General features: G+C 66.7%; 44 protein-coding genes and 3 tRNA genes. 20 read left to right on the top strand and 27 right to left on the bottom strand.

Features of this window, described 5'->3' with window-relative positions:
• Nucleotides 1-119: 119 nt before the first annotated feature.
• Nucleotides 120-860, top strand: a complete 741-nt coding sequence (locus DOM67_RS19305) for an SDR family NAD(P)-dependent oxidoreductase (protein ID WP_110678890.1) — start codon at nt 120-122, stop codon at nt 858-860.
• Nucleotides 861-868: 8 nt separating this feature from the next.
• On the opposite strand, the gene hisC is transcribed toward DOM67_RS19305, so the two are convergent.
• Nucleotides 869-1,921, bottom strand: a complete 1,053-nt coding sequence (gene hisC, locus DOM67_RS19300; RefSeq protein ID WP_110678887.1) for a histidinol-phosphate transaminase — start codon at nt 1,919-1,921, stop codon at nt 869-871.
• Between the two features lie 231 nt (nt 1,922-2,152).
• Between hisC and DOM67_RS19295 the strand changes: the two genes are divergently transcribed.
• The 5 genes from DOM67_RS19295 (at nt 2,153) to mnmH (ending at nt 7,744) form a co-directional block, all read left to right on the top strand.
• The gene (locus tag DOM67_RS19295; RefSeq protein ID WP_110678885.1) at nt 2,153-3,250 is read left to right on the top strand and encodes an alkene reductase; all 1,098 of its coding nucleotides are present in this window, start codon (nt 2,153-2,155) and stop codon (nt 3,248-3,250) included.
• 195 nt (nt 3,251-3,445) lie between these two features.
• Nucleotides 3,446-3,904, top strand: coding sequence for a copper resistance protein NlpE N-terminal domain-containing protein (locus DOM67_RS19290; RefSeq protein WP_110678883.1), 459 nt, complete (start codon nt 3,446-3,448; stop codon nt 3,902-3,904).
• A 231-nt stretch (nt 3,905-4,135) separates the two neighbouring features.
• Nucleotides 4,136-5,515 carry a DNA repair protein RadA gene (radA, locus tag DOM67_RS19285; RefSeq protein WP_110678881.1) on the top strand — a complete coding sequence of 460 codons (1,380 nt, stop codon included), beginning with the start codon at nt 4,136-4,138 and terminating at the stop codon, nt 5,513-5,515.
• A gap of 109 nt (nt 5,516-5,624) precedes the next feature.
• Nucleotides 5,625-6,665, top strand: a complete 1,041-nt coding sequence (selD, locus tag DOM67_RS19280; protein ID WP_110678879.1) for a selenide, water dikinase SelD — start codon at nt 5,625-5,627, stop codon at nt 6,663-6,665.
• Nucleotides 6,662-7,744: a tRNA 2-selenouridine(34) synthase MnmH gene (gene mnmH, locus DOM67_RS19275; protein WP_232825322.1), complete on the top strand. Its 1,083-nt coding sequence runs from the start codon at nt 6,662-6,664 to the stop codon at nt 7,742-7,744. The genes selD and mnmH overlap by 4 nt, the downstream gene beginning before the upstream one ends.
• Nucleotides 7,745-7,830: 86 nt before the next feature.
• Here the strand turns inward: mnmH and DOM67_RS19270 are convergent, their stop codons facing one another.
• Entirely contained in the window at nt 7,831-8,475 is a 645-nt protein-coding gene (locus DOM67_RS19270; protein WP_110678875.1) for a type 1 glutamine amidotransferase, read from the bottom strand.
• A gap of 59 nt (nt 8,476-8,534) precedes the next feature.
• Here DOM67_RS19270 and DOM67_RS19265 point away from each other — a divergent pair, with 59 nt between their 5' ends.
• From DOM67_RS19265 to DOM67_RS19255, 3 genes are all read left to right on the top strand, one after another.
• Nucleotides 8,535-8,837, top strand: coding sequence for an MGMT family protein (locus tag DOM67_RS19265; protein ID WP_110678873.1), 303 nt, complete (start codon nt 8,535-8,537; stop codon nt 8,835-8,837).
• A gap of 213 nt (nt 8,838-9,050) precedes the next feature.
• The gene (locus tag DOM67_RS19260) at nt 9,051-9,641 is read left to right on the top strand and encodes a YjaG family protein (protein WP_110678871.1); all 591 of its coding nucleotides are present in this window, start codon (nt 9,051-9,053) and stop codon (nt 9,639-9,641) included.
• A 142-nt stretch (nt 9,642-9,783) separates the two neighbouring features.
• Complete coding sequence (locus DOM67_RS19255; RefSeq protein ID WP_157958922.1) at nt 9,784-10,560, top strand: DUF3298 and DUF4163 domain-containing protein; 777 nt, start codon at nt 9,784-9,786, stop codon at nt 10,558-10,560.
• A 137-nt stretch (nt 10,561-10,697) separates the two neighbouring features.
• Here the strand turns inward: DOM67_RS19255 and hisF are convergent, their stop codons facing one another.
• From hisF to hisB, 4 genes are all read right to left on the bottom strand, one after another.
• Nucleotides 10,698-11,471 carry an imidazole glycerol phosphate synthase subunit HisF gene (gene hisF / locus DOM67_RS19250; protein WP_106418753.1) on the bottom strand — a complete coding sequence of 258 codons (774 nt, stop codon included), beginning with the start codon at nt 11,469-11,471 and terminating at the stop codon, nt 10,698-10,700.
• On the bottom strand, nt 11,468-12,226 hold the full coding sequence (gene hisA, locus DOM67_RS19245) for a 1-(5-phosphoribosyl)-5-[(5-phosphoribosylamino)methylideneamino]imidazole-4-carboxamide isomerase (RefSeq protein ID WP_110678867.1): 759 nt from the start codon (nt 12,224-12,226) through the stop codon (nt 11,468-11,470). The genes hisF and hisA overlap by 4 nt, the downstream gene beginning before the upstream one ends.
• Before the next feature lie 100 nt (nt 12,227-12,326).
• Entirely contained in the window at nt 12,327-12,968 is a 642-nt protein-coding gene (hisH, locus tag DOM67_RS19240) for an imidazole glycerol phosphate synthase subunit HisH (protein WP_110678865.1), read from the bottom strand.
• Between the two features lie 52 nt (nt 12,969-13,020).
• A complete protein-coding gene (gene hisB / locus DOM67_RS19235; protein ID WP_110678863.1) occupies nt 13,021-13,614 on the bottom strand; it encodes an imidazoleglycerol-phosphate dehydratase HisB in 594 nt (197 codons plus the stop codon).
• A 470-nt stretch (nt 13,615-14,084) separates the two neighbouring features.
• On the opposite strand from hisB, the gene DOM67_RS19230 reads away from it, so the two are divergent.
• From DOM67_RS19230 to DOM67_RS19205, 6 genes are all read left to right on the top strand, one after another.
• The gene (locus tag DOM67_RS19230; RefSeq protein WP_110678861.1) at nt 14,085-16,502 is read left to right on the top strand and encodes an AsmA family protein; all 2,418 of its coding nucleotides are present in this window, start codon (nt 14,085-14,087) and stop codon (nt 16,500-16,502) included.
• Between the two features lie 87 nt (nt 16,503-16,589).
• Nucleotides 16,590-17,675, top strand: coding sequence for an A/G-specific adenine glycosylase (mutY, locus tag DOM67_RS19225; RefSeq protein ID WP_110678859.1), 1,086 nt, complete (start codon nt 16,590-16,592; stop codon nt 17,673-17,675).
• A 14-nt stretch (nt 17,676-17,689) separates the two neighbouring features.
• Entirely contained in the window at nt 17,690-17,962 is a 273-nt protein-coding gene (locus tag DOM67_RS19220; protein WP_110678856.1) for an oxidative damage protection protein, read from the top strand.
• Between the two features lie 91 nt (nt 17,963-18,053).
• Nucleotides 18,054-18,129 (top strand) — tRNA-Phe (locus DOM67_RS19215).
• Between the two features lie 6 nt (nt 18,130-18,135).
• Nucleotides 18,136-18,210, top strand: a tRNA-Gln gene (locus DOM67_RS19210).
• A gap of 21 nt (nt 18,211-18,231) precedes the next feature.
• Nucleotides 18,232-18,307 (top strand) — tRNA-Thr (locus DOM67_RS19205).
• 244 nt (nt 18,308-18,551) lie between these two features.
• Here the strand turns inward: DOM67_RS19205 and DOM67_RS19200 are convergent.
• The 20 genes from DOM67_RS19200 to DOM67_RS19915 all read right to left on the bottom strand — a co-directional run bounded on the left by DOM67_RS19200 (nt 18,552) and on the right by DOM67_RS19915 (nt 39,007).
• Entirely contained in the window at nt 18,552-19,322 is a 771-nt protein-coding gene (locus tag DOM67_RS19200; RefSeq protein WP_110678854.1) for a TSUP family transporter, read from the bottom strand.
• On the bottom strand, nt 19,319-20,158 hold the full coding sequence (locus DOM67_RS19195; protein WP_198651879.1) for a TauD/TfdA family dioxygenase: 840 nt from the start codon (nt 20,156-20,158) through the stop codon (nt 19,319-19,321). Before DOM67_RS19195 ends, DOM67_RS19200 begins: the two co-directional genes overlap by 4 nt.
• 506 nt (nt 20,159-20,664) lie before the next feature.
• A complete protein-coding gene (locus DOM67_RS19190; protein ID WP_110678850.1) occupies nt 20,665-21,102 on the bottom strand; it encodes a hypothetical protein in 438 nt (145 codons plus the stop codon).
• Nucleotides 21,102-21,434, bottom strand: a complete 333-nt coding sequence (locus DOM67_RS19185) for a hypothetical protein (RefSeq protein ID WP_110678848.1) — start codon at nt 21,432-21,434, stop codon at nt 21,102-21,104. Before DOM67_RS19185 ends, DOM67_RS19190 begins: the two co-directional genes overlap by 1 nt.
• 3 nt (nt 21,435-21,437) lie before the next feature.
• Nucleotides 21,438-22,541: a hypothetical protein gene (locus DOM67_RS19180; RefSeq protein WP_110678846.1), complete on the bottom strand. Its 1,104-nt coding sequence runs from the start codon at nt 22,539-22,541 to the stop codon at nt 21,438-21,440.
• Nucleotides 22,541-23,410 (bottom strand): hypothetical protein, encoded by an 870-nt coding sequence (locus DOM67_RS19175; protein ID WP_110678844.1) that lies wholly within the window; start codon nt 23,408-23,410, stop codon nt 22,541-22,543. Before DOM67_RS19175 ends, DOM67_RS19180 begins: the two co-directional genes overlap by 1 nt.
• Entirely contained in the window at nt 23,410-24,858 is a 1,449-nt protein-coding gene (locus DOM67_RS19170; RefSeq protein WP_110678842.1) for a hypothetical protein, read from the bottom strand. The genes DOM67_RS19175 and DOM67_RS19170 overlap by 1 nt, the downstream gene beginning before the upstream one ends.
• On the bottom strand, nt 24,855-29,975 hold the full coding sequence (locus DOM67_RS19165; RefSeq protein ID WP_110678840.1) for a hypothetical protein: 5,121 nt from the start codon (nt 29,973-29,975) through the stop codon (nt 24,855-24,857). Before DOM67_RS19165 ends, DOM67_RS19170 begins: the two co-directional genes overlap by 4 nt.
• 102 nt (nt 29,976-30,077) lie before the next feature.
• Nucleotides 30,078-30,377 (bottom strand): DUF1799 domain-containing protein, encoded by a 300-nt coding sequence (locus DOM67_RS19160; RefSeq protein ID WP_157958921.1) that lies wholly within the window; start codon nt 30,375-30,377, stop codon nt 30,078-30,080.
• Between the two features lie 53 nt (nt 30,378-30,430).
• A complete protein-coding gene (locus DOM67_RS19155; RefSeq protein ID WP_110678836.1) occupies nt 30,431-30,754 on the bottom strand; it encodes a hypothetical protein in 324 nt (107 codons plus the stop codon).
• Between the two features lie 163 nt (nt 30,755-30,917).
• On the bottom strand, nt 30,918-31,862 hold the full coding sequence (locus tag DOM67_RS19150) for a phage tail tube protein (protein ID WP_110678834.1): 945 nt from the start codon (nt 31,860-31,862) through the stop codon (nt 30,918-30,920).
• Nucleotides 31,863-32,259: 397 nt separating this feature from the next.
• Nucleotides 32,260-32,667, bottom strand: coding sequence for a Mor transcription activator family protein (locus DOM67_RS19145; RefSeq protein ID WP_110678832.1), 408 nt, complete (start codon nt 32,665-32,667; stop codon nt 32,260-32,262).
• 164 nt (nt 32,668-32,831) lie between these two features.
• A complete protein-coding gene (locus DOM67_RS20195) occupies nt 32,832-34,163 on the bottom strand; it encodes a hypothetical protein (protein WP_232825321.1) in 1,332 nt (443 codons plus the stop codon).
• A 108-nt stretch (nt 34,164-34,271) separates the two neighbouring features.
• On the bottom strand, nt 34,272-34,622 hold the full coding sequence (locus DOM67_RS20035) for a DUF4224 domain-containing protein (protein WP_198651878.1): 351 nt from the start codon (nt 34,620-34,622) through the stop codon (nt 34,272-34,274).
• Nucleotides 34,612-34,827, bottom strand: coding sequence for a TraR/DksA C4-type zinc finger protein (locus DOM67_RS19130; RefSeq protein ID WP_110678829.1), 216 nt, complete (start codon nt 34,825-34,827; stop codon nt 34,612-34,614). Before DOM67_RS19130 ends, DOM67_RS20035 begins: the two co-directional genes overlap by 11 nt.
• Entirely contained in the window at nt 34,820-35,065 is a 246-nt protein-coding gene (locus DOM67_RS19920; protein WP_157958920.1) for a hypothetical protein, read from the bottom strand. Before DOM67_RS19920 ends, DOM67_RS19130 begins: the two co-directional genes overlap by 8 nt.
• A gap of 73 nt (nt 35,066-35,138) precedes the next feature.
• Complete coding sequence (locus tag DOM67_RS19120) at nt 35,139-37,607, bottom strand: replication endonuclease (RefSeq protein ID WP_110678828.1); 2,469 nt, start codon at nt 37,605-37,607, stop codon at nt 35,139-35,141.
• Nucleotides 37,604-38,032 (bottom strand): hypothetical protein, encoded by a 429-nt coding sequence (locus tag DOM67_RS19115; protein ID WP_110678827.1) that lies wholly within the window; start codon nt 38,030-38,032, stop codon nt 37,604-37,606. Before DOM67_RS19115 ends, DOM67_RS19120 begins: the two co-directional genes overlap by 4 nt.
• Before the next feature lie 8 nt (nt 38,033-38,040).
• Nucleotides 38,041-38,589, bottom strand: a complete 549-nt coding sequence (locus tag DOM67_RS19110; protein ID WP_110678825.1) for an ogr/Delta-like zinc finger family protein — start codon at nt 38,587-38,589, stop codon at nt 38,041-38,043.
• A gap of 88 nt (nt 38,590-38,677) precedes the next feature.
• On the bottom strand, nt 38,678-39,007 hold the full coding sequence (locus DOM67_RS19915) for a hypothetical protein (protein WP_157958919.1): 330 nt from the start codon (nt 39,005-39,007) through the stop codon (nt 38,678-38,680).
• A gap of 135 nt (nt 39,008-39,142) precedes the next feature.
• Here DOM67_RS19915 and DOM67_RS19100 point away from each other — a divergent pair, with 135 nt between their 5' ends.
• From DOM67_RS19100 to DOM67_RS19910, 5 genes are all read left to right on the top strand, one after another.
• Entirely contained in the window at nt 39,143-39,934 is a 792-nt protein-coding gene (locus DOM67_RS19100) for a LexA family transcriptional regulator (RefSeq protein WP_198651877.1), read from the top strand.
• 102 nt (nt 39,935-40,036) lie between these two features.
• Nucleotides 40,037-40,702 carry a hypothetical protein gene (locus DOM67_RS19095; protein ID WP_110678821.1) on the top strand — a complete coding sequence of 222 codons (666 nt, stop codon included), beginning with the start codon at nt 40,037-40,039 and terminating at the stop codon, nt 40,700-40,702.
• A 146-nt stretch (nt 40,703-40,848) separates the two neighbouring features.
• A complete protein-coding gene (locus DOM67_RS19090; RefSeq protein WP_110678820.1) occupies nt 40,849-41,211 on the top strand; it encodes a hypothetical protein in 363 nt (120 codons plus the stop codon).
• Nucleotides 41,212-41,224: 13 nt separating this feature from the next.
• Entirely contained in the window at nt 41,225-41,566 is a 342-nt protein-coding gene (locus tag DOM67_RS19085; protein WP_110678818.1) for a hypothetical protein, read from the top strand.
• A 450-nt stretch (nt 41,567-42,016) separates the two neighbouring features.
• Nucleotides 42,017-43,528 carry a hypothetical protein gene (locus tag DOM67_RS19910; protein WP_157958918.1) on the top strand — a complete coding sequence of 504 codons (1,512 nt, stop codon included), beginning with the start codon at nt 42,017-42,019 and terminating at the stop codon, nt 43,526-43,528.
• Nucleotides 43,529-43,632: 104 nt separating this feature from the next.
• Here the strand turns inward: DOM67_RS19910 and DOM67_RS19075 are convergent, their stop codons facing one another.
• Nucleotides 43,633-44,271: a hypothetical protein gene (locus DOM67_RS19075; RefSeq protein WP_110678815.1), complete on the bottom strand. Its 639-nt coding sequence runs from the start codon at nt 44,269-44,271 to the stop codon at nt 43,633-43,635.
• Between the last annotated feature and the right edge of the window lie 790 nt (nt 44,272-45,061).

Raw genomic sequence — 45,061 nt, 5'->3', positions numbered from 1 at the left:
GGGGCTTTTTGTGCGCGGGTGGTCAGCTGCCTTGCAGGCACCGACCTTGAGCCTGAGCTAGGCTGTCGACTCTGGAACGCTTAAGTTCTGAGCCAGCGATCATGACGGGAGAGGGCGATATGCTGGAGCGATTACCCGACGATTTTACTGCCGTGGTGACCGGCGCCGGAGGCGGAATTGGCCAGGCCGTCGTGCGCTGTCTGCTGGAGACGTCGCGGGTGGGGCGTATCGTGGCTGTGTCGCGTCAGTGGCTGGCCTTCGACGATGACCGGGTAGAGGCATTGAAAGCCGATCTCACCCAGGAAGAGGGTCTCGCGCGTCTGGGCGAGCAGCTCGCCGGGGCGCCGCTGCATCTGCTGTTCAACACCCTGGGCATGCTGCACGACGCGACGCGTGACATCGCTCCGGAGAAGCGTCTCGAGGAGCTCGATGCCGACAGCCTGGCGACGCTGTTTCACGTCAATGCGATTACCCCGGCGCTGCTACTCAAGGCTGTGCTGGGGTCACTGAAAGGTCAGCATCCAGCGCTGGTGGCGAGTTTATCTGCGCGGGTCGGTTCGATCGAGGACAACGGCTTCGGCGGCTGGTACGGCTATCGGGCGAGCAAGGCGGCACACAACATGCTGCTGCGGACGGCAGCCATCGAGCTGGCGCGCTATAACAGGCAGGCAGTCGTGCTCTGCCTGCATCCCGGCACGACGGATACCGAGCTCTCCAAGCCGTTCCAGCGGCGTGTCCCCGACGGCAAGCTATTCAGCCCCGCCTATGTCGCCGAGCGCCTGCTGACGGTGATCAGCGAGCGCCGCCCCGAGGAGAGCGGCAGCTTCTGGGATTGGGCGGGCAAGCCAGTGCCGTGGTGAGCGCGTGCCTAGATCATCGCTTCGAGGGCGGTGATCAGCTCCCGCATCTCTTCATCGGTACCGATGGAGATGCGCAGGAAGTCGCTGAGGCCATCGCGATTGAAGTGACGCACCAGGATGCCGCGCTCGCGCAGTCCGGCGAACAGCGTCTCGCCGGCGAATTGCGGGTGCCGGGTGAACAGGAAGTTGGTCTGTGAAGGCAGCACCTCGAAGCCGAGTTCGGCCAGTGAGCGGCGTGTCTCCTCGCGGGTGTCCATGACCTGCTGGCAGCAACGCTTAAAGTGCTCACGGTCGTTCAGCGCCGCGATCGCCACCGCGCTGGCGAGCATGTCGACCGGGTAGGAGTTGAACGAGTTCTTCACCCGCTCCAGCCCCTCGATCAGTTCCCGCGAGCCGATCGCATAGCCCAGTCGCAACCCTGCCAGGCTGCGTGACTTGGAGAGCGTACCGGTGACCAGCAGGTTGGGGTGGTCCGCGACCAGCGGTACCGCGCTCTCGCCGCCGAAGTCGACGTAGGCTTCATCGACCAGCACCACGCTGTCCTGAATGCGCGACAGTAGACGCGCGATCTCGGCGCGTGGATGGCCGTGCCCCGTGGGCGCGTTGGGATTGGCGAAGACCACGCCGCCGTTGTCGCCGTCGAAGGCGTCGAGGGCGATCTCCCAGCGGTCATCCAGTGCCACGGTGCGATAGGCGATGTCGTAGAGCTTGCAGTAGACCGGATAGAAGCTGTAGCTGATCGCCGGCATCAGAAGCGGCCGGGGTTGGCAGAAGAAGGCCTGGAACGCGAAGGCCAGTACCTCGTCCGAGCCGTTGCCGACGAACACCTGCTCCGGCGCTACACCGTGGGTCTCGGCCAGCGTCTCGCGCAGCGCGCGGGAGTCAGGGTCGGGATAGCGGCGCAGCTGCTCGGTGTCGATATCGCGTAGCACCTGGGCGACCGCGGGTGACGGCGGATAGGGGTTCTCGTTGGTATTGAGCTTGACCAGTCTCTCACGCGGCTGCTCGCCGGGTACGTAGGGCGTCAGGGCGCGGACGGCAGGACTCCAGAGTTGGCTCATGATCTCTCGCGATGGGGCTGGGCGGTGTCGGGAAACGGTTGGCGATAAAGGATTGGGGACGGTTCCGGGGCCGGGGCGCCCGGCGTGTGCGCGCTCGGCGCGGTGGTGCCTGTCATAGTGACCGCTGTCGCAGGGCGGCGCAAGTCTGCGGCGGCGACGACGTGAGGGGTTGATTAGTCATCTAATGACCTCATCTTCTCAGTGAACTCGCATCGAGTGATAAGGATCATCATGCCCTACGAAAAACTGCTCTCTCCGCTTCAGACCGGAGATGTCGAACTCACCAACCGGGTGCTGATGGCGCCGCTGACCCGCGCTCGCACCCCGGATAGCGTTCCCGGCCGCCTGCAGGCGGAGTACTACGCCCAGCGCGCCGGTGCCGGGCTGATCATCAGCGAGGCGACCAATATCTCGCCCACGGCGCGCGGCTATGTCTATACCCCGGGCATCTGGACCGATGCACAGGAGGCGGGCTGGCGCCAGGTGGTCGATGCCGTGCACGGTGCGGGCGGCAAGATGGCGCTGCAGCTGTGGCACGTCGGTCGCGTCTCCCACGAGATGGTGCAGCCGGACGGCCAGCAGCCGGTGGCACCGAGTGCGTTGCGCGCCGAGGGGGCCAACTGCTTCGTCGAGTTCGCGGATGGCAGCTCCGGCCAGCATCCGACCAGTACCCCTCGCGCCCTGGAGACCGACGAGATCCCCGGGCTCATCGAGGATTATCTGCAAGCCGCCAAGCGCGCCAAGCGTGCTGGTTTCGACATGGTCGAAGTGCATGCGGCCAATGCGTATCTGCTGCAGCAGTTCCTTGCCACCGGCAGCAACCAGCGTAGCGACCGTTACGGTGGCAATGTGGTCAACCGTGCGCGGCTGCTGCTCGAGGTGGTCGATGCGGTGAGCGCAGAGCTCGGCGCCGGGCGTGTCGGCGTGCGTCTGTCGCCCTTCATCGAGATATTCGGACTCTCCGACGACGAGCCGGAGGCGATGATGCGCTATCTCTCCGAAGAGCTGGGCCGGCGGGGCATTGCCTATCTGCATATCAACGAGCCGGACTGGACCGGCGAGGGCCCCCAACTGAGTGATGATTTCCGCCGCGATCTGCGCGAGCGTTTCAGCGGCACCTTGATCTACTGCGGCCACTACACTGCCGAGCGTGCCGAGGCATTGATCGAGGCGGACCTGGGCGATGCCGCAGCCTATGGGCGGCCCTATATCGCCAATCCGGATCTGGTCGAGCGCTTCCGGCGCGATGCCACGCTCAACGAGCCCGACCCCAATACCTTCTATGGGGGTGGTGCCGAAGGCTATACCGACTACCCCACGCTCGACTGATGCGGGGCCGTGTGGCGTCGATGGGATGCCACGCGACGCGCTTGCCGCTATCCTTAGGCGACACGCGCATAGCGGCTGTGCGGTCGCGGTCATGCTTTAGTACTCGCCGCCTAGCCGCTATGGTGTAGCAACCATGCTGTAGTGATGCGGCCGCCCCTGCGGTCCGCTTGGCCCAGAAGTGTAAGGAGAACCCCAATGCAGATCAGGACGTTGCTGGCCAGCGCCGCCACGGTAGCCTTGTTGGCAGGTTGCGCCAGCGGTGGCTCGCAGACCCAGTCCGGCACGGCCGACACCGGCGCCTCCGCCACCACGACGACCTATGAAGGCACGCTGCCCTGCCGCAGTTGCGACGGTATCGACCTGACCGTCAACCTCAGCGGCACTGAGTCGTCGCCGGCGCCGGAGCGCACCTTCACGCTCGAGGCCGACTACATCAACCACCCGCAGAACCCGGGGCCGGAGCAGTACCAAGGCCAGTGGGACGTGATGACCGGCACCGCCACCGATCCCAAGGCCACGGTCTACGAGCTGACGCCGAACGGTGAGGGCCAGATCTACTACTTCCAGAAGATCGATCCCAACACCCTCGAGCTGATCGACCCTCAGCGCCGTCAGTTCGAAAACGGCCAGATGCTGCGTCTGATCAAGCAGTAAGCGCCTCGCGCTGATAGCCAAGGCGGCCTGCGGGCCGCCTTTTTTGCGTCCGCTCACCCCACCGTGCCCAGGCATCTACACCGTGTGGCCACCTTGTCGGGCTACACCACTTTTGGCTATCTCATTCAGTGACCCTGTTGGTGACGGGCCCTTGCCTCGGCTCTGCGATCCGGTGTGGCTGTGGCACCATGGGCGTGACGATGTTCATCGCGATGACGGAGATTCCCGCGCGTGGCCAAAGCGAAAAGCGCCTTTGTCTGCACCGAGTGCGGTGCGGAGTACAGCAAGTGGCAAGGGCAGTGCAGCAACTGCCGCGAATGGAACACCTTGAGCGAAATCCGGCTGACCAGCGCGCGCCCCGGCGCCGCGGGGGCGTCAGGCGGCGCCGGGCGTGGCGGCTATGCCGGCGCGCTGACCAAGGAGGTGGTCGATCTCTCTGGAGTCGATCTCACCGAGGTGCCGCGGTTCAGTTCCACTTTCGAAGAGTTCGACCGCGTGCTCGGCGGCGGCCTGGTGCCCGGCTCGGCGGTGCTGCTCGGGGGCCATCCCGGCGCCGGCAAGTCGACGCTGCTGCTGCAGACCGCCTGCCGCCTGGCTCAGAGCAAGCGGGTGCTCTACGTGACCGGCGAGGAGTCGCTGTCGCAGGTGGCGATGCGTGCCCACCGTCTGCAGCTGCCCACCCAAGGGCTCAAGATGCTCGCCGAGACCAGCGTCGAAACGCTGCTTGCGGTGGTCGAACGCGAACGCCCCGAGGTGCTGATCATCGATTCCATCCAGACCATGCACCTGGAGGATATCGGCTCGGCGCCGGGCGGCGTGGCGCAGGTGCGTGAATCCGCAGCGGCGCTGACGCGCTTCGCCAAGCAGAGCAATACCGTACTGCTGCTGGTGGGCCATGTGACCAAGGATGGCACCCTGGCCGGCCCCAAGGTGCTCGAGCACATGATCGACGCCTCGCTGCTGCTGGAGGGGGGCAGCGACTCGCGCTTCCGTACCCTGCGCGGGCAGAAGAACCGCTTCGGCGCGGTCAACGAGCTGGGCGTGTTCGCGATGGTCGAGCTGGGCCTCAAGGAGGTCAAGAATCCCAGCGCGATCTTCCTCTCGCGCAGTGAAGAGCAGGCCTCCGGCAGCCTGGTGATGGTGGTGTGGGAGGGCACCCGGCCGATCCTGGTCGAGGTGCAGGCGCTGCTCGATGAGTCGGCGCTTGGCAATCCGCGCCGGGTGGCGGTGGGGCTCGACCCTAACCGTCTGGCGATGCTGCTCGCCGTGCTGCACAAGCACGGCGGTCTGTTCACCGGCGATCAGGATGTCTTTCTCAATGTCGTCGGCGGGGTCAAGGTCCTGGAGACCAGTGCCGATCTGGCGGTGTTGCTGGCGGTGGTCTCCAGCCTGCAGAACCGGCCGCTGCCGCGCGAGCTGGTGGTGTTCGGTGAGGTCGGGCTCTCCGGTGAGATCCGTCCGGTACCGAGCGGTCAGGAGCGGATCGTCGAGGCCGCCAAGCACGGCTTCACCCGCGCCATCGTGCCCCGTGGCAATGCCCCGCGGCAGGCGCCTGCCGGCATGCAGGTGGTGGCGGTGGACAAGCTCTCGGAGGCGCTGGAAGCGCTCTGATGCTGCTGTCGGCGGTGCTGCCCGCGAGCCTGCGGAGGGCATCGTTCACGACCGCCGTCGGTTACACTGCACCTTGAACAACCATCGGGACCGCGTGAGGAGTGCGACCATGAGTGCCATCCGTCTGACCCAGTACAGCCACGGCGCCGGCTGCGGCTGCAAGATCGCGCCCGACGTGCTCGACCGGATTCTCGCCAAGGCGGGGCCGGGGGCCAGCAGCGACAAGCTGATCGTGGGCAACCAGGGGCGCGAGGACGCGGCGGTCTACGACCTCGGCGATGGCCGCGGACTGATCTCCACCACCGACTTCTTCATGCCGATCGTCGATGATCCGTTCGACTTCGGGCGTATCGCCGCGACCAACGCCATCAGCGATGTCTTCGCCATGGGCGGGTCGCCGATCATGGCCCTGGGCATTCTCGGCTGGCCGCTGGACAAGCTGCCCGGCGAGGTGGCGGGCGATGTCGTGGCCGGCGCCCAGGCCGTCTGCCGGGAGCTGGGGATGGCGCTGGCCGGTGGCCACTCGATCGACGCCCCCGAGCCGATCTTCGGGCTGGCGGTCAACGGTCTGGTCGATCTCGCCCACCTCAAGCTCAACAGCGGCGCCAAGCCCGGTGACCTGCTCTATCTGACCAAGCCGCTCGGGGTGGGCATGCTGACCACGGCGGAGAAGCAGGGGCTGCTGCAGTCGGGGCATCAGGGCCTGGCGCGGGAGACGATGCTCGCCGCCAACGCCATCGGCACGTCTCTGGCCCGTGTCGAAGGGGTTCACGCCATGACCGACGTCACCGGCTTCGGCCTGGCCGGGCATCTGAGTGAAGTGTGCGCGGCGAGCGGAGTCGAGGCGCGCATCGACTTCGCCAAGCTGCCGCGTCTGGCCGCGGCGGAGGCGTATCGTCGTCAGGGCGCGGTGCCCGGCGGCACACGGCGCAACCGCGAGGCGATCGGCGCGGCCCTGGGTGAGATGGACGAGGCACACTGGCAGTGGCTGTGTGACCCGCAGACTTCGGGCGGCTTGCTGCTGGCGGTCGACCCGGCCTGGGCCGACGACGTCGAGCGCATCGGGCGCGAGCATCGGCTGGCGCTGGAAGCCTTCGGTGAATGCGTTACGCCCACGGGTGGCGCCCGGCTGATCGAGGTGCGGGGTTGAGCGGCAGCGAATTCGTCGAGGCCGATCTGACCCTGCTCGAGCGGCCGCTGATCGATGTCCGCGCGCCGATCGAGTTCGCCGCCGGCGCGCTGCCCGGCGCTATCAACCTGCCGCTGATGGACGACGACGAGCGCCGCGAAGTCGGCATTCGTTACAAGCTCTCCGGGCAGGAGGCCGCGGTGGCGCTGGGCAACGAACTGGTGACCGGTGATCTGCGCGAGCGGCGGCTGGCCGCCTGGGAGGCGGCCCTCGACGCGGCGCCCGAGAGCCTCATCTACTGCTTTCGGGGTGGCATGCGCTCCAAGATCAGCCAGCAGTGGCTGCGCCAGCGGGGGCGACCCGTACCGCGCATTCGTGGAGGCTGGAAGGCGATGCGTAACGCTCTGCTCGGCCTGCTGGAGCAGCAGAGCAGCGGCCCGCTGCTGCTGGTGGCCGGGCTCACCGGATGCGCCAAGACCGCGCTGGTGGGGGCGCTCGACAGCGGTATCGACCTCGAAGGGTTGGCGCGCCACAAGGGGTCCGCCTTCGGCCAGCATCCGCGGGTCGGCCCCTCACAGATCGATTTCGAACATGGCCTGGCGCTCGATCTGTGGCGCCGCCCGCAGGCGCGGGTGGTCGAGGACGAGTCACAGCGTATCGGGCGGCTGGCGATTCCGGCGACCTTCTGGCAGACGATGAAAGCCGCCCCCTGTGTGCGCGTGGAGATGCCGCTCGACTGGCGCCTGGAGCAGATTCGCAAGGACTATATCGAAGACCTGAGCGCGCTATACCATCGCGACTACGGGCCGCTGCTGGGCGAGGCGCTGTTCCGCAAGCAGCTCTCCGGTGCGCTCAAGCGCCTCGGCAAGCGTCTCGGCAGCGAGCGACTGGGGCGTCTGCTCGAGGCCCAGCAGCGTGCCTTCGGCGCCGCCGGCGAGCCCCAGGCCCACGACGCCTGGCTGGCTCCGCTGCTGCAGGAGTACTACGACCCCATGTATCGCCAGCAGATCGAGAGCCAGCAGCGCCGGACCCTGATCGTCGGTAGCTGGGATGAATGTCTGGAAGCGGCCCGCGCCTGGAGCGCAGGGCATCGGGGCTGACGCGCGGCGCCGGGCTATACCGCAGTGCCTTTCAGCCCGTGCATACTTTCAGGCAGTGCATATTTGTAGACATTACCCGGGAGCAGCTAGTCGAGCCACTGGGTCATGAGACGGTCCAATAGCGCCGCCTGTCGGTCGAAACGTCTGGGATCGGCAAGTAGGTCGTCGCACGCCTCCAGCGTGGCGTCCTGCGCGCAGAGCGCCTGGGCATCGTTGGCCGTCAGCTCCAGGTGGCACTGCATGGCGACCACGCGTCCGCGATCCCAGACGAAGCCCTGTACCGGACCGGCGGACGTGCGGCCCAGCGGCAGGGCATCATCGGGCAGGCCGAAGATGTCGCCATGCCATAGCAGCGCGTCGAAGTGCTCGGGGAGGTCGAGCGGGCTGGCCGGGTCCAGGGTCAGGGTGCGCCAGCCGCGCTCGGGTTCGACCGCCGGCGAGACGATCGAGCCCAGCGCCTCGGCGATCAGGGCGGCGCCGAAGCCGATACCCAGCACCGGCTTGCCGCTCTTCAGCGCGCGATCCAGCAGCTTGCGCTCGCGCTTGAGCAACTGAGGATCGAGCGTGCCGAGCGCATCCAGCAGGATCAGACCGTCGAAGTGGTCCCAGGGGGGCGGCAGTTCGCCCTCGTCGAGCCGGCAGCGGTTGTGGCTATGGCCCATGCCCTGCAGCCAGTCGGCCAGCCGGCCGGGGGGGAAAAGGGGGCTGTGCTGGAGAAAGTAGATATGCATGATAAGGTCATGATGCGGGCGCGGCGCGCCCTTCACAAGCGGAAAAAGATCGATCGATCATGGCGATACGCGCTTCGCTGCTAGAGCAGATCTACACCGTGGTGGCGCAGGTTCCGGCCGGCCGCGTGACCACCTATGGACGTATCGCCGGGATGACCGAAGGTGCCACCGCGCGCCTGGTGGGTACGGCCATGCGTCAACTCCCCGCCGGCCACGCGCTGCCCTGGCACCGGGTGATCAACGCCACCCGGCGGGTCGCCGATCATGGCGGCGCCAGTGAGCAGCAGCGTCTGCTGCGCGAAGAGGGCGTGGTGTTCGATGGTGCCGGTCGCGTACCGGCCCGGTTGCTGTGGCCGGATTAGCTATCCTCGATGCTGGGTCGACCATGCCGGTGAGCGGCCGTCTGGTGCGCCGCCTCATGGCCCCGGCTGCTATCGCCCAAGGCCTGGCCGTTCAGGTCTCTCTGCCTGCGGTCACTCGGCCACGCTCACTCGTCTGGATTCACGCTTGTCAGTTCACTCGTTCAGGTTCTATTACCGCGTGCGATGCGTCGCCGCTGTCACTCTGGAGTTCCGATGTCCAACCCCGCTGCCAGTTTCAATCAGCGCCTGCGCGCGCTCAATCCGCGCCAGCGTCTCGCCTTCATGGCCGCGCTGTGCGAGCGCCTCACGCCCAACTACACGCTCTACGCCGGTGTGAGTCATCTGGGCGACCCCAATGTGCTCTACAACGTGCTCGATCTGGTGTGGGAGCGGTTACAGATCAAGAGCGCCAAGATCGACTTCGACAAGCAGGCCGAGAAGCTGGCGGCGGTGGAGCCACCGGAGGAGGACGATAGCTTCGGCGCACGGCGCGCCACCGAGAGCATCATGGCATTGACCACGCTTTTGGATGCGCTGCGTAGCGAGGCGCCGGAGGCAGTTCTCGAGGTGAGCCAGGTGTCGCGCAACGGTGTGCGCGCCTATATCGAGATGATCGATGGCAGCGAAGATTCGGAGCGTCTGAACGTGCTGTTTCGCGAACATGAGCTGATGCAGGACGAGCGTGACTATCAGGATGCGGTGCTGGAAGCGGTCGAGGAGGACCCGAATGTCGAGGCGCTCCGCGAGCTGCGCACGCTGGGACGCAATCAGGGTATCAGCAACCTGGGGCTGAGCCTGGATTGAGGCGAGGCGGCCATTGGCGCGAAACGCGCTTGAAAAGGCGCTACATTAGTATCTGTGAGGCGATTGGGGCGCGGAGCGCGCCCGCCGGAAAGCGATAACATCGGCCGTGCCGCGCATGGCCAGACGTTCAAGGAGGAACTGCATGTCTCATCGTGTGGCGCTCGGCGCCCTCATGCTGGCTACCCTGGTGCTGAGCGGCTGCCAGAGCCTCTCCGGCTGGCGCCAGGACCCGCTGCGTACCGAAGCGGTGGTGAAGACGGCCCATGAACCGGGGTGCGAGGGCGACGCCTGTGCCGTGGTCGAGGCCGACTATCTGCGCTTCCCTGAGTCGCCCGAGCTGTCGGCGCTGCTGCAGAAGCGGCTCTTTGCGCTGGCCAGCGGCCTCAGTGACGATCCCAATGGCAGCGCGATCGGCCGTGCGACGTCGTTCGACGATTTCGCCGGGCAGGTCTTCGCTGCTGCCAAGGAGGCGCGCCGCGAGGTGCCGGAGCTGCCGGGATATGCCGCCGATCTCGACGCCAAGGTGATCGCGGAGCACGATGATCTGCTGGTCATCGAGCTCGACGGCTATCTGTTCAGCGGCGGTGCCCACGGCCTGCCGCTGACCCAGTATCTGGTCATCGACCGCAATACCCGCGAGCCGGTCTCACTGGCCGAGATGCTCAAGCCCGGCCAACGCGCCGCCTACGACGCGGCACTGGCGCGTGCCCATCAACGCTGGCTGCAGACGGATCAGGCCCAGGGGCTATCCGCCCAGCAGTGGCCATTCGTCATCTCCGAGAACGTGGCACCGCTGAAGGACGCCCTGGCGGTCAAGTATCAGGTCTACGATCTGGCGCCCTACGCCGTGGGCCAGCCGGTGCTGACCATCCCCTATGCCGATCTCGAGGGCATCTTCCGTCCGCGCTATCTGCCCTGAGCGGTGCGCCCGCACTGCATCGAAGCACATCTCACGACACAGAAACACACCGCACCAACGCAAGCGCCGCGACCCGATCGGGTCGCGGCGCTGTTCGTCACGCCGCCCTTGCGGCTGCGGCGCAGGTCTTGCCGCGCTCAGAGCCGCATTTCGATCCCGTGCTCGGCCATGTAGCGTTTGGCGTCGGGGATGGTGTACTCACCAAAGTGGAAGATGCTGGCGGCCAGCACCGCATCGGCACCGCCTTCTTTCACGCCGGCGACCAGATGGTCGAGGTTGCCGACACCGCCGGAGGCGATCACCGGCACCTCCACCGCATCGCTGATCGCGCGGGTCACGCCGAGATCGAAGCCGACCTTGGTGCCATCGCGATCCATGCTGGTCAGGAGTAGTTCACCGGCGCCGTAGTCGACCATCTTGCGTGCCCACTCGACGGCATCCAGCCCGGTGGGTCGACGGCCGCCGTGGGTGAAGATCTCCCAGCGCGGCGGTTCGCCCTCGGCGCTGACCCGCTTGGCGTCGATCGCCACCACGATGCACTGGCTGCCGAAGCGCTCGGCGGCCTCGCGGACGAAGTCCGGGTGGGTCACCGCAGCGGTATTGATCGAGATCTTGTCGGCGCCGGCGTTGAGCATGGTGCGAATATCTTCGCAGCGGCGGATGCCGCCACCCACGGTGAGCGGGATGAACACCTCGCCGGCGATGCGTTCGACCATCTCCACCGTGGTGCCGCGGTCCTCGTGGCTGGCGGTAATGTCGAGGAAAGTGATCTCGTCCGCGCCCTGCTGGTTGTAGCGCTTGGCGATCTCCACCGGATCACCGGCGTCGCGGATGCCGACGAAGTTGACGCCCTTGACCACGCGGCCGGCATCGACATCGAGACACGGGATGATGCGCTTGGCGAGGGTCATGCGCGGCCTCCCCGGGCAGTGCCGCGGATCTCGTCGCTCAGCGCCTGGGCCTGGGCCACGTCGAGTGAGCCTTCATAGATGGCGCGGCCGGTGATGGCGCCGATGATGCCCTCGTCGGCGACCTCGGCCAGGGCGCGAATGTCGTCCAGGTTGGTGACGCCGCCGGAGGCGATCACCGGCAGGCCGCCATCGCGGGCCAGCGCGGCGGTTGCCTCGACGTTGACGCCTTGCATCATGCCGTCGCGGGCGATATCGGTGTAGACGATCGAGGTCACGCCGTCGTCGGCGAAGCGCTTGGCCAGATCGACCGCCTTGAGCGTGGAGACTTCGGCCCAGCCGTCGGTGGCGACGAAACCGTCGTTGGCATCGAGCCCGACGATCACGTGGCCGGGGAACTGCCGGCACATCTCGCCGACGAAGGCCGGCTCCTTCACCGCCTTGGTGCCGATGATGACATAGCTGACCCCGGCGGCGAGGTAGTGTTCGATGGTCTCGGCATTGCGGATGCCGCCGCCGATCTGGATCGGCAGATCGGGATAGGCGCGGGCGATGGCGGTGACCGCTTCACCGTTGACCGGTTTGCCTTCGAAGGCGCCGTTGAGATCGACCAGGTGCAGGCGGCGGGCGCCGGCTTCCACCCAGCGTGCGGCCATGGCCACCGGATCGTCACCGTAGGCGGTGGCGTCGTCCATGCGGCCCTGCTTGAGACGCACGCATTGGCCGTCCTTGAGATCGATGGCGGGAATCACCAGCATGTCGTCGAATCCTCTGCGTGTCGGCCAGCGCGAGCGCGGCTGGCACATGATCGGTGGGGCGGGGACGGCGCGCGCTGGCGGCGTCCCGGACGCTGCGCGCTCAGGGCGCCCAGTTGACGAAGTTTTCCAGCAGCTGCAGGCCGTCGCGGGCGCTCTTCTCGGGGTGGAACTGCACCGCGAAGACGCAGCCACGGCCGGTGGCCACGTGGGCCTCGACGCCGGCGTAGTGGGTCGCGCCGAAGACGTCGTCCGGGCTGGCGGCATCGACATAGTAGCTGTGCACGAAGTAGAAGCGCGCGCCATCGTCGATGCCCTGCCACAGCGGGTGGGTGTGGTGCTGAGCGACCCGGTTCCAGCCCATGTGCGGCACCTTCAAGCGCTCGCCGTCCGGCCCCACCAGCTGCTGGCCGAAGTGACGCACGCGTCCGGGCAGGAAACCGAGGCAGTCGATGCCGCCATTCTCGTCGCTGTGTTCGAACAGCATCTGCTGGCCGACGCAGATCCCCAGGAGCGGCTTCTGCTGGGCGTCGAGCAGCTCGCTGACCAGCCCGCGCAGCTCGCTGCGTTCGAGTTCGCCCATGCAGTCGCGGATCGCACCCTGGCCCGGCAGCACCAGCCGCGAGGCGCCGCGAATCGCGCGCGGGTCGCTGGTCACCACCACGTTCTCGTGGGTGACGTGCTCGAGCGCCTTGGCCACGGAGTGCAGGTTGCCCATGCCGTAGTCGATTACCGCAATCGTCATCGTGCGCTCCTCGTAGAATCGGTGACAGCCGCCGGGCGGGCGGCGGACGCCATCACAGGCTGCCCTTGGTCGACGGCAATTGGCCGGCCATGCGCGGGTCCGCTTCCACCGCAGCACGCACCGCGCGGCCGAAGGCCTTGAAGATGGTCTCCGCCTGGTGGTGGGCGTTGAACCCCTTGAGGTTGTCGATGTGCAGGGTCACCTGGGCGTGGTTGACGAAACCCTGGAAGAACTCCCAGCACAGCTGGGTATCGAAGCGGCCGATGCTGGCGCGAGTGAACTCGACGTCCATGAACAGGCCCGAGCGACCGGAGAAGTCGATCACCACCCGCGACAGCGCTTCGTCCAGGGGGACGTAGGCATGGCCGTAGCGGCGAATCCCGCGCTTGTCGCCGATCGCCTGGGCGAATGCCTGGCCCAAGGTGATGCCCAGATCCTCGACGGTATGGTGATCGTCGATCTCGAGATCGCCGTCGGCCTCGATGGTGAGATCGAGCATGCCGTGACGGGCGACCTGGTCGAGCATATGGTCGAGGAAGGGGACCCCGGTTCGGCTCTCGAGACGGCCACTGCCGTCGAGATTCACGGTGACCGTGATCTGAGTCTCTTGAGTCTGGCGTGACACCGTGGCGATGCGCTGGGACATGCGTGGGGAGTCTCCCGGTAGGTGTGGCGAGAATCGGCCATTATAGAGAATCGCCCCGGGCATCCGCTACAATGCAGGGATCACAGAGCGGCCTCGGCCGGGCCGCCGCGCTGACAGGGAGAGACAGGAGGCATGCCGGAAGCCGCGCGAACCAGCGATACCCTGGTGTGGTGTCACACAGAGACCCGCCACTCATATCGGCGCCTGGCGCCACCACACGGCGCTGCTCGTCGTTGCCATAGCCCCCGCTATGACGCCTCCTCGTGCCTTGCCTGGCAGCATCCTGAATCCAGTATGTCTCCGCGTCAGCTGCGGGACACCACACTCGCGACCCGCTGGCATACCGGGGGCAAGCCACCAGTGCGACCCGCTGATGTCACCGTGTCGGGCCGCCTGCGCCTGGCGCGTGGCGGGGAGCATCATCTCTTGGCCCCGCGAGCGGGCCGCGTTGTCAGGGAGGTTCGGCGCGCATGAAAGGATTGATCAGAGCGCTGCTCGCGGCCGTCGGCGTGCTGGGTATCGTGGTGGTGGTGGCGGTGGTCTATATCACCACCTTTTTCGATCCCAACGATCTCAAGCCGCGGCTGATCGAGGCGGTACGCGATCAGAGCGGGCTGGAGCTGAGCCTGGATGGCCCGCTGTCGTGGAGTTTCTATCCGCGCATCGGGGTCAGCGTGGCCGATGCCGAGGCCTGGCTGCCGCGCCAGTCCCACGACGACGAGCCCTTCGTCGCCTTTGACCGCGCCGAAGTGAGTGTCGCCTTCGCGCCCCTGCTGAGTGGTGATGTGTCGGTGGATGGCCTGATCCTCGATGGCATGCGTCTCAACCTGGTGCGCGACGCCCAGGGCCGGGGCAACTGGCAGACGCTGCTCGACCGTCTCGCCCAGCATGATGCCGCCGCCGATAGTGGCCGCAGTGAGGCGGCCGATGGCGCTGCGACGGGCAAGGACGCCAGTGGGGCGGCCCAGGGCGCGAGCGATGGCTCGGCCGAGGGTGACAGCCAGCCGGTGGCGTTCGATATCGCCAACGTCCAGGTCGCCAACAGCCGTGTCCACTACGTCGATCCCCGGCGCCCGCTGGACGTCACGCTCTCCAATCTGTCGCTGACCAGCAGCAATGTCAGTCCGCAATCCTCGTTCCCGCTGCAGCTCTCGTTCGATGTCTCGGGGGAGCAGCCCAAGATGAGCGGCAACGTGCAGTTGAAGAGCCAGATGCGCATGGACTTGAGCGCCGGGCGCTACACCTTCGACAAGGTCACGCTCAACGGCAAGGCGCAGTTGCCCGACATCGCCGAACAGGCCCAGAGTGGCAACCTGAAGATCGCCAGCCTGGTGGCCGACACGCGCCAGCGCCAGTATCGCGCCGATGGTATCCAACTGGGGGCGGCGTTCTCCTCGCCGGCGCTACGGGAGTCGCCGCTGTCGCTTGATCTCAAGCTCGACGCCAGCGCCGATCTCGACGCTGCCACCGCCGAACTCGACAACGTGGCACTGACCGGCGACGACAATCTCGATCTCAGCGGCAACGCCAAGATCACCGGACTGGATACCGACCCGCACTATCAGGGGCGGCTGAATATGGCCGCGCTCTCGCTGCGCGACTGGCTCACCCGCTTCGGTATCGATGTTCGCAGCGCCAATGACAAGGCGCTGACCTCGCTCTCACTGAGCGGCCCCTTCTCCGGTGATGCCCGGCGCATCGACTTCTCCGATCTCCAGCTCACGCTAGATCAGACCCAGCTGCGCGGGTCGTTGGGCGCGGCCTACGACGGCAGCGCGCTGGACTTCGATCTCGAGGGCGACAAGCTCGATCTCGACGCCTACCTCCCGCCGGCGGCGAGCAGCGGCGCACCGGCACAGGATGGCGCGAAGGCGTCCGACAAGGCCACCGCCTGGCTCGGCAGTCTCGGCATCGCCCCGGCGCTGGCGGCCGGCGAAGAGGCTGGGCTGCTGCCGGTGGATTGGCTCGCCCGGCTGAAGCAGGAAGGGCATCTGACGCTCGACTCGCTCACGCTCAAGGGTGCCAAGCTCAGTGACGTGGCGCTGGCCACCAGTGGTAGCGGTAGGCGCCAGCGGATCGATTCGCTGAGTGCCAATCTCTACGGCGGCAGCGTCAAGGCCTCCAGCGCGCTCGATCTGCGCCAGCAGCCCATTAAGCTCTCCTTCACCGAGCGCCTGCAGGGGGTACAACTGGCGCCGCTATACCAGGATGTGAGCGGCAAGTCCTCGCCGCTGCGGGGGACGCTCAGCCTGCAGGGCGACTTCGACTCGCGCACCAACACCCTCGCCGGGATTCAGCAGAACCTCAACGGCCAGGCGGCGCTGCGCATCGATGACGGCGCCATGCTCGACGTCAACGTACCGAAGCAGCTATGTACGGCCGTTGCCACACTGGAGGGCAAGCAGTCCGAGCGTGAGTGGAGCCAGGACACTGCCTTCGACCGGCTGCAGGCCACTGTGGTGGTGAAGGACGGTGTGGCCCGCAACGACGATCTCGATATCGCCATCCCCGGGGTGAGCCTGAGCGGCAAGGGAGAGGTCAACCTGGTCACCGACCGGCTCGACTACCGCGCCGCCGCGCGTCTGCAGGATACCGCCGATCAGGCCGCCTGCAGCGTCAACCCGCGTCTGGCGCGAATCGACTTCCCGATTCGCTGTCAGGGCAGTCTGACGGACGCGCCGGCTACCTGGTGCAGCTTCGACCGCGAGGCGTTCCAGCGTTCGCTGGGGGCGCTGGCCGAGGACGAAGCCAAGCGCAAGGCCGGTAAGCGGGTCGATAAGGTGCTGGACGACAAGCTCGACGACAAGACCCGGCGCAAGATCGACGACGCCCTGGGCGATGGCGCGTCGCAGGAGCTCGGCGACAAGATCCGAGGTCTGTTCAAATGAGGCCTGCCACTGGCCAGTTCCCGCGCCGACATCTTGTCGGCGCCTTGCTATTACCCGCTGTCGTCATCCGCCGACCCGAGGTGCCGTTTGGCTGAGTTTTCGTTATCGACCGAGGCGTTCCAGCGCCGCGTGCTCGACTGGTTCGATCGTCATGGACGCAAGACGCTGCCGTGGCAGCAGAACAAGACCGCCTATCGTGTCTGGGTCTCCGAGATCATGCTGCAGCAGACCCAGGTCGCCACCGTGGTGCCGTACTTCGAACGTTTCATGATGCGCTTTCCCAGCGTCCAGGCGCTCGCCGAGGCGCCGCAGGACGACGTGCTGCACCTGTGGACCGGGCTTGGCTACTACGCCCGTGCGCGCAATCTGCACAAGGCCGCGCGGCAGGTGGTCGAAGACTACGACGGCGAGTTCCCGACCCACGACCTTGACGCCATGACTTCGCTGCCCGGGATCGGCCGCTCCACCGCCGGTGCCATCATCAGCATCACCAGCGGGCGGCGGGCGGCGATTCTCGACGGCAACGTCAAGCGTGTCCTGGCGCGGCTGCATGCGGTGGCAGGTTGGCCCGGGCGCAGCGACGTGCTGGCACGGCTGTGGACGCTGGCCGAGCGCTACACCCCGCACGAGCGCCTGCCTGACTACACCCAGGCGATGATGGATCTGGGGGCGATGATCTGTACCCGGGGCAAGCCGAGCTGCCTGCTTTGCCCGTTCGAAGATGTCTGCGTGGCGCATGCGCAGGGGCGTGAGCGTGACTATCCCGGGCCCAAGCCCAAGCGCGAGACTCCCACGCGCAGCACTCGGATGCTCCTGCTGCAGGACGACAGTGGCCGGGTTCTGCTGCGCCAGCGCCCGCCCACTGGGCTTTGGGGTGGGCTCTGGTGTTTTCCCCAATTCGACGACGGCGAGGCCCTGCGCGACTGGCTGGCACGCTACCCTGGCACGCATCTGGCGCATGCTTGGCAGCCGTTCACACATGTCTTCACCCATTTCCGGCTCGACATCACACCTTGTCCGGCCAGGGTCAGCGATGCCAAGCTGGCGACCCATGTGGCCGAAGGCGCCGACGAGCGCTGGGTGGACCCCGCGAATCCCGGTGATATCGGCCTGGCCGCGCCGGTGAAGACCCTGCTCGAGAAGCTGGCCCAGATACCCACGACCACCGACTGAACCCGGAGTGACCCATGGCACGCACCGTATTCTGCCGCAAGTACCAGCAGGAGCTCGAAGCTCTGCCGTTTCCACCGCTGCCCGGCGCCAAAGGCCAGGAGATCCAGCAGAACGTCTCCAAGCGCGCCTGGGAAGAGTGGCAGGCCCAGCAGACCCGACTGATCAACGAGAAGCATCTCAACATGCTCGATCCTGAGTCGCGTGCCTACCTGATGGAGCAGATGGAGCGCTTCTTCGACAATCAGGAGACCGACCACGCCGAGGGCTACGTGCCGCCGAGGCAGTGATTTCGGTGGGGTCGAAAAAGATCCCATCTTTTTGAAATAAAAGGCTTGACCCGTGAAAGGCTTACTGGTTTAATTCGTCCCCGTTGGCAAGGGCCAGATAGCTCAGTTGGTAGAGCAGGGGATTGAAAATCCCCGTGTCGGCGGTTCGATTCCGTCTCTGGCCACCACGCTGCTGGGGTATCGCCAAGTGGTAAGGCACCGGTTTTTGGTATCGGCATTCCCAGGTTCGAATCCTGGTACCCCAGCCATTTGCCAACCTCTCTATGCTCGCCGACATAGCTCAGTTGGTAGAGCAACTGACTTGTAATCAGTAGGTCCCGGGTTCGACTCCTGGTGTCGGCACCAGAGCTTAGAGATTGATTTACAAGGCTTTTTTAGCCTTGAAGATAACCGCCCTCAAGGCGGTTTTTTTGTGTCTGCGTAGTAGGCCCGCGTAGCAGACGTCCCACCGTATTGCTGACCCGACCCGACCCGACCCGACCCGACCCGACCCGACCCGACCCGACCCGACCCATGAGAGAGGCTGAGCCGATCGGGCGAGCGTGCGCGTCTGCTTGGGATCTGAGCCGCCGGCGGGGCGGCCGTGCGGTCACAGGTTCTGGTAGAACATCCTCGCCGTCATGATGCCGGTGACGACGATGAACAGTGGTCTGACTACGGCCGAGCCGTTGCGCATGACCAAGTGACTGCCGAGGTAGGCGCCGAGGATCTGGCCGGCGCCCATGGCCAGCCCGATGGCGTAGTTGACGCTGCCCGCGGCCATGAAGAAGGCCAGCGAGACGACATTGCCGGTCAGGTTCAGGGGCTTCGAGGTCATCGAGGCGTGCTTGATGCTCATGCCCTGCAGGATCAGCAGCGAGAAGACCCACAGGGCGCCGGTGCCGGGGCCGAAGAAGCCGTTGTAGAAGCCGATGAGCAGGCCGAAGGCGACCAGGTAGACCGGGGTCGGCATGACCTTCCGGGCCGGCAGGTCCCGGCGCAGCTGCTTCGAGAACAGGGTGTAGAGCAGGATCGCCAGCATCAGGAACGGGATCAGGGTGTCGAGCAGCGCGTGGGAGGCGATCAGCGCCACGCCGGTGCCGGCCAGGGCGCCGAGCGCGGTAAACAGCATGCCGCCGATCACCAACTCCCGGTCGAGCTGGCCATGGCGCAGGTAGGTGGCGAAGGAGGTTGCTTCGCCGATGCTGGCCTGCAGCCGGTTGGTGCCCAGCGCGATCGAGGGCGGTATGCCCAGCAGCAGCATGGCGGGCAGGGAGATGAGCCCGCCGCCGCCACTGATGGCGTCGATGAAGCCGGCGACAATGGCGACGACGAACAGCGTGAGCAGCAGGTGTTCGCTCAGGAAGGTGAAGACGGTCATGCCTCGAGCCCCCGGTCATTGACGGTGATCCGGTCCATGACCCGTAGCGCGCCGTGGTAGTCGTTGACCGCATGGTGGTGGACGAGGCGGTTGTCCCACAGCGCCACCATATCTTTTTCCCAGGTGAGCCGGAAGGTGAACTCCGATTGGGCGATACGCTCGGTGAGATAGCGGATGAGGGGCTGGCTCTCTTCCCGAGTCATGCCCTTGAAGGCCAGGGCGTGCTCCTCGTTGATATAGAGCGCGCGCTTGCCGCCTCGCGGGTGTCGCATGACCGCAGGGTGCACGGCGCGGTAGGTGTCCGCCTCGCTGCCGCTGAAGTTGGTCAGGTGCTGACCCCGTTGGGTGGCATGGACATCGGAGGCGAACTCGACCTCCTGGCTTTCCAGCAGCGCCTGCAGCCCCTCGGAGAGCGAGTGAAAGACCGCCTCGGCGTTGCTGAAGACGGTATCTCCGCCGAGGGGCGGCGTTTCTCGCGCGGTCAGGAAGGTATAGTCCGGCGGTGTCTCCAGATAGGTGGAGTCCACGTGCCACTTACCGCTGAAGTTCTGCCGTTGCGTTGGGGTTTTGACGATCTGCACGATCTCGGGGTAATCCTCGATCCCCGAGGCGAAGGGGTATTTGGCAATCTCGCCGAACTGGCGTGCCAGGGTGAGATAGTCGTCGTGGGAAAAGCACTGGTTTCTGAGAATCAACACCTTGTAATGCAGCAGCTCATTTTTCAATTGCGCTGCCAAGGGGGCATCGATATCGCGCACTTGAATGCCGCGCACTTCTCCCCCCATATGGGAGCCGGTCGGTAGGATCTCATAACCCCATTGCGTGATCGTATCCATGGTTTTCCTGTGGCGTTTTGCTGGGCGCGTGCCGTTGCGACGGCGCACGGATGCCGGCGGTCGCGCGAAGCGGACCGGTGCGTGGCACGGGGTCGACATCGGGAAAACCGGGGTCTTGTTAATGGCGCTTGGGCTATCCCTGATATCCATGGTCTAGCGCCGTCGGTGGGCGCAGATGACACAGGAGTCTCATGAGCTCAATGAGCGCCGATTATCGGTTCTGGTGTGTCGAGTATTATCGTTGGTGTTAGATGACGGGGCGCTAGTCTAGAGTTGGCACTCAGGCTTTTCAATCATACATCAGAGACAGTTTTTGTAAGATAAATCCTACAATGTCGCCGAATCATCGAAGCGTTCAACGATGAGTGATAGATATCGTCTGATAATAACGATAGAGCGCTATTCTGGCGTGTCGCGGCGCTGGCAGGTGGCGATGGGAGCTGGCAGGTAGCGATGCCGGCGGCACGGATCACTGCCGTGCCGCCGGTGGGGGATATGACGTCAGCCTAGCGGGCCGTCAGACGCTCCCAGGTCACCGCCAATGCCGCTTCCGGCGTGGTGGCGGCCTGGATCGCCCATTCGCCGCGTTGCCGGGTGCCTGTGAACGTCTGCCAAGCGATAAAGGCTTCGGCGCGGGCGAGCACGGCGGCGGCGAGCTGCGCGAGCGTCTCGGTACCGTCGGTGCCATTGCGCCCGGCGAGGATTGCGGAGAGCGCCGGGGTCTGGGGTGCCGCGCCCGGCTGGCCGGCGTCCTGCCACGCTCGATAGGCCGTGGCCTCGGCCTGCTGGGTGCCCCAGCTCAGGCGCTCGCTCTCCGGGTAGTCTCGGATCAGCGGGCCAGCGGCGGCTTCGTAGCCCTGGTTGAGGCGCTGTAGCGCGGTGGCCCGGGCCTCGGCGAGACGCTCGGCGTCGGTGGGTGCCGGGGTGTGGGTGAAGGTTGCCATTAGAGTTGCACCTCGTAGTCGTCGCGTTGTCGATCCCAAGCGGCGTAGCGTGCGGCGAACTCATCATCCGGCTCATCGTCCTCGCGCATCGGCTCGGGACCGTAGTCGTTGAGCACCCAGACGGTCAGGCCCGCCTCGGTCTTGGTCGCTTTGAGGACCGGCATCCAGGGCAGTGTGTTGGAGGCGAAGTCGTCGAAGGTGCCATGGCCGGCCTGGCTAAAGTCGAGCACGTCGCACGTATCGCCAATCGTCACGGTGAGCGCCTCTCCCTCGGCGGAGAAAGACGCCGGGGCGTAGTCGCGTTGGCGCTGCGGGGTCAGTATCAGTTTCATCGACTATCTCCAGTTGTACGTCGCGGTAAGGTGAACGCGTGGCGTGTAGTCAGCCAAGTCACGTTTTTGCAAGTCACCGATCTGCGCGACTACCGTTGATCCGTTGCCGCTGGGGTAAGCTCTGAGATAGCACATGTCCTCGTATCTGATCTCTTTTCCGGCATAGTCGGTGCCATCGGCGAAAACAATGGAAGGTGTGACCGATCCTGAACTGACGGCGCGTAGCGGAAGTGTCCAAACCGCTTGCTTGATGCGATTGCTCCCTACGGTGCCAGCATCCTCGGTCAGTGCGAAAAAGCTTTTACGCGCGATTGCGGAGCCATCTCCAAATTTGATCACGCTGCCGTTAGCATTCTCGTAGTGCTTGAAGAGAAAATCGGATCTGTCATCGGAGACGCTGCCGGCGTTGAAGCAACGAGACCATTTTCCCCACTCTTTTTTCGATATGTCGCCTATACGCTCATAGATATACAAGTCGCTGACGCCTATAAACTTCTGATAGATGAAGTTCATGTAGACACGGGATAAATTGATTAATAGTCCGGTATAGTTGCCATCGCCCAAGGGTCCATTGGACCACTGGGTGGCGATGGTGCCGATCTTGTTATCCCTTATCCAAGTGTCGAAATCGCGGCCAAATTCGTCCGCGATGTCTGGAGCCGTTCCACCCAGGCCCCAGGCCCCCACCTCCATCAGTTCGCCATCGGCCGTTCCCACATCCCTCGTCGCCGCGGTACCGACTTCGTTCGCCAGCCCCGAGCCGCGTTTATGCATGATCTGGTCGGCGTCGACGCTCTCCGCCGAGCGTGCCGCCGCCTTGGCGCTATCGGCGGCGGCGGTCTTGCTGCTGTTGGCCGCTGAGGCGCTGTTAGCGGCGCGGGTCTCACTGCTCTTGGCCGCGGATCGGCTCGCCGCCGCTGCCGTCTCGCTCTGCTTGGCGGCGGCGGCCTGGTCCGCCGCGGTGCGGGCCATGGCGACGGTGTTGTTGAGCGCCGGCACGAAGCGCAGGCGGTGACCACCGGCGGCGAGGCCGGTATCCGGGTTGGCGTCGTCGGTGACGGTGAGGCCGTCGCCGCCCAGATCGTCGGGAAAGGTGACTGTTGCCATCAGAGGATCTCCAGCAGTTTCAGGCTATGGGTATGGGTAAAGGCGTAGGGCTGGGCGAGCGGGTCGAGCTGCTGCTGCCGCGCGAGGAAGGTGCGGGCGAAGTTCTCCGGCCGGGCGGCGAGATTGAAGGCGTAGACCAGCTCGCCGTGGGTGCCGAGCACCCGCTGCAGCGAGTAGAGACGCTGGTAGGCCTCTTCTTCACTGAGCCAGTCGAGCGTGAAGGTGGCGGTGCGCCGCTGGCGCTTCACATCGGCGTACTCGGTGCGGTCGCCGGCCTCGGCGAACTCGGTGGCATTGTCGAAGCCGTGCTGGATGCCGTAGGAGACGTTGGTCGCCGGCTGCCAGGCGTCGGCGAGGAAGAGCCGGCCGAAGCGCACCGCGCCCTCCGGGTTGCCGGCGTCGTCGATCTCGACCCGCACGCTCTGGGCGAGCTGAACGTCGTCGGCGAACACCGTCAGCAGCGGCGTGTAGAGGTCGCGATCCTCCTCGGCGATGGTGCCGAGCCAGTAGTTGTCGTACTCCCACTCCAGCTCCGCGGTGGCGAAGAGCTGCGGCCAGACGGTCTGCCAGGCGCTGTCCCAGAGCAGGAAGCGCTGGTCCACATCGCCGTAGATCCGTACCCGGTAGCGCGCCGGGGCGGAGAAGGAGTGGGCGGCGATCGCCAGGCACTGGATCGGCCGCGGCTTGTCCAGGGTGATATCGAACCAGGTCGAGGCCGGGTCGGCGTCCACGCTCTTGCAGCGCACGGCGAGTGTCGGGTCCTGGGCCAGCGTCAACGGCAGGCTCGCCAGCCAGTCGCCGCCGGAGAGCGTGGCGCGCTCGACCCGGTTGGGCCAGCACAGGGTGATCGTGTCGGGATTCAGTGCCATCAGCCCCAAAGCTCCAGTGTGAGTCGCCCGCTACGGGCATTGATCTGCTGGCCGAGCACCAGCAGCGTGCGGCCGGCGGCGTAGCCCTGGCGCGGGGTGACGAGGGTGACCCGCTCGCCGATCGCCAGCCGGTGGTGGCTCACCCGCCCCTCCAGGGTCACCCGGTCGCGGCGTACGCTGACCAGTGCGAGAAGCGCTTCGGCGGCGGCCTGGGCGTCGTCGAGGTCCCGCAGGCAGGTGTCGAGGGTCAGCTCGCCGGCCAGCGGATGCCGTTCGAGCACCTCGGGGCGCTCGGCGATCGCCTCCCGGTACTGGCGCCCGAGGCGCGCCCGGCGCCCCTCGTCGACCACCCCGGCGAGATCGGTCTGCGTCGTTTCGAGCCGGTCGGCGCGCAGCGTCACCCGCCAGATCGGCAGGCCGTCGCTGCTGGCCCCGGTGGCCTTGCGCTCGAGGCTGACGATCTCGTGGTCGTGGATTGTCGTCGGCGTGTCACCGGTCTGCGTGAGTGGGGGCTCGAGCCGGGCGGCGCGCAGCGTGCCTTCGGCGTCGAGCCGCCACCAGCCGCCGGCGGTGACCAGGCGGTCGAGCAGATCGGCGGTGTTGGCGCTGTCGGTGACATAGAGCCCGACCCGGCCCAGCCCGGCCAGGGCGGAGGCGTCGCAGGGCTGGTCGACCTCGGCGCAGAGGGCGGCGATCACCGCCTCGATCTCCCGCTGCGCGGTATGGGCGTCGCAGGTCAGGCTGCCCGCCGGGGGGGCGCCCAGACGCAGATAGCCGCGCCAGGCGCGCCACTCGCCGGCGGCCGGGGCGGTGGTCTGGAGGGCGTCGAGAGAGGCGTACTCCGCCCCCGCGGTCAGCGCGGCGCCCTTGTCGTAGACCGCCGCGACTCGGCAGTCGTCGCGGCTGCTGACCTGGTAGATCAGCCTGGCGCTGTTGACCAGCACCGGCTGGGCGTTGCGCACGTCGCCATAGACCCGCGGCTTGGGCTGGCCCTGGATATCGTCGGCGGTGCCCTCGACGCCCTCGGGCAGCGCATTGCTGCCGGCGTAGGTCTGGTAGGGATGCGGGCGCTGCAGCAGCGCCTGGGGCGCGCGCAGCGTGAGCGCCACCGTCTGGCGCTGGTGGCTGAGCCCGGCGGCGGTCCCGCGCAGCACCTCGCGCACGCCCGCCTCGGTGGCCAGCCGGAGCACTACCGCGCGGCCATCCACGGCGTAGTCGGCCAGGTAATCCAAGCCGCCATCGGCGTTGATCAGGGTGGTCTCGCCGACCCCGGAGCGCTCGACGCCGACCACCCCGCCGGCATAGAGCCCGGCCTGATAGAGCCCCGGCTGCTGGATGCGCGGCAGGTAGAGGGTGTCGTCGGGGGCGTCGTAGGCGCCGTCGGAGAAGCGCAGCACGCAGGGCCGGTTCTCCGGGTCGCGGGCCTCGATGGTGAGCAGCCAGGTCATGCCAGCGCCTCCAGTCGGGCGCGGTCATCCAGCGCCTGGTTGCTGTCGGCGATGCGCGTGAGCTGGTCGATCGAGCGCTGATGGCCGGCCTGGGCCACCCGCACCCCGGCGCCCTCGTGGGCCTCGATCCGGCGCAGCAGCTCGGTGTTCTCGGCGGTGAGCCGGGCGAGACGTTCGAGCAGCGGCGCCAGCTCGGCGCTCTCCCGGTTACCGCCACCCCCCACCGGGGCCGGCGCGCCATCGAGGCGCACCCCGAGGGAGCCATCGGCACCGCGGGAGAGCGGCATGATCGCCTCCGGCCCCGCCTCGCCCATCAGCGCGGTATTGAACAGCGTCGGCTGGGTGATGATCTCGGCGCCGCCGAAGGCCCCGCCGATGTTGTAGGTCGGCAGGCGGTCGAGGGACTGCTTGAGCAGGGTGAGCTGCTGGGCCACCGAATCGCTGTTCTGGACCGCTTCGTTGTAGCCCTTGAGCAGCTCGCGCACCCGCTTCGAGGTGGGCAGGCCGGGGCGGTAGCGGTAGTCGTAATCGCCCGAGAGCAGGTCATCCAGGGACGACGCGCCGCGGCGCACGTTCTTGTGGTACTTGTAGTGCTCGGCCAGGCCGCCGCGGGTGCTCGAGCCGGTGGCGTTGGGGTCGCGGTTGAACGCGATCACCTTCTGGTAGCCATCGTAGGTCGCCTGCAGCGAGCGGATCTCGCCCTGCAGCGTCTTGCGCTGCTCGGCCAGCGTGCGGGCCCGCTCCTGGGCGATGCGCTGCTTCTCGGCGGCCTCGGCCGCCCGCCGCCGGGCCTCGATCTCGGCCGCCTGCTGCTGGGCCAGCCCCAGCGCCACCAGTGCCTCCTGCAGGCTCTGCATGGTGGTATTGAGGGTGATGAACTGATCGGTGGTGCGGCTCATCTCCGCGCTCAGCCCGGTGAGCTGGCGCAGCTGATCGAGGGCGCGGGATTCGAGGGTGCCGGTGTTGCCATCGACCCGGTCGGTGGCGCCCTTGATCGCCTCCAGCGCCGAGATCTGGCCATCGCCGTCGCGGTCGAGCTGCTGGATCAGGCTGCGGATCTGGGCGTCCGAGGCGATACCTTGAAGCCCGGTCTGCAGCTCGCCGAAGGTGAGCAGGCCATCCAGGTTGGTATCCAGCGCCGCGAACAGCGGGTCCAGCGCCGAGGCGATGCCGCCGGGCAACTGATCGACGGCGCTCGCCAGTGCGGCCTTGATCTCCGCGGCCACGTACTGCTCGGCGCTGACCTGATCGGGCAGCGCGCCGAGGGCCGCGACGATCTCGCCACGGATACGCTGATAGCCGCTGCCGGAGCCGTAGTAGGCCGCCCCCGCCTGCTGGTAGCGCTCGGCGTACTGGGTCAGCCCGCCGAGGGCGTCGCGGTCGCCGCTCTGGGCCTTGACCAACTGGCGTGCGAACTGCGCCTGGGCCGCCTGCAGATTGGGGCCGGGGGCGCCGCCGCTGGCCTGCTGCTGATCGACCCAGACGCCGATGCTGCCCAGGGTCTGGGCGAGCTGGCTCGACGCCTGGGCCAGGGCACGGCGGTAGTCGTCACTCGCCTGACGCGCCGCGGCCAGCGCCTGCTGCTCATCCTGCAGGGCCCAGATGCGCTGCTGGATCGGGCGCAGCGAGGCATCCAGCGTCTCCAGCTCCTGCTGGCGCTGCAGGCTGAGCGCGGCCTGCTCGCGGCCGGCCAGCTCGAGCAGGGTGATGCGCTGATCGAAGGCCTGGCCGGCGAAGGTCTCATAGGCCCGGCGCACCGCATCCTTGGCGGTCTCCACCTGCGACTGGGCCGCCGCCTGCAGGTCTTGCAACGACTGGTTCGTCTCTTGGATCGGGTCAGAGATCGCAGCGAAGGCATCGGCGATGCCCATCAGCTCGCTGTAGGTCTGGCGCCCGGCGGCGCTGTTGAGATCGAGGGACTCGACCACGGCGCGGAACTGCTCGCGGGTCGAGTAGGCCGAGAGCCCCGCGCGGTGGAGCGTCGGCGTGAGCTGAGCGATGGCGCGCTGCTGGCGCTCGCTCTCGCTGAAGAAGTTGGCGTAGTAGCGCTGGGCCTGGCTCTGCAGGGCGTCGAGGCCGCCGGCGAGCTGCTGCAGGTTCAGGGCCGCCTCGACCGCACGATCCCCCATGTTATCGAAGCTCAGGTTCAACTGATCCGAGATCGCCGAGACCGCGGCATGCGCCCCCACCCCGGCGGTGATCTGGGCCAGCGCGTCCTCCATCGAGCGGCGGGTGTCACTGACCACGCCGACGGCGTAGTGACGCACGCTGTCGCCGAGGCCATCGATCAGATTGCCGAGCTGCAGCGCCTGGGCCAGCTGCGGCACCGCCTTCTCCGCGGTCTTCGCGTTGATCACGCCGACCCGGTCGATCAGCGAGGCGGTCACCTCGGAGGCGCTTTGCGCGAGCGCCTGGGTGATCACCGCATAGCGGCGGGTGATGATCTTGCCCAGGGAGTCGTTATGGAGCTTGGTCGACCAGCCATCGAGGGCATCTCGCACCGTCTCGATCTGCTCGGCGCTGGCGCCGCTGGCCAGGGTCTGGTCGAGGGCGACCAGGGCATCGAGCAGCTTCTGTAGATCCTTGGGTTCGTATTTGGTCTTTTTGGTGAAGCCGTAAGCGCCGAAGGCGGACTCCCGGCCGCCGCCGTGCCGGAATCCCGCCTGATTGTCGCTGGCCCGGTTCTCGAAGCGCGCCTTGTAGTCGCGGTGGCTGCCGAACAGCGAATCGACCATGCCGCCCAGGGTCGAGCCGGCGAAGGCGCCGAGGGAGCCGCCGAAGAAGGTGCCGACGCCACCGCCGAGGGTCGCGCCCAGGTTTGAATTCGCCTGCTTGCCGAATAGCGAGGAGCCGAGCTTGTTGCCCACCTGGGTACCGGCGTAGGCCGCGCCGAGGCTCGCCAGGCCATTGAAGCCGGTGAAGTTGGAGAACGAGCCGCCCCAGAGGCCGGGGCTGGCGCCGCCGAGGGCGCTGTTGGCACCGGCCAGCGCCTGGCTGGAGAGGCCGCCGCTCGTCCCCAGTCCGGCGTTGATCGTCGGCGTGGCGCCGGTCCAGGCGATCGCCCCGAAGCCGTCGGTGATGCCCTGGTAGAGCGTCTTGCCCAGGCTGGCCAGATCCAGGCCACTGCCGCCGAATCCGCCGCCCGTGCCGCTCGCCAGGGCGCTGCCGGTACCGGCCAGCGAGCCCCCTACCGACAGCCCCAGCGAGGCGACGATACGCTTGGTGGTGTAGGTGTGGATGATCTCTGCCAGGGCCGAGATCGCCTGGGTCTTGAGCCCCTCGAAGGAGGTCTTGGCGCCGCCCAGCAGGCGCTGCCAGAAGCCCTGGAAGGTGTCGTCGAGCCCGGCGACCATCTGATCCAGAGTGCGCGAGAGCATGCTGGTCTCTTGGGTGACGCGCCGGGTCGCCTGGCTGGCGTCGAGGCCATAGGTCTGGGCGGCATCGCCTGAGTTCTGATATTGCTTGTCGAGGCGCGCATAGGCGTCCTCGAGCCACGCCACCGACTTGTTCTCGCGCAGCGAGTATTCGGTGAGGATGGCCTTTTGCTCGGCGTATTTGCGCTGACTTTTCTGTAGCGGATACAGCGTGTCCAGCAATGACTGGAGGCTGTTTTCGTACTGCCGCTGCGCCTTGGCCGCTTCTGTTTGCGTGTCGCTCAGTTGTTGGGCTGATTCATCGACCTTGAACAGCCACTGGTCGAGCGTCTTGAACGATCGTGCTCCCTGTTCCTGACGGGCAGCGGCCAGCTTCTGCTCGATCTCGCGCAGATTCTCCTGGGCTTCACCGAGCGCATTGATACCCGAAACCTGATCACCGAGGTTGCCGATACCAGTGATGCTGTAACCGTCGTCTTCGGCTTGTAGCTTGGCGAGTTCTTCCCGAGCCGCCGCCGCCTTGAGCGTGGCTTCTTCCAGGTGCCGATTCAACGACTGGAGAGATTGCCCGAGATCCTTATCGGACATCTTGTCGAGCTGATCGTTGAAGTCGGAAAGTTCATCCTCCGTCAGCCCCACTTGATGCTGTGTCAGCCCCAACTCTTCACGGAAGGTGTAAAGCATGCCGGCGGCTGCCACGACGACGCCCAAGGGCCCAAAGGCGGTGGCCATCACGCCGCGCAGCGCGCGCAGGGTGCCGGTCAGGGTGAGCGAGGCGCCGTTGGCGGCCAGGGCCCCGGTGGCGTAGGTCGCCAGGCTCTGGGCCAGATGCCCGGCGTAGAGCGAAGCCAGCACCTGGCCGGTGGTGACCAGGCCGTCGAACACCGCGCGCATGCCGCCGGCGTCGCGGATCAGCCCGCTCAGGCCGTCGGCGGCGGCGGCCAGACTCGGCCCGAGGGCGACCAGAAGCTGGTTGCCGAGCCCTTCCACCGCGGCGCCGACCTGGCGCAGGGCGCGGTCGGCCTCGGCGGCGTCGGCCAGTTCGAGGCCGGAGAGGGCCACACCCAGGGTGCGCGCCTCCTCACTGTAGGTGCGCAGCCGCAGCCCGCCCGCCTGCAGCAGCGGGTTGAGCCGCGAGGCGCCTTCGGCCAGGGTCTCGAAGGCGTGGGTGCGCTGGGCGGGGTCGTCGAGGCGGGCGATCGCCTCGGTGATCTGCTGTAGCTGGGCATCCGGGTCGAGGGATTGCAGCTCGCGCAGATCGAGATTGAGCTGGGCGAACACCCCGGCCGCGGCGCCATCGCCGCCATCGCCGCCGGCGCCGAGCTCGCCCAGGGTGGTCTGGAGCCGGGTGAAGATCTCGCCGACCTGGCTGGCTTGCAGCCCCACCTGCTGGCCGGCGTGCTGCCACTCTTGCAGCTTAGTGGCGCTAAGCCCGAGGGCCTGGGCCAGCGATTCGGTCTCGGCCAGCTGCCTGGCCTGATCGCGCAGGGCGCCCACGCCGGCGCGGCCGAGGGCGGCGAGCTGCCCGCCCGCGGCCCGACCCAGGCCCTCCAGGCGCTGGAGATGGCCATTGACCGTCTCCAGCGCCCGGTCGCTGTCCGCCATGGCGGCGGCGAAGCGCTGGCCGCTGCGCTCGGCGTCGCCGGCGAAGGTGTCGAGCGCCTGGGCGCTGTCGCGCAGCACGCCGGTCAGCGGCCGGGCGTCGGCGGTCAGGGTGACCCTGAGGAGGGAATCATTGGCCATCGAAAACGTGCTCCTGCTACAGCGCGTGAGTGCTATCTGAGAAGTCGGCGAGCGCAGCCCTCAATCGCCATCTGAAAAGTCGGCGAGCGCAGCCCTTTTCCGCTAGGTCTCCCGCATCGCCTCCAGCGCCCCGCGCTCAAGCCTTCGAATCTGCTGAAAGCGCGCCTGGGCCTGCTCGGGGGCGACACCGGAGAGCTCCATCACCACCTTGAGGGCGGCGTAGTCGAGCCCGCTCACGCCGCCCATCGGGGTCGGCTTCCACTGGGTCGCGCAGTCGAGGAAGAGCGCCAGCGCCTCCCAGTTCTCCGGCAGCACCGCGAAGGTTTCCGGGGTGTCGTCGAGGTCCAGCGTCTCGGGCACCCGGATGCCCAGCTCGGCGCACTCGCGGTGGAACTCGGCCACGCTGCGTGCCGGCGGGCGCCGGGCGCCCCGGGCCCAGAAGGCGCCGGCGTCGATCAGGTTCTGGGCCGGTTCTTTTTTGTGATGCTGTCGTGGTAGGCGCTGATCAGCGCGACGCTGGCCGCCGGGTCGTTCTTGACCGCCTCGAGCAGCGCCTCGCCGGCCAGCGGCTCGCCGTGCTCGCCCGGCACTTCGATATCACTGACCCCGACCAGTACCGCGTCGAGCAGCTTGGTCTCCTCCGGCAGGTGCTGGGCTTCGTCGTGGGGCAGCACCTTGAAGGTGGCGGTGAAGCGCCCGCTCTGCTCCTTGCCCTGCTCGTCGTAGAGGGTGACGACGACCGGCTGCTGGTAGGTGCGCTTGGGGTTGAGGGTGAACATGGGTGGCTCTCCTGTGGATCGACATGTGATCTGAAAACGGCCTGCGCTCGGCGACGTGGCGCTTTAGGCGCCCCGGCTCTGGCGCTGCCGGCGTCGCCGGCGGCTTCGGGCCGGCTAAACAGCGGCCGGCTAAACAGCGGCCGGCTAAACAGCGGCGCGGGCGTCAGCGGCAGACGATGCGCACTTCGTCGTCGCCGGCGACCGGTTCCGGGGTGTAGGGGATGGTCAGCATCTGGTCGCCTTCGTCGTCGGCGTAGCTCGGCGCCTGGATCGTGACCCGCGGCAGGTTGAGCTCCAGCGTCTTGCCCGCTTCGGTGCCGTGGGCGAAGACGATCGGGCCCGGTTCCCGCGCCAGCGCGCGCTGGAAGAAGTTGATCTCGGCGACGCCCGGGTCGTCGATCTGCATCGAGCCGGAGGGGGCGCGCCCGGTGATGGCGACGTCGTTGGCGTCGACCACGGTGCGGTGGCGGGTCTGTACCGCCATGTCGAGGCTGAACTGGCTGAACGGGGTCGAGTCGCGGCCGAAGACGCTGAGGTCGGTGTTGGCGCTGTTGATCGCCAGCGGCGCCTGCCAGGCACTCAGATCCACCGTCGGCAGCGCGGCGTCGACGATCGGGCGCAGCAGCGCCATGAAGGTGACGGTCATGGTCGGCACGCTCTGGGCGTTGAGCGCGAACTGCACCGTGCCCCGGGCGCCGCGGCCTTCGTGGAGGGTCTTGTCGACATGGCAGTAGAGGCGCCCGGAGGCTTCGTTGTCCGACACCGGGGTGTAGACGACCTGGGCCGGGGTATCGCCGTCGGCGGCGATCAGCGTTTCGGCGAAGCCGCAGGCGCGCAGCAGGCTGCCCCAGGGCGGTGCGCTGCCGGCGCTCTCCGGCGACACCATCTCGACCGCGAGCTGCACCTGCATATGCTTCTCGCCGGGCAGGCCGGGGGTGTTGCCGTAGTAGGGGCGGATCACGCTGCGCTGGATATCGTCGCCGGAGAGCGGCGTCACCTCGATCGAGGTGGGCTGGATCGCCGCCATCTCGGCGGGCATGGCCTCGGCGTTGTAGCTCGATTCGAGGCCGAAGCGAATCACGCGACGGTTGGTTTTCTGGTTGCTCACGTCAAGTCTCCCCGCCGGTCGGCGGCTGATGGAACATTGGCTCCGGCGCGGGGCGCGGATGGCCAGGGGCTGGTTGAACAGGGCCCAGCTTGACGGCCGCGGGGCGGCCAACCCAGTTAAGGCGTTTTACGAAAGATCGGGGCGCTGCGAGGAAGATCGAGAGGGCAGAGGGCTGCTTGTGGTCGGGCCGGGGCAGCGCTAACGCCAGGGGCTGACGCCAGGGATGGCGGAAGTCACGCCCAGGGAAGGGTTTACAGCGCCCTGGCGGTGCGCTGTCTTCGGTGCCGTGGCGCCTCGTGTTCGTCAACGAGGACGCCAACCGCGTTCAGGGAGGGAGGCGCCCGCCACCCCCGGCCGGGCCGGCGTTGCGCGGCTGATCTTTCTGGCGCCGGGCCGCCTAGAGCAGTGCCGGCTGGCGTCGCGCCCGGGCCAACCGCCGCTGTTGGGCGATGATGGCGTAGACATGCATCTCGCTGAGACGGTGGTGGGCGGCCAGGGCGGTGATGCTGGCGCGGGTGCCGTCGAAGGTTTCGAACATCTCGCGGTCGCGCAGGGCGGTCTCCAGCCGCTGGCCCCGGGGCAGATAGAAGGAGTGGCCGCCATGGTGGGTGGCCAGGGCGCGCACCGTGGTGAAGGCCCAGTGGCGCGCCTGGTGCGGCTCGGCGCCGGCGTCGCGGAAGGTGCGCTCGAGGGTGTGGATCAGATCGACGAGCCCGCCGGGCCACTTGGCCAGCAGCGCCGGGTCGTTGGGGGTGGCCGCGGCGTCATCGGGGATCGCCGGGAACAGCTCGAGGGTCTTGCTCATCGGGGTCGCCTCCGGGGGCGCGCGGCGCGCCGGGTCTGTGGGGCCTGGCGTCGTCTCGCGTCTCGTCGTGTCGCGTCAGATCGTGTCGCGGTGTCGCGTCGTGTCAGTTCGTGTCGTGTCAGGTCGTATCGTGTCGGGTTCGGCGCAGGCCGCACCGGCGCCGCTCAGGGCGCCGTGGCGTCGTAGCCGGGCCAGGGCACGAGGGGGACGCTGAGGTCGTAGACATCCATCATCGCTGCCGAGCGGTGGCCGCTGGCTTCGAGCTTGTCGTGGCGGGTGCCGGCGGTGTCGGTGATGCCGCGGCGCTTGAGGTCGTGCAGGCCGAAGCGCTGCTCGGGGCGGATCACGCGTTCGGCGATGGCGAGACGGATGAAGCGCTGCCAGGCGCTGTCGAGGCTCGATTTCTGCAGGGCGGCACCGTCGGCGGCGACGATCAGCGGCCGGGCGGCGGCGTCTTGGGGTACCGGCAGGGCGCGGGCGCGCCACAGGGCATCCCGGTGGCGGGTGGCGGCGTCCCAGGCGTGGCGCAGGCGCGGGTACCAGCGGATCACGCTGTCGCGGCTGCCCTTGCGGCGGTTGGTGTGCACGCCCGCCGGGGTGTGGTGGGCGTCGGTGAGGGTGACCACTTCGATACCGCGCAGGCGGCAGATATAGGCCAGCTCCATCACGATCCAGAGATAGGGGGCGCAGGCGCCAGCTTCGCCCCGGCGGCGCTGGCCGCGTTCGCGGGCGAACTCGGTCAGCGCGGCCACGGTCTCCAGCTCGGGCAGCCGGCGGCGGCGGCGTTCGCGGGCGGCTTCGACGCCGCGGGCCGGGTTGGTGTCGCAGTAGCCACGGTTGATGCCCCAGCGGAACAGCCGGCGCAGGTAGCGCAGCAGATGGTTGGCCTTGGCCGGGGTGCCGTCGCTGGCGATGCGGTCGACCAGACGCTGGACCAGCGCCGGCTGGAACTGGCGCGTGGGCAGCTCGCCCAGGGGCTTGCCCAGCTTGGTCGGCATCTCGATCAGCAGCTTGCGGCACCAGGCGTAATCCTGCTGGGTGCGCGGGGCGAGCTGCTGGAACTGCTCGGCGGCGTGGAAGGCGGCGGCGAGATAGGCCAGCGAGTCGCGGTCGAGCCCGTCGCGGTCGGCGGCGATCTGGCGCAGCTCGTCCAGGGTCGCCTGGGCGTCGGCGACATTGCGCCGGCGCAGGCGGTTGGCCTCGTCGCGGTACTGCCGATACCAGCGCCCGCGGCCGCGGGCATCGAAGTAGATCCCCGGCGGCAGCCGCGACTGGTCGATATGCGCGGGGATCGCCGGATGATGGCGCCGGCGGCCGCTCTCGCCAGCGTGATCGGCCTTGCCGCGGCTTCCGGCGGTATGGCGCGCTTCGCCGTGGCGTTGGGCGGTATGGAGAGCTTCGCCGCGGGGCTGGGCGGCGTTATCAGCGGCACCGCGGCTTCGGGCGGTATGGCGCGCTTCGCCGCGGGGTTGGGCGGCAGTATCGGCAGCGGGCATGGTGGCGTCCTTGTTCTGGTTCGAGTCTGGTTCGGGTCCGACTCGGGTCTGGTTCAATTCCGGTTCAGATCGGGGTCAAGTCCGGTTCGAGGCGCGTGACGCGCCAGGTCACAGCACCTGGCGCGGGTCGAGGGTGTCGTTGGCGGCGGGGTCGCCGAGCCCGCCGGCCTGGTTGATCAGGTCGAGGGTGGTCCAGGGGCCGCGGCGGCCATGGAACACCCGCACGCCCTGTTCACGCAGACAGCGGGCGATATCCGCCGGACGCTGGTAGCCGGTGATCTGGCGCAGCGCCTCGCAGCCGAGCACGCCGGAATGCGGGCCGGCGTCGGAGCCGTATCCAGCGCCGCGGCTGGCGTCGGGGCCGCATGGAGCGCCGAGGTTGGCTTTCCGGCTGGCGTCGGAGCCGTATACAGCGCCGCGGCTGGCGTCGGAGCCGCCAATAGAAAGATCAGCGCACATGGCGTTGCCTCCGTTCGCGCAGCGACTGGCAGTCGATGCAGGTCTCGCTCCAGGGCGCGGCGGCGCGCCGGGCGGCGGGAATCTCTTCGCCGCAGTCGGCGCACTCGTCGGCGCTGGCCTGGGCCTCGGGCAGCCGGTGGCGGGCCAGCGACTGGGTGAGATGGCGCTCGATCACAGCAAGGGCGTTGTCGGCAAGATCAGCCATGGGTCAGCTCCTGGACATGCTGGCCATCGCGGTAGGCGCAGCGGTGGTGGGTGACGGCCTGGCGCAGGGCTTCTTCGCTGTCGAAGGCGATCACCAGGGCGTAGCGGTGGCGGGTGGCGCCGCTGGCATCGCTGAGCACGGCCAGCTCGCCCGCCTCCTGCAGGGTGCCGCGGGCGATCTTCTCGGCGCCGCTCCTGGCGTGGGCCGGGTGCTGGCTCGGGGTCAAGGTCGTGGTCATGGTCTGGCTCCTGTTCGGGTTCGGGTTCGTGTTCGTGTTCGGGGGCAGTGTCTGAGTCATGGGTCGCTCCGGGTCAGTGGGGCGCGGGCAAGCCGTCACCGGCGCCTGGCCTCGCGGGCGGGGCGGCGGTGGCGGGCCTGGGGGTGTGTGGCGGTTGGCGCCGGGCGAGGGCGCGGATCAGGCGCTGTTCGACATCGGCGTTCTCCACCTCGGCGCGGGCGGCTTCGCTCGCGCGCCATTCGCGGTAACGGGCGAGCTGGGCCTCCAGCTCGTCTGGGGTCGGCGCCCGCGGGGTGAGCAGATGGCGCGGCAGCGTCGTCAGGGGTTGAGACGCGGGGGCCGTAGAGACCGGACGCGTCGTGGTCGTATAAGAAGCGGGGTCCGTACAGTTAGTGACACAAGTCCAAGGATCGGCGGCTGCGCCGCCTCCCGAAAATTCGCCAGACACCCCGCCCACGGCCAGGCGGCGCCTGGGGCGCACCTCCCAGCGGTAGAGGCGGGTGAGGTACTCGGCGGCATGGCCGCGGCGGTCGCTGACCACCAGCCCCTTGGGCACGCGGATCTCGTCGCCGTAGCGGCCGCGTTCGACCAGCCCCGGATTGACCTCGCCGCTGGCGTGGCTGACGTCGTCGCCGGCCTGGGCGCGGCGGAAGGCGGGGATCGACCACGGCTTGATCGGCTGCAACTTGCGCGGCGCATTGGGCCCGCCCATCAGGCGCAGGTAGCGGTCCCACTGGCCGGCCAGGGCGGCGGCGCGCACCCGGTGCAGCACCCGAGCGATGCTGGGGCGCGGGCGGGTGGCGGCTTCCCACTGCTGCAGGGTGTCCGCCTGGCGTTCGGTCAGCCGGCGCACCTCGCGCCAGACGGTGACGCTGGGCAGGCCGAGGAACTGGAACTGGCGGATGCCCCAGGTCGCCGCCCACGCCTCGATGCGCGGGGCGGCGTCGGTCAGCGCCTGGCCGTAGCGGTCGAGGTGGTCGCCCTCGACCCCGGCGCGGGTGAACTGCTCGCCGTTGAGGTTCTTGGAGATGTACTTGGCCACGTAGCCGGCGGCGGTGCCGCGGGCGGGGTCGATGGTCTCGGCCTTGAAGCGCGCCTGGGTCTTCTGCCCGCCGCGGTCGTAGAGCTCTTCCGGCGACTCCGCCTCGGCGTAGCCGCGCAGGGTCTCGGTCACCGCCGCGGCGTGTTCGGGCTTCGCCCACACCAGCAGGTGCCAGTGGGGGGTGCCGTCGTGGTGTGGCTCGACCACGCGGATGCCGTAGAGGCCGCGGCCCTCCCGGGCCAGGGCGGCGCGGGCCCGGGCCCACAGCGCCTGCAGATGCTGCTGGGCATCGCGCGGGGTGCTGCCGTCGTACTTCGGGTTGCGCTGGGCGCTGGCGGCGAGCACCGGGTGGAAGCGGCTCGGCGCGGTCAGGGTGAAGAAGAGGCCGACATGGCCCAGACGCCGCGCTTCGACCTCGGTATCGCGGATGCGCAGCATCAGCTCGGCGCGGCGGTGGTCCGGGTTGGCCAGCCCCAATTCAGCCAGCTCGGCCAGGGTGTAGGTCTGCCCCGCCTGGTTGATCGCCTCCAGCGTCTCCAGTAGGGCACGATTGCGCACCTTCTGGGCCCGGCGGCGGGTGAGGGTGAGCTCGCTGCAGTAGATGCCTGCACGTTTGTGCACCCGGCGCGCTTCGCGCAGCACCTGCTCCAGACGCCGCCCGGCGAGACGCCGCAACTGACGCCGCCACCAGCGCTCGCAGCTCAGCCGGGCGAGCTGGGACGCCGGCTTCAAGCGCAGGCTGGGCGGGGCGATACCGTGACGGCGAGCGCGGGCCCGGGCGCGTTCCAGCGCCAGGGTGTCGGCCACCGCCAGGGTCATCAGCGGGGCGCGCTGCCAGGTGAAGAGAGACAGCAGCGGCACGTCGCGGCGCGGTGGGGTCAACGGGTTGGGGCCGCGGGCGATGCGGGCGGCGCGGGCCCGGGCCTGGGCGGAGAGGGTCGCCCCCGGCAGCGGCGAGAGGCGGCGCGGCGGCGGCAGCAGCCCCAGACGCTGGCGGCGGTTGTGGCCGGCGATATTGCCGACGAGCTGGTGGCGCACGTCCTCCACGCCCCGGGCCTGGGCGCGGGCGTAATCGATCAGGGCGTCATCGTCGTGGCTGGCGTTGAAGGCGCCCAGGGTCAGGCGTGTCTCGACCGTCTCCAGCCAGGCGCAGCCGGCGGCGATGCCGTCCAGCGGCGTCTCCCCCTGGCGGCGGAGCTCCGCGAAGGCGCGGCGCAGGTCGGCGGCCAGGGTCGGAAAGCGCCGGCACACCCGCTCCGGCTCGATCAGCCCAGCGGCCCGGCGCGCCAGCCAGCGGTTACCGGCGGCGTTGCCGTGGCGGCGGGCCACGGCAACGAAGCCGGCGGCCAGCGCCTCGGCCAAGGTCGGCAGGCGCTCGAAGAAACCCTGGCGCCACTGCCGGCACTCGGGGGTGCCGAAGGTGCGGGCAGTCTCGAGGGCGCGGCCAGTCTCGAGGGCGCAGGAAGTCTCGAGGGTGCAGGAAGACTCGATAGCGCTCACGGCTCACCTCGTTCGATCAGCCCCAGCCAGTGGCGGGCCCCGGGGATATCGCCGCGATCCAGCGCGCGGCGGGCATTGGTGGCCAGCGCCCGGCTGGGATGCGGCGCCGAGCGCTGGCCCCGCAGGCTGGCGTGGAGCGCCTGGGCATAGCGGCTCATGCGGCCGATGGCGGCACGAATCGCCCGGCGTTCAAAGCGGTCGAGGGCAGCGATGGCGGCCTCGGCATCCCGCGGGTGCAGCCCGGCGCTGGCGACGATCGCCTTGCGCTCGCCCAGCTTCAGCCCGGCCCACAGCGACGCCAGATCCTCATCGGCACAGCGCGCGTGCAGCTCGGCGCGCAGGGCACCGAAGCCGGCGCGGCCGTCCGACGGGAGCTCGGTGGCGGGCGGCTGAGCGGAAAGCGAGGTGGATTCGGGAGCGCGCATGGCGGACCTCACGGATGCCGGGGCGTGGCGGATGCCGTGGCGTCGGCAGCGGCGTCTGTGTCGTCGCGCTCAGCGTCCCGTGACGGCAACGGCGCCATCGCTGGGGCCGGGCGGTAGGGCAGATGCGCCGCCAGACGTCGTGCATAGCCCGGATTGGGGATGCCGCTGGGGCTCACCGTCTCCAGCACCACGTAGTCGCCCTGGCCGGTCCAGCCGCAGGGGCCGAAGGTGCAGTGCAGATAGGCCATCCGGTAGTCCGGCAGCAGCTGCTTGGAGGAGCGCACTCGGCAGCGGGAGTGGCACGCCGGGCAGCGCCACTGGGGGCGCGTCTCGTCGGTCTCCGTCTCTGCCACCGCCTGCTGGCGGGCGAGCTGGGCCGCCGGGGCGAGGGCCGAGGGCGTGGTGGTCTTGCGCACGCTGTGCTGCGCCTGACCGCACCAGCCGCAGGCGGGCTCGGTGCACTGCTGGTAGCTCAGATCAGGCCCGCCCGGCAGATGCCGGGAGTGGCGCAGCCGGCTCGGCGCGCCGCATTCAGGGCAGGTCCAGAGATTGCGCATCGGCGCTCACCTCATGAAAAAAAGACAGATGGAGATCGACAGGGCGAGGGCGGCGGGCGAAGACGTGATCCCGCGCCGGGAGAACGCCCTAGCGCGCGTCGTCGGGGTTTGTGATCGAGGTGATCGAGGTGATCGAGGTGATCGGTGTGGCTGATGTGTTCGGTGTGGTCGATGTGATCGGTGTGATCGATGTGTTCGGCGTGGTCGTCATGACCGGGGCGAGCGGAGAGACCGGCGCCTCGGACGCCGCCTGCTGGGCCAGGCCGCGCAGGGCGAGCAGGCGCACGGTGGCCGAGAGCGAACGCCCCTCTGCCGTGGCCAGCGCCTTGAAGCGGTCGCGCTCCGCCGGGGTGAGCTGGGTCATCACCTGGCAGCGGCAGCCGTTGGGCGAGCGGTTAACGGGCGACTGAGACGTCATGTGATATTCTCCCTTGTGGAATCTTGAGCACGTCGGCGCCGAGAGGTCCGGTGGCGTGCTGAGTGCACGTTTGTGCATCTAATGGGAGAGGCTATTGCGCGAACGTGCAATTGTCAAAGGGTGAGAGGGAGAAAAGTGCACGTTTCTGACCGCCTCAAGCAGGAGAGACACCGGCTTTCCCTGTCGCAGGAAGAGCTGGCGCGGCTGTGCGGGGTCTCCAAGCGCGCCCAGGCGAGCTACGAGAGCGGCGAGCGCAGCCCGCGAGCGGAGTACCTCGAAGCCGCCGCCGGCGCCGGTGTGGATGTGCACTTTGTCTTGACGGGCCAGGTTTTGACGGGACATGTCCTGACCGGCCAGGTCTTGTCGGGGCAGGTGTCGGCCGGCAGCGCATCGACCGGCGCGGCATCGAGCGGCGATAGCCGCGCTGCGGTGGAGACGCCCGAGGGCGTGCGCGAGGCGGGGATTCATTATCTGAGCGGTGACCGCGCTTCGAGCGGCGCTGACCTTCACCCCAACGGCACGCTGCCGGTGCCGATGTACGACATCGAAGCCGCCGCCGGGGCGGGGCGCATCTTCGACGCCGAGCGCATCGAAGCGACCTTCTATCTCCCCGTCGCGCTGTTCGAGGCCGATGGCGTCGACCCCGCTCAGGTGGTCGGCGTGACCGCCCGCGGCGACTCCATGGGCGACACCATCCGCGACCGCGAGCAGGTGCTGGTCAACCGTGCCCAGCGCACGCCGGATGGCGTCTTCCTGCTGCGCATGGATGACGAGCTACGCCTCAAGCGGGTGCAGCGCGTCGCCGGCGGCGCCTGGATACTGATCAGCGACAACCCGGCCTACGAGCGCGAACTGATCAAGCCCGACGACCTCGCCTCGGTGGAGATCATCGGCCAGTGCTGGCGCAAGGTGGGCAGGGTTTTTTGAGGTTGTAAGACCAAGGATCTACCGAACATGACGGGCGACCACGCCCGCAAACCGGAACGAGCAGCCGCCAGAGCTGCCGAGACACACGCAAGGGAACACACAATGTCGATACGTTCACGCTGGCTGGCGGGCCTGGGTTGCCTGCTTGCCCTCTCCGGCTGCAAGACCGAGTTCGGCGTCGAAGTACCGCTCTCGCAACTGCTCGACCCGGCGGTCACCCAGATCCCCGGCACGGTGCGCTTCGAAATCCCCGGCTGCGACAGCTACGAAGATTCGCGTAACCCCTCGAGTTCGCTGGTGAAAGCCCAGGAGCAGGTGCCGACGATCTTCCCCCAGGCCGAGTTCAAGAGCTGCTACCAGCAGAAACTCACCAGCTGGGCCGAATTCTCGCTGCCGGTCGCCATCGACCGTGACGGTGATGCCGAAACCTTCGTCTCCACCGACACCCTCAGCCTCACCAGCGACCCGCGTCGGCTGCTGGGGCTGGCCATCCCCCCGGCGGTCCTCGAGCGCATCGACAAGGTGCAGCGCGAGAACCTGGGGCCCACGCCCGAGTACGAGGTTCGCCTGCAGGTGATCAACGACCTCGGGCGTGACGTCGACACCGCTGTGCTCGCGTCCTGGCTCGACGACGATCCGATCACCTTCGGCTCGGTGAACTTTGCCCAGGGTGAGACCCGCTCGCTGCGGCTCTCCAACGTGCTGATCGACCGAGCCATGCAGAAAGGGGAAGCCACCATCCTGGTCGACATGGACCAGGAGGGGTAAACCACAACAGCCCGGGCCGGCGACCGACGCCGGCCCGGGTGCAGCAGGGCAGTACCAAGGATCTACCGGAAGCGACGGGCGACCAGCCCGCACACCGGCAACAAGCGGCCGCCAGAGCTGCGCCATACCGCAAGGGAATCGACCCCATGACCGACAACACCCTCACCCCCGCTGCCAACGGCAGCAAATCCGCCCCCGTCAAAGCCGTCTGGGCGCTGCTGATCGTCGCCTGGCTCTGCTTTCTGCTGCCGCTCCCCGGCCTCGGCGTCTTCGTCGGCTGGCCGCTCAACCTCGTCGCCTTCATCGTCGCCATCGTGGTGATCACCCGCGGGCGCACCGGCATGGGCATCACCCAGCTCATCGTCAGCCTGATCGTCTCCCCGGTGATCTACTTCATCGGCCTGGCGATCTTCAGCGCCGCCTTCCACGACGACAGCGCCAAGGCCTCGTTCGATTACGGCCAGCTCACCCCGAGCTACGTCCAGAGCGTTGTGCAGACCCTGAGCTGAGGAAGGACGCACCATGAAACGCCTGTTCCTGGGCGCGCTGCTGCTCGCCTCGCTGGCGGCCGGCGCCGCCCATGCCGACAAGCTGCCGCGCTACGACGTCGAAGGCTACTGCAACCAGGTGGCGCAAGTCGGCGGCAGTTTCAGCAATCTCACCTATAACGGCTGTATTCAGATGGAGCAGTCCGCTTATAACAACCTCAAGCCCGTCTGGACGCAGCTCCCGGCCAGCATGCGCCAGGGTTGCCATGAGATTGCCAATGTCGGCACCCCGGGTGGCAGCTACAGCACCCTTTACGGCTGTGTGCAGATGGAGACGAACGCGGCGAACAACCGCCAGTCGTTCAACTTCGAGTGATGCCCCGCGCCCCGGCGGCCGCCCGGCCGCTGGGGTGATCGCCTACGACCAAAGCGGGTGGGGGAGGGGTGTGGTGGCGTTAGGAGTTGCTGTATAAGGAGATAGATGTGTGCGTTTTTGCCGTGCATGATTGACGTCTGGGTAGACCAGCCTACGAATGTGAACTGATCAGGCTAGATGATCTCGACTCTGTGGAAACTATCGGCCAGTGGCAGTGCCAGCGTGTCATGCCGTATGACACTACGCTCATTGGCGCACTCTGAAAGAAGCCCGAGAGCCTGGTTGGCATCAATAAGATTATCATGTTAAACAGTCGCGCTTTCAAAGGCGTTGAGTTTTGGACTTGCGACGAGGTCGACGACTTGGCTAGTACCTGTGGAAAAGCCGCCAGCGGCGATGCTATTCAGTCGTATTCTGTAATGTGCTGACTATTATGTAGGAGGGGTGTTAATGCTTCTGGGGCCTCGTCAAGAAAAGAAATCGATTTTGCAGAATATCTCTTTCGGCAAGCGAATTGCGGAAGAAGAAAGCTCCGAATTATCCGAGTATTTTGTCGAAACAGATCAATGGAAGAGAATTGTTAGTGGTGAGGTCGATGTTGTATACGGCGCCAAAGGGACTGGTAAGAGCGCTATATATTCTTTGCTCTTGCAAAAGGAGTATCAGCTTCTCGATAACAATGTAATATTGAAGAGTGCAGAGAAGCCTCAAGGGGCACCAGCCTTTAAAACCTTAGAAACACATTTGGATATCACGGAGAAGGAGCTGTCCAATCTTTGGAAGCTTTATTTTCTAAGCCTGCTAGGGGCTGCGTTTAGAGAATATGGTATTGAAAATCGCAGTGCAGATAATATTATTCGCCACCTTGGGGAAGCAAGGTTGCTGCCTCAAAAAATCAACTTGTCAAGTTTGCTTTCTAGTGCAATACAGTATGTTAAAAATCTCACGAAAGTTGAGTCAACTGAGACAGAGCTAAAGTTGGATAGCTCTGGTAATATTGTAGGCGTGGTTGGGCGGATTGTGTTGCGCGAACCTAGTGCAGATCTTATCGATAAAGGTTTTAATTCTGTAGATGAGCTTTTAGAAGAGGCTAACCAAGCATTAATAGACTACGGGTATAGTGTGTGGATCTTACTTGACCGTCTAGATGTGGCCTTCTACGAGAATGCTACTCTCGAAACAAGGGCACTAAGATCTCTTTTTCGTGTCTATCTCGATTTTATGGCATATTCGAAGTTGCATTTGAAGATCTTTATTCGTGATGATATATGGGCCAGGATTGTTGATGAAGGTTTTCGAGAGGCAAGCCATATCACGAAGACTCTAACCATTGGCTGGGATCCTGCCGGACTAATGAACCTAGTCGTCAGGCGGTTTGTCAATAACGAAGCTGTTGTCAGCTTGTACGGCCTTAATGTGAGCGATGTTCTTTCTGATACAGAGAATCAGACTGAAGTTTTCTACAAGGCTTTTCCCGAGCAGGTTGATATTGGGGCAAAAAAATCCACATCGTTTGATTGGATTCTGTCTCGAATCGTTGATGGTAATAGAGTATATGCTCCGCGTGAATTAATTCACCTTCTCGAAGTTGCTAAAAACGTAGAGATTGATCGGATTGAAATTGGTGATCGCGAGCTTTCTGGCGATAAGCTTTTTTCTGAGAAGTCTTTCAAGAATGCTCATGAGGAAGTGTCTCGCGAGCGTCTTGAGAAAACTATTCTTGCAGAAAATAGTGAGCTGAGACCTGCTATAAAATCCCTTTCCGAACAAAAAACTGAGCAGTATCTGGAAACCCTTTCTCGACTCTGGGATACGAGTGATGAAGAAACGGCAAGATTGGCAGCGCGGTTGGTAGATATCGGCTTTTTCCAAAAACGTGATTCAAAGGGTGAGGATACTTACTGGGTTCCCTTTATTTATCGTCCAGCCCTAAATATGGTGCAAGGAAAGGCGGTTAAGTGATTTGAATGTGCTCCCGCTTTTCCCTCTGTAGAACCTATCCTCGCTTCGCTCATCACCTCGATGTGTGAAGCGAAGACTACCCGCCAGCACCACCCACCCTCGACCTAACCCCTCGGCAGCCGCTTGGCCAGTATCACCGCCCCCAGGGCCTTGGTGGTGTTGTACTTCCCTCTGGCCTCGTCGGGGAAGGTCCAGCTCATCAGGTCCCATTCCAGCGTCTTCCGGAATCCCTTCATCTCTTCGATAAAGTCCAGAATCTGCGCTGACGTCACCGCCTGCGGGTTGGGGCACCAGATATTGAAGAAGGCGAGGCCGACACTGTTGACGTCGGTGCGGTCGCCCCGCGTTAGGGTCACAGCCGAGAGGGCGCTTTCCAGGGTGCGAGCCGCGAAGGCTTCGGCATTCTTGCCGCCAAGGTGGATATCCTCCTGCTTGGCTTCGATATAGTCCTGACGCCGCAGGTTGTCCGTGGCGAGCCAGAGATCGCAGCGGCCGTATCGATATTCGGCGTCGTCAGAGTGCTTTTCGTAGCGGAACTCTTCGATCGCGATAAAGCCGGCGCGCCAGGCGGCGGCGCTGAACACGCCCAGGTGAGGGCGTTCGGTGAAGTTGAAGATATGCTCTTCGCCGCCCAGCACACGGGAGTAGCGGTCGACCAGGGCGCGCCACTCCTCGCAGACTACGACCCAGTGGGTGAGGGGCGATTTTTTTGACGATAGCGCGATGCCGTTGATGCTGCTCATCGTTTTTCCTGTGGATCATGAACCTTGTCATCATCGGCAGCGGGGGCGGTGGCTTGATCCTGACACGTGGCGGAGCGGGGGCAGAGCGTGGGGCGACTGGCGGTGCGATGGGCGCCAAACCTACCCCTCACAAGGCCTTGGCTCGCGGCGTCGAGAAGGTCAAAAAATATTCCGAGACGGGGTGTTGCGTTATTCGGGCGGGCACATTATCGTTAGAGGTAGTCTGCAAGCGCGTCCCGCTGGCTTGTCGGCGTCCTGGATTGGATTCTTCTGCCCGCACGTCCCTGCGGGCTTTTTTTTGCTTGCGATTCGGGGCTGGGGCTGGGCGTGAAGTGGCGGCGCGGCATCCCGAGAATAAGTTACAGAAAGATACAATTACTGAAGGCGCTTGTCTTCTCCGGGTGCGCTGTCTCATCAGTTTGTCTAATACGGAAAAAGTCCGCCGCCGCCCCTGAAACCGCTAGAGTTTCAGCAAGGTGGCGAATTATCGGGCGGGAAATCAGAGGCGCTTATGACCTTGGTCGAAGCGGATACGAGAGGGCCATGGAGATACGTTACATTCCGTTGCAAATCTCTTGGATGGAACTCCATGCATTCGTATCGCTAATCTTGCTTAGCGGTTATGCTGCATTTGTCCAGGGAGTGGACGTTGTCAGGAACCCGGAGCATGAGGCTCTGTTGCCAGGGACGCGCGGAACGTAAGGGCCGCGGAAGCCAGCACCTTTAGGCCGTGCTGACTGAGGGCCCTTGCGCTTGCGTGGTGGCCCTCTTTTCATTCCTGCTTTCCTGC

It is taken from the genome of Salinicola sp. RZ23 (assembly GCF_003206675.1).
Taxonomy (GTDB): Bacteria; Pseudomonadota; Gammaproteobacteria; order Pseudomonadales; family Halomonadaceae; genus Salinicola; species Salinicola endophyticus.
The sequence above is the reverse complement of the archived record's forward strand: the minus strand, read 5'-3'. Positions and strand labels throughout refer to the sequence as shown.

Coding starts and splice junctions, on each gene's coding strand:
- hisH (WP_110678865.1), bottom strand. CDS start 12,968: ATGACGATTGCGGTAATCGACTACGGCATGGGCAACCTGCACTCCGTG.
- DOM67_RS19190 (WP_110678850.1), bottom strand. CDS start 21,102: ATGGCAACCTTCACCCACACCCCGGCACCCACCGACGCCGAGCGTCTC.
- DOM67_RS19180 (WP_110678846.1), bottom strand. CDS start 22,541: ATGGCAACAGTCACCTTTCCCGACGATCTGGGCGGCGACGGCCTCACC.
- DOM67_RS19115 (WP_110678827.1), bottom strand. CDS start 38,032: ATGCGCGCTCCCGAATCCACCTCGCTTTCCGCTCAGCCGCCCGCCACC.
- DOM67_RS19130 (WP_110678829.1), bottom strand. CDS start 34,827: ATGGCTGATCTTGCCGACAACGCCCTTGCTGTGATCGAGCGCCATCTC.
- DOM67_RS19305 (WP_110678890.1), top strand. CDS start 120: ATGCTGGAGCGATTACCCGACGATTTTACTGCCGTGGTGACCGGCGCC.
- DOM67_RS19270 (WP_110678875.1), bottom strand. CDS start 8,475: ATGCATATCTACTTTCTCCAGCACAGCCCCCTTTTCCCCCCCGGCCGG.
- DOM67_RS19910 (WP_157958918.1), top strand. CDS start 42,017: ATGCTTCTGGGGCCTCGTCAAGAAAAGAAATCGATTTTGCAGAATATC.
- DOM67_RS19095 (WP_110678821.1), top strand. CDS start 40,037: ATGTCGATACGTTCACGCTGGCTGGCGGGCCTGGGTTGCCTGCTTGCC.
- DOM67_RS19260 (WP_110678871.1), top strand. CDS start 9,051: ATGTCCAACCCCGCTGCCAGTTTCAATCAGCGCCTGCGCGCGCTCAAT.
- selD (WP_110678879.1), top strand. CDS start 5,625: ATGAGTGCCATCCGTCTGACCCAGTACAGCCACGGCGCCGGCTGCGGC.
- DOM67_RS19290 (WP_110678883.1), top strand. CDS start 3,446: ATGCAGATCAGGACGTTGCTGGCCAGCGCCGCCACGGTAGCCTTGTTG.
- DOM67_RS19185 (WP_110678848.1), bottom strand. CDS start 21,434: ATGAAACTGATACTGACCCCGCAGCGCCAACGCGACTACGCCCCGGCG.
- DOM67_RS20195 (WP_232825321.1), bottom strand. CDS start 34,163: ATGCCCGCTGCCGATACTGCCGCCCAACCCCGCGGCGAAGCGCGCCAT.
- DOM67_RS19265 (WP_110678873.1), top strand. CDS start 8,535: ATGGCGATACGCGCTTCGCTGCTAGAGCAGATCTACACCGTGGTGGCG.
- DOM67_RS19145 (WP_110678832.1), bottom strand. CDS start 32,667: ATGAGCAAGACCCTCGAGCTGTTCCCGGCGATCCCCGATGACGCCGCG.
- DOM67_RS19220 (WP_110678856.1), top strand. CDS start 17,690: ATGGCACGCACCGTATTCTGCCGCAAGTACCAGCAGGAGCTCGAAGCT.
- hisC (WP_110678887.1), bottom strand. CDS start 1,921: ATGAGCCAACTCTGGAGTCCTGCCGTCCGCGCCCTGACGCCCTACGTA.
- DOM67_RS19915 (WP_157958919.1), bottom strand. CDS start 39,007: ATGACGTCTCAGTCGCCCGTTAACCGCTCGCCCAACGGCTGCCGCTGC.
- DOM67_RS19295 (WP_110678885.1), top strand. CDS start 2,153: ATGCCCTACGAAAAACTGCTCTCTCCGCTTCAGACCGGAGATGTCGAA.
- hisF (WP_106418753.1), bottom strand. CDS start 11,471: ATGACCCTCGCCAAGCGCATCATCCCGTGTCTCGATGTCGATGCCGGC.
- DOM67_RS19110 (WP_110678825.1), bottom strand. CDS start 38,589: ATGCGCAATCTCTGGACCTGCCCTGAATGCGGCGCGCCGAGCCGGCTG.
- DOM67_RS19155 (WP_110678836.1), bottom strand. CDS start 30,754: ATGTTCACCCTCAACCCCAAGCGCACCTACCAGCAGCCGGTCGTCGTC.
- DOM67_RS19085 (WP_110678818.1), top strand. CDS start 41,225: ATGAAACGCCTGTTCCTGGGCGCGCTGCTGCTCGCCTCGCTGGCGGCC.
- DOM67_RS19255 (WP_157958922.1), top strand. CDS start 9,784: ATGTCTCATCGTGTGGCGCTCGGCGCCCTCATGCTGGCTACCCTGGTG.
- DOM67_RS19175 (WP_110678844.1), bottom strand. CDS start 23,410: ATGGCACTGAATCCCGACACGATCACCCTGTGCTGGCCCAACCGGGTC.
- DOM67_RS19920 (WP_157958920.1), bottom strand. CDS start 35,065: ATGACCACGACCTTGACCCCGAGCCAGCACCCGGCCCACGCCAGGAGC.
- DOM67_RS19230 (WP_110678861.1), top strand. CDS start 14,085: ATGAAAGGATTGATCAGAGCGCTGCTCGCGGCCGTCGGCGTGCTGGGT.
- DOM67_RS19170 (WP_110678842.1), bottom strand. CDS start 24,858: ATGACCTGGCTGCTCACCATCGAGGCCCGCGACCCGGAGAACCGGCCC.
- hisA (WP_110678867.1), bottom strand. CDS start 12,226: ATGCTGGTGATTCCCGCCATCGATCTCAAGGACGGCCAATGCGTGCGT.
- DOM67_RS19195 (WP_198651879.1), bottom strand. CDS start 20,158: ATGGATACGATCACGCAATGGGGTTATGAGATCCTACCGACCGGCTCC.
- DOM67_RS20035 (WP_198651878.1), bottom strand. CDS start 34,622: ATGTGCGCTGATCTTTCTATTGGCGGCTCCGACGCCAGCCGCGGCGCT.
- DOM67_RS19075 (WP_110678815.1), bottom strand. CDS start 44,271: ATGAGCAGCATCAACGGCATCGCGCTATCGTCAAAAAAATCGCCCCTC.
- hisB (WP_110678863.1), bottom strand. CDS start 13,614: ATGTCCCAGCGCATCGCCACGGTGTCACGCCAGACTCAAGAGACTCAG.
- DOM67_RS19200 (WP_110678854.1), bottom strand. CDS start 19,322: ATGACCGTCTTCACCTTCCTGAGCGAACACCTGCTGCTCACGCTGTTC.
- DOM67_RS19165 (WP_110678840.1), bottom strand. CDS start 29,975: ATGGCCAATGATTCCCTCCTCAGGGTCACCCTGACCGCCGACGCCCGG.
- DOM67_RS19090 (WP_110678820.1), top strand. CDS start 40,849: ATGACCGACAACACCCTCACCCCCGCTGCCAACGGCAGCAAATCCGCC.